This is a genomic window from Pseudomonas sp. 13B_2.1_Bac1 (assembly GCF_025466155.1).
GTDB lineage: Bacteria > Pseudomonadota > Gammaproteobacteria > Pseudomonadales > Pseudomonadaceae > Aquipseudomonas > Aquipseudomonas aylmerensis.
This window is the reverse complement of record NZ_JANLOH010000043.1, coordinates 1-56,284: the sequence shown is the minus strand read 5'-3', so window position 1 is coordinate 56,284 and position 56,284 is coordinate 1. Positions and strand designations below refer to the sequence as shown.

Here is a 56,284-nt window from a genome sequence, read left to right as displayed (position 1 = left end):
CATGTAGGTGTTGTAGGGGTTGGCTTCCTTGAGGTGCGCACGGGTCAACTTGCCGTTGTAGCGCTCGCCCAGGCCGTAGATCACGGTGGGGTCGGTCTGCAGCAGCATGCCGATCTTCATGCGCCGCACGAACACGCCGGCAATCTGGCCGCGCTCCTCGGGCACGCCGGTCTCTTTCTCCACCAGGGAGGCCATGATCAGCGCTTGATAAGGGTCAGTGTACGGCGCATCGGCGGCGCGTTTGCTCCACTCCTGGGCGAGTACGTCGTCGAGGCGGTTGTAGGCTTTTTTCAGGAATTCGACATCGGTCATGCCGCGCACGAAGCGGTAGGTGTCCGGGAAGAACCGCCCCTCAGGGAACACGCCAGGGTGACCGAGCTTCTCCATCACTTCACTGTCAGTCAGGCCCGCGAGGGTCTGCACGATCTTTTCGTGCTTGGCCAGGGCGAGGCGTACCTGGCGGAAATTCCAGCCTTCGACCAGGGTCAGGCTGTATTGCACGACTTCGCCACGCTGCCACAGGCCGATCAGGCCCTGTGCAGTCATGCCCGGGGTCATGCGGTATTCACCACTGTGCAAGGGCTGACCATCAAGGTTAAAGCGCCAGTACAGGCGCAACCAAAACGCGCCGTCGAGCACGCCGTCGGCTTCCAGGCGATTGAACGTACCGGTGGGCGTCGCCCCGGCCGGCACATCCAGCAATTGCTCCTGGGTCAGGTTCAAGGGCTGCTTCAGGGTGGAATCGAGTTTCCAGGCGGAAAACCCCAACAGCAACGCCGCCGAGAACAGACCGATCAGCAGCAGTACAACCAGTTTTCGTATCAACTCAAGCATCCAATAGCGCGCGAACAATGCCCTGCAGTTTACGGGTGAGCGGCCCAACCGGCCAGCTCATCGCAGCGCAGCCACGCACCGGCCAAATGCCATACACGCTGTTACACACAAAGACTTCGTCAGCCTGTTGCAACTGCTCGAGACTCACGTCAGCCACGGCTACCGGGACGCCCAGGGCTTGTGCCTGGGCCAGGATCTCGGCGCGCATGACCCCGGCAACCCCGCAACGATTCAGATCGGCGGTTAGTAACAAGCCATTACGCACCAGGAACAGGTTGCTGAAAACGCCTTCGATGACCCGCCCGGACATATCCAGCATCAAGCCTTCGGCATGTTCGGCATCTTGCCACTCGGCACGGGCAATCACTTGCTCCAGGCGGTTGAGGTGCTTGAGACCGGCCAGCAAGGGCTGCTCGGACAAACGGGTGGCACACGGAAACAGGCGGATACCGTCGGTTCCATGGGCGTGGGGATAATGAGCAGGCGCATTGCCCTGCAGGAGACGGCGCACCGGTGCACCAGGGTTGAAGCCATAACCGCGCAGGCTGTCGCCGCGGGTGAGGATCAACTTGAGAACACCGTCGCCGAGGGCGGCGGCATAGGCCAGCACTTCGCTGCGGATCAACGCGTGATCCGCCGCTAAAGCGAGGCGCTTGCAGCCCTCTTCGAGGCGCTGCAAGTGGCGGTCGAGCAACACGGGTTGCCCTGCCCTGACGGCGAGGGTCTCGAACAGACCATCGCCATACGCCAGGCCGCGATCTTTCAGGGGCACGCTGTCCGCTGGCTGACCGTCGACCCAGCTGTGCATCACTCGGCGAACCGGCGGAACACCAGGGAACCGTTGGTGCCGCCAAAGCCGAACGAGTTGGAGATCACCACGTCGATCGTCATCGGCTGCGCTTCGTGCGGCACGAAGTTCAGGTCGCAGCCTTCGTCCGGCTCATCCAGGTTGATGGTCGGCGGAGCGACCTGATCCTTGATGGCCATCACGCTGAAGATCGCTTCGACCGCGCCCGCCGCGCCCAGCAAATGGCCGGTCATGGACTTGGTGGAGCTGACTGCCAGCTGGTAGGCGTGCTCGCCGAACACCGACTTGATGGCTTCGGCTTCCGCCAAATCGCCCGTCGGGGTCGAGGTGCCGTGGGCGTTGATGTACTGCACCTGCTGCGGATTGACCTTGGCATCGCGCAGGGCATTGGTGATGCAACGCGCAGCGCCGGCACCGTCAGACGGCGGCGAGGTCATGTGGTAGGCGTCGCCACTCATGCCAAACCCGATCAGCTCGGCGTAGATGGTCGCACCACGCGCCTTGGCGTGCTCCAACTCTTCGAGTACCAGCGCACCGGCACCGTCGGATAGCACGAAACCGTCGCGGCCCTTGTCCCAGGGACGGCTGGCGCGGGTCGGCTCGTCGTTACGGGTCGACAGCGCACGGGAAGCACCGAAGCCGCCCATACCGAGGCCACAGGCGGCCATTTCGGCGCCGCCGGCGATCATCACGTCAGCTTCGTCGTAGGCGATGTTGCGCGCGGCCATGCCGATGCAATGCGTACCGGTGGTGCACGCCGTGGCGATCGCGTAGTTAGGCCCCTGTGCGCCCAGGTGGATGGACAGGAAACCGGAAATCATATTGATGATCGAGCCCGGGACGAAGAACGGTGAAATTCGACGGGGGCCGGAATCATGCAGCGTGCGGCTGGTTTCTTCGATATTGGTCAAACCGCCAATACCCGAACCCATGGCCACGCCGATGCGGTCACGGTTGGCGTCGGTGACTTCCAGGCCGGCGTTACGCACTGCCTGAAAACCGGCTGCCAGGCCGTATTGAATGAACAGGTCGAGTTTGCGGGACTCCTTGACCGAGAGATAGTCCTCGACATTGAAGCCCTTTACCGAGCCGCCAAAACGGGTGGAATAGGCAGAAAGGTCCGTGTGTTCGATCAGACCAATACCACTGTGGCCAGCCAGAATGCCCTGCCAACTGCTCGGCACATCCGTGCCCAGTGGCGACAACATACCCATACCGGTGACTACGACGCGTCTACGCGACACAGCACTCTCCTTTTTCTTGATGACGACACTTTGCTTCGGCGCTCACTTTTCATCAGGGCTAAAGAAAAAACCGCACGCCGTTACAGCAGTGCGGTTTTTCCCTAACAGCAAGCGACGACTACAAACTATTACGCCTGGTGGCTAGTAACGTAGTCGATAGCAGCTTGAACAGTAGTGATTTTTTCAGCTTCTTCGTCCGGGATTTCGGTCTCGAATTCCTCTTCCAGAGCCATCACCAGCTCAACGGTGTCAAGGGAATCGGCACCCAGGTCTTCTACGAAGGAAGCAGTGTTGACCACTTCTTCTTCTTTAACGCCCAGTTGCTCGGCGACGATTTTCTTGACGCGCTCTTCGATGGTGCTCATACCTTGTTTAACTCCTAATGGACAAATTCAGGCAGCTGGCCAGTGGGTAAGTGTATAGAAAGCCTTTTCAGCTTTTCAACTGAAAGCTTCACCCTGTACCCGGTCGGCCACCTGCCTATAAATTAAGTTGCAGCTTTATAACGGATTTTAGACAGCTCGTATGACATTTTTTTGAAGCGATCCGTCACAATTTAACTCATGTACATCCCGCCGTTCACCGGGATTGTAGCCCCAGTCACGTATGCCGCACCGTCGGATGCCAGGAAAGCGACCACATTCGCGATCTCTTGAGCCTGGCCCAGACGGCCCAGCGGAATCTGCGTCAGCAAGCCTTCACGCTGTGCTTCCGGCAGCTCGCGGGTCATATCGGTGTCGATGAACCCTGGGGCCACCGAGTTGACCGTAATCGACCGCGAACCGACTTCACGTGCCAATGCACGGCTGAAACCTTCCAGACCGGCCTTGGCGGACGCGTAGTTTACTTGGCCTGCGTTGCCCATGGCACCCACTACGGAGCCAATATTGATAATTCGGCCCCAACGCGCCTTGGTCATGCCGCGCAAAACACCCTTGGACAGGCGAAACAGACTGTTCAAGTTGGTATCGACCACGTCGTACCACTCGTCGTCTTTCATGCGCATCATCAGGTTATCGCGGGTAATCCCGGCATTGTTTACCAGAATCGCCGGCGCGCCGAACTGTGCGGTGATCTCGGCCAGTACGGCAGCCACGGATTCATCGCTGGTCACGTTCAGTTCAAGGCCGGTGCCCTGTACGCCGTTTTCCTTCAAGGTCGCGGCGATACGCTCGGCGCCCGAGGCGGAAGTGGCGGTGCCGATCACAACGGCGCCCTGACGGCCCAGTTCCAGGGCGATCGCCTGGCCAATGCCACGGCTTGCGCCGGTAACCAGTGCAACTTTACCTTGCAGACTCATGCAGGCTTCTCCTAAGTTCGGGGATCAGGTTTCAGGCCTGTGCCGCAAGCGCGGCAGCGAAGGCATCCGGGGTATTGAGGTTGGCAGTCGACACGCCGTCGGCGCAGCGCTTGTTCAGGCCGGCCAGGACTTTGCCCGGGCCGCACTCGACCAGTTCAGTGGCGCCATTGGCAGCCAGGGTCTGCACCGATTCTACCCAACGCACGGGTTTGTAGAGCTGCTCCAGCAGGTCGCGCTTGAGGGTGTCGAGGTCTGCAGCCACGGCTGCGCTGACGTTCTGCACCAGCGGAATCTGCGGCGCCTGCCAGTTGATGGCAGCGATGGACTCGGCAAAACGCTCGGCCGCCGGGCGCATCAGCTCACAGTGCGACGGCACGCTGACCGGCAACGGCAGGGCGCGTTTGGCACCGCGTGCCTTGCAGCCTTCAATGGCGCGTTCGACAGCCGCCTTGGCACCGGCGATCACCACCTGGCCAGGGGAGTTGAAGTTCACCGCGCTGACCACTTCGCCCTGGGCCGCTTCGGCGCAGGCTTCGATCACCACGGCATCGTCCAGACCCAGGATAGCGGCCATGCCGCCCTGCCCGGCCGGAACGGCTTCTTGCATCAACTGGCCACGACGTTCAACCAGCTTGACCGCCTCACCCAGGGTCAGGCTGCCCGCCGCCACCAGGGCGCTGTACTCACCCAGGCTGTGACCGGCAACGAATGCCGGACGCGCGCCGCCTTGTGCCAGCCACAAGCGCCACAGGGCGATCGAAGCGGTCAGGATGGCCGGCTGGGTCTTGTCGGTTTGATTGAGTTGCTCTTCCGGCCCCTGCTGGGTCAGTGCCCACAGGTCGTAACCCAGGGCATCGGAAGCTTCCTTGAAGGTATCCAGGACCTGCGGATATTGCGCGCCCAGCTCGGCCAGCATGCCGAGGGACTGCGAACCCTGCCCTGGAAAGACGAATGCGAGGGATGTAGACATGTAACAAGCCCCTAATGATCTGGTCGTCGGAAATCGACGCCCCTACGGTGGGAGCGCACGAAACTGACAGATTGGATGGTCAATTGAACTGGCCGGTCACATTTAAGCATTCCCGGGCCGATTCGCCTAAGGCAACAGGTCCTCGAGACGGCCGTGCAAGCGTTGCGGCAGGTTTTCCTGGATCTCGATCAAGGCCCGTGCAATCGCGCTCTGAAAACCCTCCACACCGGCAGAACCGTGGCTCTTCACCACAATGCCCTGCAAGCCGAGAAAACTCGCACCGTTGTGCCGCGCCGGCGCCAGGTCAGCCTGCAGGCGCCGCATCAATGGCAGTGCCAGGGCACCCACCAGGCGCGACGCCAGATTCTGCTTGAACAAGGCCTCGATACGCGCAGCAATCATGGTCGCCAGGCCTTCACTGGATTTGAGCAGGATATTGCCGACAAACCCGTCGCACACCACCACATCCGCTTCGCCACGGTACAGGCCATCACCTTCGACGAAGCCTACGTAGTTCAAACCCCGCGCACCCTGCAGCAAGGTGGCGGCCAGCTTGACCTGCTGGTTGCCCTTGATGTCTTCGGTACCGATATTCAGCAAGGCCACGCGCGGGCGCGCCACGCCCAAGGCTTCGGCAGCCACCGAGCCCATCACTGCGAACTGGAACAGGTGCTCGGCACTGCAATCGACATTTGCCCCCAGGTCCAGCAGTTGGCAGTAGCCTTTCTGCGTCGGAATTGCGGCCACCATCGCCGGCCGGTCAATCCCCGGCAGCGTCTTGAGCACGTGTCGGGACAGCGCCATCAACGCCCCGGTATTGCCGGCACTGACACAGGCTTGCACCTTGCCATCACGCAGCAACTCAAGGGCCACCCGCATCGAAGAGTCGGGCTTGCCGCGCAGGGCTGCCGCCGGCTTGTCATCCATGCTGATGGTTTCGCTGGCTGGCGTAATCGTCAGGCGCGCGCGATCCACCGCCGGATGGCTGGCAATCAATTCTTCAAGAAGGGAGGGTTGACCGACAAGGGTCAGGTGCAGCGAGGGTGTGGCAGACAGGCTGGCAATGCAGGCCTGAACAATGCTGCGGGGACCGAAGTCCCCGCCCATTGCGTCAATCGCGATGACTAGGGCAGACAAGTGATTACTCGTCAGCGCCCTTGTCGATCACTTTACGGCCACGGTATACGCCTTCTGGCGATACGTGGTGACGCAGGTGAACTTCACCGGTGGTCTTTTCTACGGACAGGGTGCTAGCCTCGAGAGCGTCGTGCGAACGGCGCATGTCACGGGCGGAGCGGGATTTTTTGTTCTGCTGAACAGCCATAATTGATTAACTCCTAAACGTTTGGGTCACGCTTTAACTGCGCCAATACACTGAACGGGTTGGACCGCGTTACCTCGTCCTCGCTCGGTTCGGGCTCGTCATCGAGGCCCGCCGGCTGCTGGCATTCTTCCGGATGATGAGCAGGCACAATGGGCAAGGCGAGCAAAAGCTCCTCCTCGATCAGTGCATGCAGATCCAAAGGATCTTCGCCCAGTTCCAGCACGTCATAACCTTTCGGCAACGACTGGGTATTCGCACCCTCCTTCACCACAGCATAACTGCACTCGCTGTGGATCGGCAGGGTGACCAGCTCAAGACAACGCTGGCAAACCATTTTGACTTCGGTGTCGATAAAGCTGTGAATTACCACAGATTTACGTTCATCTCGTTCAAAAACGAATTTGGCCTGCACCGTACCGACAGTGTCGGAAAGCGGGTCGCAGAGTCTCTCCAAATCGGCCAGCAGCAACTCACCTTGAAGGGAGGTGCCACGATCAGCCAATTTGCGCGGGTCAACGTGAGGTGGAATCGGGTCATTCAACATAGGCGCAGCATTATAGGGATGCACCCGGCCATGTCAAAGGAAATTCAGCCCTGTGCGTCAGCCGGTCGCCCCGCTAGAATCCCCGGCTGCCTTGAGGAGACGCCCATGCTGCCTTTATTACTCGCATCCAGCTCGGTTTATCGCCGGGAATTGCTCAGCCGCCTGCACGTGCCGTTCATCTGCAGCTCGCCGGATATCGACGAAAGCCACCGTGCAAATGAATCCGCCGTCGACCTGGTCAAGCGCCTGGCCGAAGAGAAAGCCCGCGCCCTCGCCGCCCGTCATCCAGGCCATTTGATCATCGGCTCCGACCAAGTGGCCGCGCTCGACGGCCGGATCATCGGCAAGCCCCACACCTTCGAGAACGCCCGCGAACAATTGCTGGCAGCCAGCGGCAAGCGCGTGAGCTTTCTAACGGGCCTGGCACTGCTGAACAGCGAGACAGGGCACTGCCAGGTCGACTGTGTGCCGTTTACCGTGCACATGCGTGAGCTGGACGTTGAGCGTGTTGAGCGCTATCTGCGGATCGAGCAGCCGTATGACTGCGCAGGGAGCTTCAAGGCTGAAGGATTGGGTGTGAGCCTGTTCCAGAGCACCGAAGGGCCGGACTCGACCAGCTTAGTGGGCCTACCCCTGATACGACTGGTCGACATGCTGCTGGCTGAAGGCGTGCAAATCCCCTAGGCCCACCACCAAGCTACTGTGGGAGCTGGCTTGCCTGCGATAGCGCTGGTCCTGCCACTCTGGATGTCGACCGGCCAACTGCTATCGCGGGCAAGCCCGCTCCCACATGTGAATCGATGCGCCTGCTGGATCAGCGCAGGCTCGGGCCTTGGAAGCCCATGTAAAATGCCAGCTTCTCGGCCGCGCTGGCACCCAGCCGCTTGGAGAAGCGATCAAACGGCGATTCCTCAACCGTGAAATCCACCAGTTCTTTCTCGCCAATCACATCGCGCGCCACCGAACTGGCACTGCCCAGGCCATCGATCAAACCCAGCGGCAACGCCTGCTCACCCGACCACACCAGCCCAGAGAACAACTCCGGATGGTCTTTGTCCTTGAGGCGATCACCGCGCCCCTGCTTCACGCTGGCGATGAATTGGCGATGGGTGGTGTCGAGCACGCCCTGCCAGAACTGGGTTTCATCGGCCTTTTGCGGCTGGAACGGGTCGAGGAAGGCCTTGTGCTCGCCCGAGGTGTAGGTGCGACGCTCCACGCCGAGCTTCTCCATGGTGCCGACAAAGCCGTAACCGGCCGCCGTCACACCGATGGAACCGACCAGGCTGGCCTTGTCGGCATAAATCTGGTCAGCAGCGCTGGCAATGTAATAGGCGCCGGAAGCCCCCAGGTCGGAGATGACTGCGTACAGCTTGATATCCGGGTGCAGGCCGCGCAGACGACGAATCTCGTCATACACATAACCCGATTGCACCGGGCTGCCGCCGGGACTGTTGATACGCAGGATCACACCCTTGACCTTGGGGTCTTCGAACGCGGCACGCAGGCTGCTGACAATATTGTCGGCGCTGGCCGACTCCTTGTCGGCAATCACCCCGCGCACTTCAATCAGGGCGGTGTAGTTGGCGCCGCGGGTTGCGCTTTTTTCCATGTCCATCAACGGGCTGAACAACGCGAGCATGGTAATAAGCCAGACAAAGGTCAGCAGCTTGAAGAAAATCCCCCAGCGCCGTGCCCGACGCTGCTCCTGGACGCTGGCCAGGAGGGTTTTCTCCAGCAGCTTCCAGCTCTTGTCATCACTGCTATCGGCCTTTTCGGGCGCTTTCCACTCGTCACTCATGCCATCAACCCCAGCAAAGACTTATCGGGCCTGGCTGAGCCAGGCCTGCAGTTCAGAAAAATGATCAATCGTCAGCCTGGGCTCGTATTGCTGCAAGGCTTCGGCTGCCTGGGCACCGTAGCTGACCGCCACGCTGTCCATGCCGGCATTGCGCGCCATCATCAGGTCGAAAGAAGCATCGCCCACCATCAGTGCCTGGCGCGGCGCTACACCGCAATGCGCCAGGATCTGCTCAAGCATCAGAGGTTGAGGTTTGCTGGCAGTTTCATCCGCGGCGCGGGTGATATCGAAGAAGTCTTCAAAACCATGCGCCTTGAGCACCCGATCCAGCCCGCGACGGGCCTTGCCGGTTGCGACAGCGAGGTGGTAACCCTCGGCGCGAAACGCTTCCAACGACTGCATCACGCCCTCGAACAACGGCGAAGGCGTGGCCTCCAGCGCAATGTAGTGATCGGCGTAATGGTCGCGGAACGCCACCAGCTCAGCGTCGCTGATCTGCGGGTACAGGGTGCGAATCGCCTCGGGCAAGCCCAGGCCGATGATGCCCTTGACCGCCAGGTCGCTGCACAGTGCATAGCCGGAACGGGTCGAAGCGGCGTGCATCGACTCGACAATCCGGCCAATAGAATTACACAGGGTGCCGTCCCAATCGAAAATCAGCAGTTTGTAATCAAGGTGCGACACTCAAACGCTCCACGGTCTTGGCCCACATCTCATCGACCGGCGCCTGCAGCTTCAGCTCGCCGCCGTCGGGCAGCGGCACAGTGAGCATGTAGGCGTGCAGGAACAGGCGCTTGCCGCCCAGATCGCGGATCTCCTTGGAGAAATCCTCATCGCCGTACTTGGTGTCACCGGCAATGCAGTGGCCTGCGTGCAGCGTGTGGACGCGAATCTGATGGGTACGCCCGGTGACCGGCTTGGCCTCGACCAAGGTGGCGAAATCGCCGAAACGGCGCAGCACCTTGAACAGGGTCAGGGCCTCTTTGCCCTCCTCGTCCACTTCGACCATGCGCTCGCCGGAACGCAGGTTGCTCTTCTGCAACGGCGCACGGACGCTCTTGATCGAACTGGCCCAGTTGCCGCGCACCAGCGCCATGTAGCGCTTGTCCACGCCATCGCCACGCAGGGCGGTGTGCAGGTGGCGCAACATGCTGCGCTTTTTGGCAATCATCAGCAGGCCGGAGGTGTCACGGTCCAGGCGGTGGACCAACTCCAGCTCCTTGGCATCCGGGCGCAACTGACGAAAGGCTTCGATCACGCCGAAATTCAGGCCGCTGCCGCCGTGAACCGCAATGCCGCAGGGCTTGTTGATCACGATCAGCTTGTTATCTTCGAAGACAATCGAGGCTTCAAGGCGCTGCAACAGGCCCTGGGCCAACGGCACAGGCTCGTCGCGTTCTGGCACGCGCACCGGTGGCACGCGGACGATATCGCCCGCCTGCAACTTGTACTCGGGCTTGATGCGGCCCTTGTTCACGCGCACTTCGCCTTTACGCAAGATGCGGTAAATCAAGGTCTTGGGCACGCCTTTGAGCCTGGCCAGGAGAAAATTGTCGATGCGTTGGCCGGCATATTCCGGCGAGACCTCGAGCAGCTGGACGCTGGGGGTCTGGGGGGCGGTAGTCGTCATGGCGGCGATGATAACAATTTTTTATGGAATTGAAGCACTTAATCATTGCTGCTATAGTCGCGAACGCCGCCAAAAGCGGCCTGGACAGAGGACTTGCGGCAAACTGCCGGCCCTGACCATCGCAATTCATCAGGACGCGAGGCCGTCCTACGGGGCTTTCGCCACCCTGGAAGGCTCGAGATTGTAACAAGCGCAGGTGACATGAGGCCTGAAGCGAGTGCAGAAAGCAGAGTGAATACTCGCATTCTGCGCCGATATTTACGGCCAGTTCACAAAGTGCAGTCAGTCTTGGGCCAGACCATGGCGAATGTTTCGGAAACAACGCCTGTTAAGAGCTGAGTGAGAGCGCAGTCGCCCACACCTAGTCTTGTTTAGCCATGAGCGTGGACTCCCCATTGGAGAACACGGTAAATGCCAACCCGCTGCGGATTCTGCGCGCGGCAGCACCCGAATTATCAGGGATACGTGTAGGGTGGAGATGCACAACCGTCGGACCGTGTAGCACTAGGCTTATATTTAGACGCTTCATCTCGTCCACAGTCGCCGGTTGATTCCTCCTCCTGACCTTAGCTTTTGTTGAAGTGGTGCCTTTGTCACCACCGCTAACAAGCAGGACGCGTCCGTCGCGATACCGGCCCAATTGGCAGGTTTTGCTGGACACTGGAGTGGCCAACCACTCTTGACGCACCTGACACCGACCGTGAGAAGTCGTGTGTGCCGAACGCCGTTTCCGGCAGCCCGGAAACCGACGGTACAACATGAAAAGAATGCTGATTAACGCAACTCAACCCGAAGAGTTGCGTGTTGCACTGGTAGATGGCCAACGCCTCTACGACCTGGACATCGAATCCGGTGCACGCGAGCAAAAGAAGGCCAACATCTATAAAGGCCGTATTACTCGCATCGAACCAAGCCTTGAGGCTGCCTTTGTCGATTTCGGCTCCGAGCGCCACGGCTTCCTGCCCCTCAAAGAAATCTCCCGCGAATACTTCAAGAAAGCCCCTGAAGGCCGCGTGAACATCAAGGACGTCCTGAGCGAAGGCCAGGAAGTCATCGTCCAGGTCGAAAAAGAAGAACGTGGCAACAAGGGCGCCGCCCTGACCACCTTCATCAGCCTGGCCGGTCGTTACCTGGTACTGATGCCGAACAACCCGCGTGCCGGCGGTATTTCCCGTCGCATCGAAGGCGAAGAGCGCAACGAACTGCGTGAAGCGCTGAACGGTTTGATCGCACCGGCCGACATGGGCCTGATCGTTCGCACTGCCGGCCTGGGCCGCAGCAGCGAAGAAATGCAGTGGGACCTCGACTACCTGCTGCAGCTGTGGACCGCCATCAAGGAAGCGTCCCTGGATCGTTCCGCGCCGTTCCTGATCTACCAGGAAAGCAACGTGATCATCCGCGCTATCCGCGATTACCTGCGCCAGGACATCGGCGAAGTGCTGATCGACAGCGTTGAAGCCCAGGACGAAGCCCTGACCTTCATTCGCCAGGTGATGCCGCAGTACGCCAGCAAGATCAAGCTCTACGAAGACAGCGTGCCGCTGTTCAACCGTTTCCAGATCGAAAGCCAGATCGAGACCGCTTTCCAGCGCGTCGTCGAACTGCCTTCCGGCGGTTCCATCGTGATCGACCCGACCGAAGCCCTGGTGTCCATCGACATCAACTCGGCGCGCGCCACGAAAGGTAGCGACATCGAAGAAACCGCCCTGCAGACCAACCTGGAAGCGGCTGAAGAAATCGCCCGCCAGCTGCGCCTGCGTGACATCGGCGGCCTGATCGTGATCGACTTCATCGACATGACCCCCGCCAAGAACCAGCGCGCCGTGGAAGAGAAAGTCCGCGAATGCCTGGAAGCCGACCGTGCCCGCGTGCAAGTTGGCCGCATTTCGCGCTTCGGCCTGCTGGAAATGTCCCGTCAGCGCCTGCGTCCATCCCTGGGCGAGAGCAGCGGCATCGTCTGCCCACGCTGCAACGGCACCGGCATCATCCGTGATGTTGAATCGCTGTCGCTGGCGATCCTGCGCCTGATCGAAGAAGAAGCCCTGAAAGACCGCACCGCCGAAGTCCGCGCGCAAGTGCCGATCCCGGTTGCAGCCTTCCTGCTCAACGAAAAACGCAACTCGATTACCAAGATCGAACTGCGCACCCGTGCCCGCATCGTGATCCTGCCGAACGATCACCTCGAGACGCCGCACTTCGAAGTGCAGCGCCTGCGCGACGATAGCCCGGAAGCCCACAGCGGCCAGTCCAGCTACGAAATCGCCGCTGCCGCAGCCGAAGTAGAAGAAGTCCAGCCAGCCGCTGCGACCCGCACTCTGGTTCGCCAGGAAGCGGCCGTGAAGACGGCACCGGCGCGTGCCAACGCACCGGTACCGACTGAAGTTGCCGCCCCGGTTGCCGCGCCGGCCGCCCTGCCTGAGCCAAGCCTGTTCAAGGGCCTGGTGAAGTCGCTGGTCAGCCTGTTCGCCACCAAGGAAGAGCCGGCCGCGCCTGTGGTGGTTGAAAAACCTGCCGCTGAGCGTCCAGCCCGTAACGAAGAGCGTCGCAACGGTCGCCAGCAAAGCCGTAACCGCAACGGTCGCCGTGACGAAGAGCGCAAGCCTCGCGAAGAACGTGCTCCACGTGAAGAACGCGCACCCCGCGAAGAGCGCGCGCCACGCGAAGCCCGTGAAGACACGCCAGCCGTAGTCCGTGAAGAACGTGCACCGCGTGAAGAGCGCGCACCGCGCACTCCACGTGCACCGCGTGAAGATCGCAAGCCACGTGGCGAGCGTGAAGAGCGCGTGCGTGAACTGCGCGAGCCGCTGGACGCTGCACCTGCCGTTGCCGCTGCCGCTGCCGGCGCTGTCACTGCTGAAGAGCGTCCAGCTCGCCAGCCACGCGAAGAGCGCGCCCCTCGCGAAGAGCGCCAGCCGCGCCCACCGCGTGAAGAGCGCCAGCCACGTGCCGAGCAAGCCGCTGCTGCCAGCGAAGAAGAAGTACTGACCGGCGAAGAGCAACTGCAGGACGACGGTCAGGACAACGCCGAAGGCGATCGTCCGCGCCGCCGCTCCCGTGGCCAGCGTCGTCGCAGCAACCGTCGTGAGCGTCAGCGTGATGCCAACGGCAATGTGATCGAAGGCTCGGAAGAAGCCGGCGAAAACGCAGAGGCCGCGACCAGCGAACCGACCGGCGCCGAACTGGCTGCAGGCCTGGCCGTTACCGCTGCCGTGGCCAGCTCGGTGATCAGCGCCCCTGCTGAAGCCCAGGCGCACGAGCAAGCTGAACGTGCTACCGCCACTGTCGAAGAAACCGTTGTGGTTGAAGCACCTGTCGCGCACACCCCAGTGGAAGAAGCGCCAGCTGTTGAAGCACCGGTCGTAGAAGCCACCACCCCGATCGAAGCCCCAGTGGTTCCGGAAGTGGAAGTGGCCCCGGTGGTTCGCGAAGTTCGCGAAGCCCAGCCGGAAGCCGAAGTGGCCGCTGTCGAGCCAGCACCGGTGGTTGAGTCTCAGCCTGTGGCTGAAGCCGCCGTTGAAGCACCAGCTGAAGCCCCGGTTGTCGAAGAAGCTGCCCCGGCAGTGCGTGAAGTTCGCGAAGAACAGACCGCCTTCCAGTGGACAGCCCCTGAGCCAGCCGCCCCGGTTGAAGCGCCAGCACCTGCCCCTGTGGTAGAGCAAGCGCCAGCGCCGGTGGTCGAAGCCGTGGTTGCCGAGCCTGCGCCAGTGGTCGAGCCTCAGCCAGTGGTTGAAGCGCCAGTGGTTGCCGAAGTCGCCGCTCCGGTGGTTGAAGCAGCACCTGCCAGCGCCCTGACCGAAAATGGTCGTGCGCCGAACGATCCACGTGAAGTGCGCCGTCGTCGCAAAGAAGCCGAGGCAGCCGCCGCTGCAGCAGCTGCTGCCGCCGAAGCGCCGATCCCGGCCGCTGAAGCCGTGGTTGAACACACTGCCCCGATCGTCGACGAAGCCCCGCGCGCCGTCGAAGAAGTGGCAGAGCACCACCCAAAGGCCCTGGAAGAAGAGCACGAGCCTAAACCTCTCGTCTGATTCCAACCGCCACTAAAAAGCCCCGCCTGAGTGATCAGGCGGGGCTTTTTATTGAGCGCAAGAAACCGAGACATTCGCCTGCAGGCGCTGGCTGGCCGGCTCCTACCGTTGGATGGGGGAGAAATTCAAACTCTGCGGCAGGTCGACGTCCCAGAGTACGCCCGGATCATCTACAGGCACCTCGCTGACGGTCGCCTGTGCAAACAGCGGCCTGGCTCCTCGGTCACCGGTCAGCGCCATCAGGCCCGGTGCCAGCGCCCGGTCAAACGCCACGGGATGCCCATACTGCCCATCCTGCACCGGCACGCTAATACCGCCCTCCTCCAGCGCAGCGATCACCCTCTCGATGCTCGACGACTGCACAAACGGCATATCCCCCAACACCACCAGCCAACCTTCAGCGGTGCCACTGGCCGCGACGGCCGCCGCAATGCTGTCGCCCATCCCCGCTGAATCCAGCCGCAACACTTCGCAGCCGTAGGCTTGCGCCAAGCGAATCACCTCGAGGCGCTCCGGCGAAGTCACCACCCAGCGTTTTACCACCCGCGGCGGCAGCGCCAAAAGCACCTGTTCGATCACCGGCCGCGTCACGCCATCCAGGCCGACGCAATCGGCGAGCAACTTGTCTTGATCCGCGCCGGCCTCGGCACGAAAACGACGGCCCTGGCCGGCCGCCAAAACAATCGCGGTAATCATCGTCACTCCGCCACCACCGGCAGCGGTTTTTTCTGCATTGGCGCTACGCCATTCTTGATCGCGACAATTTCCGCCATCAACGACAACGCGATCTCCGACGGCGTATGGCTACCGATATGCAAACCAATCGGCCCGTGCAAACGCGCGATTGCCTCGGCAGACAAGCCCAGCGCCGCGAGGTTTTCCCGGCGCTTCTGGCTGTTGACCCGTGATCCCAGCGCGCCGATGTAGAACGCGCTGGAATTCAACGCCGTCAGCAAGGCCATGTCGTCCAGCCGCGGGTCATGGGTCAGGCAGACGATAGCGGTGCGCTCATCGGTCTGGATATTCAACACAGCCTCATCCGGCATGCCCGGCACAAAGCGGCCATGCTGCTCTTCCCAGCCGTAGACAAATTCGTCGCGCGGGTCGCAGATGAGGACTTCGAAATCCAGCAAGCGCGCCATTTCCGCCACGTAGCGTGACAGCTGCCCGGCACCGATCAACAGCAGGCGCCAGCGCGGGCCGTAGATGGCCCGCAGGCGCTCGCCATCAAAGCTGACGATGTCGGTCTTGCTCGCGCTGCTCAGGGTCACGGCGCCTGTGGCCAGGTCCAACTCGCGGGCGACAATTTCATGCGCTTCGCAGCGCGCCAGCAATTGCGCGACCCAGTCCCAATCCTGCACACGCTCTTCGGTCAGGCGCAGCGTGCCGCCGCAAGGCAAGCCGAAGCGCGCCGCTTCATCGCGAGTGACGCCGTAGGTGACCAACTGCACCGGCGGCCCGTCACCGGCCAGGCGGCCGTCCTGCAAGCGCGCAATAAGGTCATCCTCAATGCAACCGCCGGACACCGAGCCGATCACCACGCCATCGCCACGCAGCGCCAACATGGCGCCCGGCGGCCGTGGTGCACTGCCCCAGGTCTGGACCACGCTGTACAACACCACTTTCTGCCCGGCACGACGCCATTCGAGCACGCTGCGCAAGACATTCAGATCCACACTGTCCATCAACACTCCTGCAAGCGTGCAGCGCAGCCAAGCGGCTGGCCAATGGATTTTAGAACGGGCAACCCTGCGCGAGTTTCATCAGCGTAGACCGACCCGGGTGAACGGCAGTCCCATAAAGACGGGCTTCAATGTAATTTGATGAAGTGTTTACTTAATGTAAATCAAAAAATCGAAAAAGTGATCCACCCGAAACGCAAACGCCCCGAACAAGTCGGGGCGTTTGTGCGAAGCGTCGGTGTCAATTCACACCGGGAAGCGCTTACTTCACCGAAGCAGGAGCAGGACCTTCGGCGACGCCCAGGTCATCTTCCACACGGGTATCGGAGATGCCAGTACCGCCGGAAGCCAACTCGCTGTGCAGCTTGTCGGTGTCCAGTTCCTTGACCCACTTGGCCACGACGATGGTGGCAACGGCGTTACCGACCAGGTTGGTCAGCGCGCGGGCTTCGGACATGAAGCGGTCGATACCCAGGATCAGCGCCAGGCCGGCAACCGGCAGGTGGCCGACGGCCGACAGGGTTGCAGCCAGTACGATGAAGCCGCTACCGGTCACGCCTGCAGCACCTTTGGAGGACAGCAGCAGCACCAGCAGCAGGGTGATCTGGTGGGTGATGTCCATGTGGGTGTCAGTCGCCTGGGCGATGAACACGGCAGCCATGGTCAGGTAGATCGAAGTACCGTCGAGGTTGAACGAGTAGCCAGTCGGGATCACCAGGCCTACTACGGACTTCTTCGCGCCCAGGCGCTCCATCTTGATCAGCATGCGTGGCAGTGCAGATTCGGAGGAGGAAGTACCCAGCACGATCAGCAGTTCTTCACGGATGTAGCGAACCAGCTTCAGCACGCTGAAACCGTGCGCGCGGCAGATGGCGCCCAGCACCACGACCACGAACAGGATGCAGGTGATGTAGAAGCAGATCATCAGCTGGCCCAGTTGCACCAGCGAACCGACACCGTAGGCACCGATGGTGAACGCCATGGCGCCCAGGGCACCGATTGGCGCGAGCTTCATGATCATGTTGATGATGTTGAACATCACGTGCGCGAAGCGATCGATGAAGTCCAGGACCGGCTTGCCGTAGGCACCCAGGCGATGCAGGGCGAAACCGAAGATCACCGAGAACATCAGCACTTGCAGGATGTCGCCGTTGGCGAACGCACCGACGATAGTGTTCGGGATCACGTTGAGGATAAAGCCAACCACGCTCTGGTCTGCACCGGCAGTCACGTAGGCCGCGACTTTGGAGGCGTCCAGGGTCGCCACGTCGATGTGCATGCCGGCGCCCGGTTGCACAACGTTGACGACGATCAGGCCGATCAGCAGGGCGATGGTGGAAACGATTTCGAAGTACAGCAGCGCGTAGCCGCCGGTTTTGCCGACCGATTTCATGCTTTGCATGCCAGCGATGCCGCTGACAACGGTGCAGAAGATGATCGGGGCGATGACCATTTTGATCAGCTTGATAAAGCCGTCACCCAGTGGCTTGAGGGCCACGCCGGTCTGTGGGTAGAAGTGACCGAGCAAAATACCGATAACGATTGCAACGATCACCTGGAAATACAGGGATTTGTAGATTGGCTGACGAGTCGTCATTGCAAAATTCCTCAATCGTCCCGTGTGGCAAATATCCGCCATTGCCCACGACACTTGAATTGCGAACCCTCCTGCACTGGAGGGATTTGTTGTTTGCGAGGCTTGTAGGACCAGGCCTGCGCTGTCGTATGTATCGCAAACGGCGTGCCAGCTTTGGCAAAAACCCTACAGGCCTTTAGACATCAGGGCTGGGGGATTTCAGGCCCCTTCGAACGCAGGCAAACAGGTGGCGGATTTCCGCCCACTCGCCCAATCCCGTCCTACAATTTGGCGGATATCCGCCTTGTCCCTCTCCCAGGGGGTGGCTACCATCGGCCACTCCATGGACGAGGCCTTCGCATGCGTGAACGTACCATCGCCAGTCATTACGCCCGGGCGGCCCTCGGCGGTGCACGCCGAGCCGGCTACGATTATTCGGGCCTGTTGTTGCAGGTCGGTATTACCCCGCAATTACTGAGCGAACCTCGCGCCCGTATTGCACCGGAGCAATTCACCCAACTGCTGCAAATGCTCTGGCTGGCGCTGGACGACGAATACCTGGGCTTTGCCGACGGCCCAAGCAAACGCGGCACTTTCGCCATGATGTGCCACGCGCTGATCCACTGCCGCACCCTGGAGAAAGCGCTGGAACGCGGCTTATTATTTTATAGCCTATTCCCACAAGGTCCGCGCTGGCAGCTGACCCGCGAAGGCGACATGGCCCGCTTGAGCCTCGACGACTCGCAACTGTGGGACCCGGACCATTTCCTCAGCGAATGCCTGCTGGTGATCTGGCACCGCCTGGGCAGCTGGCTGATCGGCCAACGGATTCGGCTGCACCAGGCCACGTTCAGCTACCCGATGCCGGCCCATGCCACTGAATACGACCTGCTGTTTCCGTGCACCCTGGTGTTCGGCGCATCGAGCAGCAGCCTGGTATTTCCCAGCCGCTACCTGAGCCTGCCGTTGCTGCAGGACGAGCGTACGCTCAAGCACTTCCTGGAACGCTCGCCGGCGGATTTGCTGTCGCGCCCCGATGAGGGCGACAGCCTGAGCAGCCAACTGCGGCGCCTGCTGAGCCGCGACCGCACGCCCTGGCCGGACCTGGAAGCCGTCGCCCAGCACCTGCACATCAGCCCGCAAACCCTGCGCCGGCATCTGCGAGAGGAAGGCACCAGTTTCCAGGCTCTCAAGGATGAGCTGCGGCGGGACATCGCCATCTATCATCTGGGGCGGGCGGATCTGTCATTGCAGGAGATCGCCGAGCAGTTGGGATTTTCCGAACCGTCGGCGTTTCATCGGGCGTTCAAGAAGTGGACGGGGCTGACGCCGGGGGCGTACCGGGCGCAGGAAAGTTAGAGGTGTGTTGCCGGCGATGAAGCCATCACCGCCGATAAAGCTCACACCGCCGGAAAGTGAATCTTGAACGCCGCCCCACCCAACGGTGAATCACCCAGGGTCAGGCGCGCGCTGTAGCTTTCAATGATGTCCTTGACCACCGCCAGGCCAATGCCCTGACCCGGATGCTGGCGGTCCAGCCGCTCGCCCCGTTGCAGGATCCGTGCACGCTGATCCGGTGGCACCCCGGGCCCGTCGTCTTCAATGCACAGCTCGGTGCCTTCCAGGCTTTCTACCAGGCTGATGCGCACTTCGCTCAGGCACAGCCGGTAGGCGTTTTCCAGCAGGTTACCGAGCAATTCGAGCAAGGCGCCCTTCTCGATCGGTACATCGCACTCTTCCGGCAGGTCAAAAGACACGGTCACGCGTTTGTCGCGGTAGACCTTGTCCAGCGTGTCGCACAGGCTTTGCAGCACCGGTTCCAGGCGCACCTGGTGGCGCACCAGGCCGCTTTTGCGCAGGCTCGCGCGCTGCAATTGGTAGCTGATCTGCTGGCTCATGCGCTCGATCTGCGATTGCAGGACCCAGGCCTGGTCGCGGTCTTCCGGACGCTGGGCCATGTCCTCGCTTACGCCCTGCAATACCGCCAGCGGGGTTTTCAGGCTGTGGGCCAGGTCGTCGAGGGAGTCGCGATAGCGTGCCCGCTGCTCGCGCTCGCTGTGCAGCAAACGGTTGAGCGAGCCGGTCAGGCGCAGCAGTTCGCGGGGATGTTCTTCGCTGAGGCTTTCGCGGGTGCCACCTTCGATCTGGTCGAGTTCTTGGCTCAGGCGCCGCAAGGCTTGCAGGCCCCAGGTCAGGCCCAGCCATAGCAACGTCAGCAGCACCAGCAAGGCTGCGCCGAAGCCCAGGTACAGGTTTTCGCGCAGGCCTTCGAGGGTCAGTTGGTATTCGCGCACCGGCTGCAGGGCGACGATACTGAACGCCGCGCTCTTGCCGCCGAGCAGCTTGACCTCGACGTCATAGACGAAGAATTCCTGGCCGTTGGCTTCGCGAATCCGCGCAAATTCATTGCCGCGTCCGTCATAGCGCGGCTTGTAGTTGATGTTTTCTTCTTTGGTCGCCCGCGAGCGCCACACCAGGTGGCCCTCACGGTCGTAGATGTAGCCCAACAGGCGGCTGTCAGTCAGGTTGAAACGTTCGTCGGGCAACTGCGCCGGCATCAGCAGCCGGTTGTTTTCGACGCGTGCCGCCGAAATCAGGGTAGTGACATCCGACGCCAGGCGCTGCTCGATGGAATCCTGCAACGCCAGGCTGAACGCCCCCTGCATGGCCGGCAACAAACCCAGCATGAACAGCACGGCCAGGGTGGCGGCCGCCAGCATCAAGCGCACGCGTAGCGAGCGAATCAACGGCAGCGCTCATTGAACAGGTAGCCCAGGCCGCGCACGGTGTCGATCGGCTTGAACCCTGCCGGGCCCTCGAGCTTGCGGCGCAGGCGGCCGACGAGAACTTCGATGACGTTTGGATCGCGCTCGTCGTCATCGGGGTAGAGCTGCTCCATCAAACGGTCCTTGGCCACCACTTGCTGGTGATGGCGCATCAGGTATTCGAGGATCCGGTATTCGTAGGCGGTCAGTGCCAGCGGCTGTTCGTCGAGGGACGCCTGCTTGCGATTGAGGTCCAGCAGCAACGGCCCGGCGACGATGGTCGATTGGGTAAAGCCGCTGGAGCGGCGCAACAAGGCATTCATCCGCGCCTCCAGCTCTTCGAACTGGAACGGCTTGACCACGTAGTCGTCGGCGCCCGCCGCCAGGCCTTCGACCTTGTCCTGCCAGTTGCCGCGCGCGGTGAGGATCAGGATCGGGAAGGTCTTGGCCTGGGCGCGCAATTGGCGGATCAGGTCCAGGCCGCCCATGCCGGGCAGGCCGAGGTCAATGATCGCCAGGTCATGATTGAATTGGCCGGTCTGGTACAGGGCCTCTTCGGCGTTGGCCACGGCCTCGACCACATGCCCACTGTCGGTCAGGCGGGTAAACAGGTGATGACGCAGCAGCGCCTCATCTTCCACCACCAGCAATTTCATAAGGCTCTCCAAAGCAAATCAACTGTCCGACAGGGGGATATCATAGCGGCCCTGCAAGTCTTGCTGGCGCATTTTAATGCCATTGTACTGGCCGGTCAGGTGTTGATAACCGGCGCGATAGCCCTGCTGCGGGGCCGCAAGGCCCAGGGACTGGCCCCAGGGCGTGGGCTGGCTGCCCGCATCTTCGAAACTGACACGCTGGATCAGCGTGCTGGTTTTCTTGGTTTTCTCACGACCGAATCCTGCAAAAGCGCCATCGGAGGCCTGGACCCCGGCAGTGGCACTCAGCATGGTCAACGCCAACATCAGCTTTTTGATCGCAGTCATGGTGTTACCTCATACGCGCAGGGCTGTGGTGTGTTGAGACCAGCCTACGCAAACGCCCCTGAACTCCCCCTGAACAGGCTCTGAACCTCGCCTGAACCGTTGCGGGCTATCCGGCGGCGCAGCAACTCGGCAAAATACCGCCCATGAATCCCCTACCCGCTTGCTGCACCCCACTCGATGCCCACTGGCCGCTGCCCGCCCCCTTGCCGGGCACGGTATTTCTCAGCACCCGGTTTGACCCGGCCTTGCTGGCTGACGGGGATTTCCAGCGCAGTGCCGTGCCGCCACCGCCGAGCATCCAGCGCTCGGTGGCCAAGCGCCAGGCCGAGTTTCTTGCCGGTCGACTGTGTGCCCGCGCTGCCCTGCAACGGCTGGATCACCTGGATTGTGTCCCGGCAATTGGCGACGACCGCGCACCGGTGTGGCCGGCGCATATCAGTGGCTCGATCACCCACAGCACCGGGCATGCCGCCGCGATTGTCGGGCACAAGGCGCAATGGCGCGGGCTGGGCATGGACCTGGAGAACATCCTGAGCCTGGAACGCGCGGAACGCCTGGCCGGGGAAATCCTGACCGCCGATGAACTGCAGCGCATGGCCGCCCTCCCTCGCGAACAGGTCGCCTTGCTGGTGACGCTGACGTTTTCGGCCAAGGAGAGCCTGTTCAAGGCGCTTTATCCGATCGTGCAGAAGCGCTTCTATTTCGAGCATGCCGAGGTGGTGGAGTGGTCAGAGGCCGGTCACCTGCGGCTGCGACTGCTGACGGATTTGTCCGAAGAGTGGTGCCATGGCAAGGAATTGAACGGGCAGTTTGCGCTGGATGACGGACAGCTGTTGAGCCTGGTGGCGGTAGGCGCCTGATAGGGCGATAGCACTATCAAGGCTTATCCTGGTCTCGCGGCCAACTGAGGCTAAAGCAAGCCCCACCCAAGTTGTTGCTCTTGCTGATCAACGCCCGCCCGCCGTGCCAATAAATGATCCGCCGCACAATCGACAACCCCAACCCATGCCCGCCAGAGGCGCGGGTACGGCTGTCATCCAGGCGCAGGAACGGCGTGAAAATGCGCTCCCAGGCACTCTCCGGCACACCGGGGCCATCATCTTCCACATCGATACGGCAGCGCACCTGCCCCACCTGGTAACTGATCAAGACCTGGCCCTGGGCGTGGCGCATGGCATTGCTCACCAGGTTTTGCAGGGCGCGGTGCAGATAGCGCGGTTCGGCGTCGACCCAGGCGTCATCCCAATGCGCCGAAGACAGGCAAATGCCCCGACTCACCGCGACTTGAGGGCGCAGTGGCGATAATTCGCCGATGACCTGATCGAGCAGCGCATCGAGGTCGACCCGTTGGAAATTCAGCTCCGGCGCGCCCTGCTCCAGGCGCGCATACGTGAGCATCTCATCCACCAGGCCATCGAGGTCCTGGATATCGCTGTCCATGCCTTCCAGGTATTTGCGCCGGGCGTCGGCGGTGGTCGCGTCGCCGAGCATCTCCAGGCCAAAGCGCAGGCGCGCTACCGGGGTGCGCAGCTCGTGGGACACCGCGCGCACCAGTTCGCGCTGGATGGCGAGCAATTGCTGCAAGTGCTCGGCCATGCCATTGAACGCCGCGGCCAGGCGCCCTACCGAGTCAGCACCCCGGGCTGGCACGCGCACCTCCAGGTTGCCCTTGGCGATACGCGTCGCGGCCGCTTCCAGGCCTTTGAGGCGCCGCTCCAGCTGACGCACCAATAGATAGACGATCAGGCCAATCAGGCTCAGGCCGATCAAGGCGATCAGGATCAGCCATTGCGCCGGGTAAGGGTTCATTTGAAACAGTGGGCCGATTTCCAGCACCCAGGGCGTGCCGACCATGCCGGCGAAGACGCGGATCGAATCGCCGCCCTTGCCCAGGGCCATCACCGTATCGCCTTCCGACACGCGGCGACGCTGGTCTTCGTCCATGTCGGCCTGGTCGAGGGCCACCAGGTGCATTTCGAAGCCAAAGCCCTTGGCTTCTTTTATAGCGGCCAGGCGTTGCGGCTGTTCGGCGACCGGGAAGCGCACCAGTTCGTCGGCCAGCAGGTAAATCGTCGCACGGGCCAGTTGTTCGCTGATCTGCTGCACTTCGCCGGTCAACACCAGTTGCTCCCGCTCACTGACCAGGCGCAGCACGCGTGCCGCATGGGGGCCGGTCTGTTCCACCAGGACCTGACCGCGTTGCAGGCGATTGCGCTGGCTGAGGTCCAACTGGGCGTCGCTGAGGGTGCGCAATTGCAGCGGGATACCGAGCAGGCGCTCCCACACCGCCAGGGCACGCTGACGCTCGATGGCGCTCATCGGCTGCAGGTTATCGCCCATCAGCGCGAAGGTGCCATGGGCCAGGCGCTCGCGGTATTGGCCGCTGCGCACCTCGTTGAGCAGGTGCAAGGCCAGCACGCCGAGCAACGCCACCAGGATCAGCGCCGCACACATGCCGCCATAGATGCGCAGGAAGATCGAGTTCACAGCGGCAGATCAGCGGCGGCTTCGGGGACGAACAGGTAGCCTTTGCTGCGAATGGTCTTGATCAGGCGCGGGTGGATCGGATCGTCGCCGATTTTCGGGCGGATCCGCGAGATGCGCACGTCGATGGAGCGGTCCTGGCCGTCATAGCCGATACCGCGCAGGGCGATAAAGATTTCTTCGCGGGACAGGATGCGCCCCGCATTCGCCACCAACAGCCACAGCAGGTCGAATTCGGCGCTGGTCAGTTCGATTTCGCCCGCGTGCAACCAGGCTTCGCGCAGGGCGTTGTCGACCACCAGCGGGCCGAACTGCAGGCGGCGCTGGTTCTCCACGGCGGCCGGCTCCGCCGGTTCGCTACGCCGCAGCAGGGCCTGGATGCGGGCCAGCAACAGGCGCGGCCGCACCGGTTTGCACACATAGTCGTCGGCGCCCATGTCCAGGCCGAGCACCTGGTCCATGTCGTCGGTACGCGCGGTGAGCATCAGGATCACGCCATCGTAGTGCTCGCGGACTTTACGGCAGATGCTCAGCCCGTCTTCCCCAGGCAACATCAGGTCGAGGATCACCAGGTCGGGTTGTGCGGCGATGATGCGTGCCGCCGCCAGGGCGCCGTCACTCTCGACCGAAACCCGCAGGCCATTACTCTCCAGGTAATCACGGGTCAACTCGGCCAATCGCTCGTCATCCTCGACAATCAATACCTGCCAGGCTTCCTGCTCCATGCGTGATCCTCGTTTTTATCAAGGGATTCGTCAGCCAGTGCAGTCAAAGGGGGGAGCGAGATTGCCCGCTCAACCTGTTTTATCTGCGCCCGGCATACCTTATTTGTAATGTTTTGAGGGCATAACAAACCCCGATTGTAGCCATGCCCCAACCCTCAAGCACAAGCCGGGAAATCCATTCGGTGATCGCATTTTTTTGTGATAGGGTTCGCGCCCTCAAAAATCCAATCGGCTGTTTTTATCTTGGAATATTCGGTGACAAACGGCTGAATCCAGCAGTACTGCGGCCTACACGGCTGTTCCACGTTTCATACACATTTTACCCACAGCGTTATCCACAGGTAGTGCGTTGCTAAGCCCCCCAAAACGCATTATCTTGTAGCTCGGCGCTAAAAAAACCCTACATGTAGGGTTTTGAGCGAAAAGACCCAACACAAATCAGACAAGAAACTCAAGCCCTTTCTTGCTCCTGTTTGGTCTAACCAAAGCATTTTTTGAAAGCCCACACCGCGCACGCGGATGGCAACCGTTTCACGCTTCAACAGCGCAAAACGGTACGGGTGTTGCAGCGCTTGAACCAGGCGACTGTCACCCAACAGGAATACGGCCAGAGGCTTTCACGCCTTGAACCGAAGACTTCGGCATGGAAGCGGCGCGAATAGCTCCCTTCCTCCTGTCCCGAAGTTGTTATGCCAGGCCAAAGGCCTGTTGTAAGTGCTTCAGGACGGAACGGTGGGCACCGAGATGGTGCCCAAATAAATATAGAATGTGGAGACAACCCCCCATGCAAACCGACACAACTCGCGAGAACCCGCAAGGCTCCGTGCCGCAGGCCGCTGATTCGAATCTGGATCTGTCCGCCACCGCGCCCGGCCAATTGCGTGTGATCAAGCGTAACGGCACTGTCGTTCCTTACACCGATGACAAAATCACCGTCGCCATCACCAAAGCGTTTCTTGCAGTTGAAGGCGGCACCGCTGCCGCTTCGTCGCGCATCCACGACACCGTTGCCCGCCTGACCGAACAAGTCACCGCGACCTTCAAGCGTCGCATGCCATCGGGCGGCACCATCCACATCGAAGAAATCCAGGACCAGGTCGAACTGGCCCTGATGCGTGCCGGCGAGCAGAAAGTCGCCCGTGACTACGTGATCTACCGTGACTCGCGCGCCAAGGAACGTGCCGTACGTTCCCCGGCTGAAGAAGCTGCTGTGCAAGCGCACCCGTCGATCCGCATCACCCTGGCCGACGGCAGCTTTGCCCCACTCGACCTGGGCCGCCTGAACACTATCATCACCGAGGCCTGCGAAGGCCTGGAAGAAGTCGACGGTGACCTGATCCAGCGCGAAACCCTGAAGAACCTGTACGACGGCGTGGCCCTGACCGACGTCAACACCGCCCTGGTGATGACCGCCCGTACCCTGGTTGAACGCGAGCCGAACTACTCGTTCGTGACCGCGCGCCTGCTGATGGACACCCTGCGTGCCGAAGGCCTGGGCTTCCTGAAAGTCGCCGACAGCGCCACCCACCACGAGATGGCCGACCTGTACGCCAAGGCCCTGCCGGCCTACATCGCCAAGGGTATCGAATTCGAATTGCTGAACCCGGTCCTGGCCACCTTCGACCTGGAAAAACTCGGCAAGGCGATCAACCACGAGCGCGACCAGCAGTTCACCTACCTGGGCCTGCAAACCCTGTACGACCGTTACTTCATCCACAAGGACGGTATCCGCTTCGAACTGCCGCAAGTCTTCTTCATGCGCGTGGCCATGGGCCTGGCGATCGAAGAGAAGCAGAAAGAAGACCGCGCCATCGAGTTCTACAACCTGCTGTCGTCCTTCGACTACATGTCGTCGACCCCGACCCTGTTCAACGCCGGCACCCTGCGTCCACAGCTGTCCAGCTGCTACCTGACCACCGTGCCGGATGACCTGTCGGGCATCTACCACGCGATCCACGACAACGCCATGTTGTCCAAATTCGCCGGCGGCCTGGGCAACGACTGGACCCCGGTGCGTGCACTGGGTTCGTACATCAAGGGCACCAACGGCAAGTCCCAGGGCGTTGTACCGTTCCTCAAAGTAGTGAACGACACCGCCGTCGCCGTGAACCAGGGTGGCAAGCGCAAAGGCGCTGTGTGTGCCTACCTGGAAACCTGGCACATGGACATTGAAGAGTTCATCGAGCTGCGCAAGAACACCGGTGATGACCGTCGTCGTACCCACGACATGAACACCGCCAACTGGATCCCTGACCTGTTCATGAAGCGCGTCTTCGATGACGGCAAGTGGACCCTGTTCTCGCCCTCCGAAGTCCCGGACCTGCACGACCTGACCGGCAAGGCCTTCGAAGAGCGCTACGAGTACTACGAAGCCCTCACCGAGTACCCAGGCAAGGTCAAGCTGTTCAAGACCATCCAGGCCAAAGACCTGTGGCGCAAAATGCTGTCCATGCTGTTTGAAACCGGCCACCCATGGCTGACCTTCAAAGACCCGTGCAACCTGCGCAGCCCGCAGCAGCACGTCGGCGTGGTCCACAGCTCGAACCTGTGCACCGAGATCACCTTGAACACCAACAAGGACGAGATCGCCGTTTGCAACCTGGGCTCGATCAACCTGCCGAACCACATCGTCAACGGCAAGCTGGACACCGCCAAACTGGAACGCACCGTCAACACCGCCGTTCGCATGCTCGATAACGTGATCGACATCAACTACTACTCGGTGCCACAGGCGCAGAACTCCAACTTCAAGCACCGTCCGGTTGGCCTGGGCATCATGGGCTTCCAGGATGCGCTGTACCTGCAGCACATTCCTTACGGTTCGGATGCTGCGGTCGAGTTCGCCGACAAGTCCATGGAAGCGGTCAGCTACTACGCGATCCAGGCCTCCTGCGACCTGGCCGACGAGCGCGGTGCCTACGAGACGTTCCAGGGTTCGCTGTGGTCCAAAGGCATCCTGCCGCTGGACTCGCAACAGATCCTGATCGAAGCCCGTGGCCAGAAGTACATCGATGTCGACCTGAACGAATCCCTGGACTGGGCGCCAGTACGTGCCCGTGTGCAGAAAGGCATTCGTAACTCCAACATCATGGCCATCGCACCGACCGCGACCATCGCCAACATCACCGGCGTATCGCAGTCGATCGAACCGACCTACCAGAACCTGTATGTGAAATCGAACCTGTCGGGCGAATTCACCGTGATCAACCCGTACCTGGTTCGCGACCTCAAGGCCCGTGGCCTGTGGGACTCGGTCATGATCAACGACCTGAAGTACTACGACGGTTCGGTGCAGCAGATCGAACGCATCCCGCAAGAACTCAAAGAGCTCTACGCGACTGCCTTCGAAGTGGACACCAAGTGGATCGTGGACGCCGCCAGCCGTCGCCAGAAGTGGATCGACCAGGCTCAGTCGCTGAACCTGTACATCGCCGGCGCATCGGGCAAGAAGCTCGACGTGACCTACCGCATGGCTTGGTACCGTGGCCTGAAAACCACTTACTACCTCCGTGCCCTGGCCGCGACCAGCACCGAGAAGTCGACCATCAACACCGGCAAGCTGAACGCTGTGTCCAGCGGTAACCACGGTGATGATTCGGTGCTCGCCGCCCCGGCCGGCCCGGCGCCAGTGCCAAAGGCCTGCGCGATTGACGAGCCGGATTGCGAAGCTTGCCAATAAGCTGAACCCGCCTTGGGGCTAACCCCCCAAGGCTGAAAAGCCCTCGATACACTCAACGTGTATCGGGGGCTTTTTTTTGCCCGGCAAGACCCTCGTACGAGACTAGATCAACACGGTGGCAGTACCCGATGCAGGCACACCGCCTCGCTGCCCCCACAGCTCAATGCGGCCGTTAATCACCGCCATCGAATGGCCGTCGTACTCCACCGTCCCGACCTTGCTGTTTCTCAAGTCGGCATCGGTCGCCGGCCTGTAAAGCCCCTTCAATCCCAAGCGATCCAAGCCTTCCCGGGAGTACTCCCCATCGTTGAGGCTCTTCATGGCAGCGCTGAAACTGCGCCCCGCCGTACCGTCGTTGTTTTCCATCTGGGCCCGCTTGGCGCTCGCGGCAAACATGAAGTTGGCAGACGTTATCATCGAAGGATCATCGCCCTCGAATCGGGCTTCCTTCGCCGCCTCCTTGAGTTCTCCCTTGGAAAAATGAACCTTGTACCCATCGCGCATCGTCACGTCATAGCCATCGCCCGCCTCTTTGACCTCCTTGAACACATCCGTAGGCTCCTTGCCATACCGCATCATGGAGGCCTTTATTGCGGAAACCGTCACGCAATTGCCGTCAGGCCCTTGCTTGAAACCACTCCAGATATTGCCCGGTTCTTTACCGGATCCCGGCTTTTGCCCGGGGTTGCTGTTATCAGGCTTGTAGTTGAAATAATTCTTCCCGTCCGTGTAAGGCTTGTTGGACATTTTTTCGGCAGGGCCAAACCCCGCAGGGTTCACTCTACCGCCGCCCCCACCCCCTCCTCCGCCACCTCCCGGCGATGGCGTATCCGGTGGCGTGACATCATCCGCATCGGGAAACCACTCCTTCAGCAGCCGCTTGAGAAGCTCAAGGTACTTGCTATCGGCTTCTTCGCTGAGCTTCTTAAGGATCTCCTTGAATTTTTCATCACCCAACTTCTCACGCAGTTCACTCAATTTGTTGCGCAAGTCCTGGACCGACTGGGTTTTGCCGTCTTTCTCGGCGTCGAACAGTTGTTGGAGCAATGACTTGACCGTTGATACTTGAGCAGCGGGTTCAACTGGCGGCGAATCACCTCGCGCAACGCCAGGCACAGAGGCCATACGCCCCACCCCCGGGGCAGATACTCCTGAGCTCCACATCTTTGGCACTCCCACTGATTGGTGAGCCGACAAGGCTCTTGACCATCAGTGGCAAGACAGGAATGGAGTGTTCCTTCCCCAGAAATTCAACGAGTAACCTGTAGTGTCATGGGTTATTTTCCTACGCCCACAAAAAAGCCCCTCCTACGAGGGGCTTCTTGTCGAGCGCTTAAACATCAGGTCATCTGAATGATGGTCTGCATGATGGTGCTCTGGGTGGAGATGGTCTTGGCGTTCGCCTGGTAGTTGCTCTGGGCCTTGATCAGGTCCACCAGCTCGTTGGTCAGGTTGACGTTGGAGTTCTCCAGCGAGTTGGCCACGATCGAACCCAAGGTCCCGGCTTGCGGGCTGTCATAACCCGGCTGGCCCGAGGCGAAGGTCTCTCTCCAGGTGGTGCCGCCGGAGGGCTGCAGGCCCTGTTCGTTGTTGAAGCTGGCCAGGGAGATCTGGCCGATAGCCTTGCTCTGCTGGTTGCTGAACGTGGCGAACAGTACGCCGCTGCCGTCGATTTTCAGGCCGGTGATCTGGCCGGTGGCGTAGCCATCGGTGACCGGCGGGTTGCGGTAGCTGGCGGAGTTGTACTGGGTGATGTTACCCATGTTGACGGCAATACCGCCGGTGTTGGCAGCAGCACCGTTGTCCTTCCAAACGCCATCGACCAGGCCGCCCGGCTTCCAGTCGTCAATGGTCATGGTAGTGTCCTTGACGTTGGCGCCGACAATTTTTTCGAGCTTGCCAGAGGTATCAAAGGTCAGCGTAGACGGCACTGGGGCAACGGCACCGGAACCGCTGATCGGCGTGCCATCCGGGTTACGGCCGTCAATCAGCGTGTAGGACTGCCAGATGTTGCCATCGGTTTTAACCATGTACTGCACCATCGAGTGGGCGTTGCCCTGGGTATCGTAGAGCGTGGTGGAGTACTGGGTGTTGAAGCTGTCGGTCTTGGTCGGATCGAACGGGTGGTCCGTCTGATTGATCGGCAGGTCCGAAGAGTTCAGGTTACTGGTGGAGTCCACTTTGGTGGACGCCTTCGGCGGCAGGTTCGCCAGGTTCAGCTGCAGGTCGACCAGGCCACCCTTGACGATTTTGCCATCGGCATCCGCCGCGTAGCCTTGCAGGCGCGAAGTACCGGTGTTGTTAGTGATGTAGCCGTCTTTGTCGGCACGGAACGCACCGCTGCGGGTGTATTCCAGCGAGCCGTCGCTGCCCTTCTGCACGAAGAAGCCGCCACCCTGGATCGCCATGTCCAGGATACCGCCGCTGTTGTTGACGTCACCCTGGGTGAACTGTTGCGACACAGCCGCCAGGTTCACACCGTTGCCGATGCTGTTCTGGCCGGTGCCCAGTTTGGAAGCGGCGTAGATGTCCGCGAATTCCGCACGGGACGACTTGAAGCCAGTGGTCGCGACGTTGGCGATGTTGTTGCCGGTCACGTCCAGTTGTTTGTTGGCCGCATAGAGGCCGCTAAGGCCGATATTAAAAGACATGTTTCTCTCCCTCTGCCGTATTTAGCCGGCTCTATGTACCGATAGTCTGAATTTGCGACAGCTTGACGCTGCCCATGCCACCTGCAAGGTTCAACAGCATTTCGCCGCCGGTCTTGCTCAACGTCACGCTGGTCACCGTCGCGGGCAGCGAGGTCGCCAGGGCTACCGAGTCGCCCTTGTCATTTTTAGTGGTGGCCGCGAAGGTGTAGGTACCTGCGGGGGCCACTTCACCTTTGTCGTTCTTGCCGTCCCAGATGAAGTCGGAGTTACCCGCGCTCTGGGCGCCCATGTCGATGGTGCGCACCACGTTGCCATCTTTGTCAGTGATCTTGATGGAGACGTTACCCACCGCAGAGGTCACCGCGACCGAACCGGTCATGCTCTTGCTTGTATCCACCAGGGCCTTGTCGGTCTGGGTGATGATCGAGCGCCCGACCAGCGACGATGCCTGCAGCGCTTGCGAGGAGCTGAAGTTGCTCGAGATCGCATTCACCGAGTCGTTCAGGGTGTTGATGCCTTCCAGGCTGCTGAACTGCGCCAACTGGGCCACGAACGCGCCGTTGTCCTGGGGCGACAGCGGGTTCTGGTTTTTCAGCTGGGTCACCAGCAGTTGCAGGAATGCATCCTTGCCCAGCGATTGGTTGCCCGTCGCTGCCTTGGAGGCGTCACCGACGCTGCTGTTATCTGTGGCGGTCTTGACCTTGGAGTTGAAAAGGTCCTGGACTGCCGTGTTGTTTGTCGTATCAACGATGGCCATTAGTGGCGCCCCTTATCACTGACCCAGGGTCAGGACCTTCTGCATCATGGTTTTGGCGGTGTTCATCATTTCCGCGTTGGTCTGGAACGAGCGGCTGGCGGAGATCATGTCTGCCATTTCCTCGACCACATTGACGTTCGGGTAGTAGACGTAGCCTTTTTCGTTCGCCGCCGGGTGATTCGGCTCGTAGCGGGCCTCCAGATTGCTCTGGTCTTCCACTACACCGAGCACCTGCACGCCGGAGCCTGCAGCGCCCTGGTCCTGGAACAGCGAATCGCTGCCGCCGCTCTGGCCGCCCTGGAACATGGTGGCGAACACCGGGTGACGGGCGCGGTAGGTCTGGTCAATGCTCGACGACACGGTCTCGGCGTTGGCGATGTTACTGGCGACGGTGTTCAAACGCGTGGTCTGCGCGCTCATGCCACTGCCGGCAATATTGAAAACACTGGACAGGGACATGGCTTACTCTCCACGCAGGGCTGACATCAGCCCTTTGAATTTACTGTTGAGCAGGGTGAAGCTGGCCTGGAAGTTCACCGAGTTCTCGGCGTAGGCCGATTGCTCCAGCTGGGCGTCGACGGTGTTCTGGTCGATCGATGGCTGCATCGGCGTGCGATACAGCAGCGACTCGTCACCATTGCCCAGGCCTTGCGCTTCGATATGACGGCTGTTGGTCATGTTCAAGGCGAAGGTGCCGTTCTTGGTCTTGTCCTGCTGTGCGGCGAGCACGGCGGAGAAGTCCAGGTCCCGAGCCTTGTAGTTCGGGGTGTCGGCGTTGGCAATGTTGTTGGCCAGGACTTCGGCACGCTGGGCGCGGAAGCCCAGGGCTTGTTCGTGGATACCGAGCGCTTTATCGAAGCTGATGCTCATGGCGGAAACCTTTAGGCTGACCTGCTGTTCGTTAACAGGGTTATAGCAAGGCTCATGCCAATCCGGGCAAGGCCCGTATATCAAGGGTTTCGGAGGGTGGTTGCCGACGGCAATGCCAGAAAAGCGGCAAGCGGTTTCCGCGTGGCGCCAGTAAAGCGGCAATCGAGGTTGCCGCTTTCAGGAGATTTGCCGCATAACAATGGTGGGTGCGGGCTTGTGTGGGAGCAGGGCTTGCCCGCAATGCAGGCTCCTCGGTTTTTCAGTCACTACGAGGTGCTGCTTCGCAGGCAAGCCAGCTCCCACACAAGCCAGGCTCCCACATTGATCCTACTTGGCCTGGTAGATGATCCCAGGACTGCACTGCACCATCTGATAATGATCAGGCAGGCCGTTCAGCGCTTCGGATGCGCCGAGGAACAGATAACCACCACGCTTGAGCGTGCCGTGGATGCGCAACAGGATGTCTTTCTTCACTTCGGCCGAGAAGTAGATCAGCACGTTGCGGCAGAACACCATGTCGAACTTGCCCAGGCTGGCGTAGCTGTCGAGCAGGTTGAACGAGCGAAACTCCACGCGGCTCTTGATCGGCGCCTTGACCGCCCAACGCCCGGCCCCTTTCGGGTCGAAGTAACGCTGCAGGCGCTCCTGTGACAAGCCACGGCCAAGGGCCAGGCTGTCGTACTCGCCGGTCTTGCAGTTGGTGAGCATGGTGCCGGACAGGTCAGTGGCGACAATTTGCGCACCGGCCTTGAGTTGGCCCATGTTGGTCCGCTCGAACTCATCGATGGACATCGAGATCGAGTACGGTTCCTGCCCCGATGAGCAGGCCGCCGACCAGATGCGCAGGCGCTGGCCCGGGCTGGCCTTGATGGCTTCCGGCAGCACCTTGCTCTTGAGCACTTCAAACGGATAGGTGTCGCGAAACCACAAGGTTTCGTTGGTGGTCATGGCATCGACCACCATTTCCTTGAGCCCGCTGCGCGGCTGGCCCTGGATGCGCTGGACCAACTCGCCCAGCGACTTGATGCCCTGCTGTTCCATCAGTTTGTTGAGACGGCTGGATACCAGGTACTGCTTGTTCTCACCGAGCAATATGCCACAGGCTTTTTCCAGGAAGACCCGGAACTGTTCGAAATCCAAATTACCCGTAGACAATGATACCGCCTCTTAAATCGTGTGACCGCCAGGGGACATCCCCTAGCCGTGATCTGCTGCCTTGATCCGGTCGACTACCCGGGCTGCCAGGTCATCAGGGCGGAATTTGGCCAGGAAGTCATCGGCACCGACTTTCTTGACCATCGCCTGATTGAATACACCCGACAAGGAAGTATGCAGGATGATATGCAATTTTTGCATGCGTGGGTCATTGCGTATCTCGGCCGTGAGGGTGTAGCCGTCCATTTCCGGCATCTCGATGTCAGAGATCATCATCAAGAATTCTTCTTCCGGCTTCTTGCCTTCGTCCACCAGCTTGCGCAGGTAATCCAGCGCCTGGCGACCATCATTGAGCGCCACCACTTCCACACCGACGGTCTGCAGGCAACGGGTCACCTGCTTGCGCGCCACCGAGGAGTCGTCCACCGTCAGCACACGCAAGGAAATCGCCTTGTGTGCCGTCTCGGCGTCCACCACGCCCACGGAAATCGATTCCGAGGTCGGCGCCACTTCGGCGAGGATCTTCTCCACGTCGATGATTTCCACCAACTGGTTATCGACCCGCGTCACCGCCGTGAGGTAGTGATCGCGGCCGGTGCCCTTGGGCGGCGGATGGATCTCTTCCCAGTTCATGTTGACGATGCGCTCCACCGAGCGCACCAGGAAACCCTGGGTCTTGGTGTTGTACTCGGTAATGATCACGAACGGATTCTCGCGGTCCTGCAGGGCCGGCGAACCGGTGGCCAGCGCCAGGTCGAGAATCGGGATGGTCGCGCCGCGGATGTTGGCGACGCCGCACACCACGGGACTGGACTTGGGCATGATCGTCAGCTTGGGGCACTGCAACACTTCCCGCACCTTGAACACGTTGATGCCATACAACTGTTTGCCATCCAGGCGAAAAAGCAACAACTCCAGGCGATTCTGCCCTACCAGCTGTGTCCGCTGGTTTACTGAATCCATTACTCCTGCCATGCCTTTACTCCTACGCTAAAACCTTTGGCCTGTTCCCTAAAGGGCAGACGCGCACCCAACACTAAACGGCACGAGCTTTGCAATTTACAGATCATGGATATTAAAACGACAGTTTCCCGACGCCCCGGCTCCCCACGGTACTGCAGATTGCTCTGCGTCTCGATGGCATTGCTCGCCTTGAGCCTGGGAACCACGGCCCGCGCCGATAACGTCACATTGCCTGATCTACTTATCGGCGTCACTCAGGGCTTTCTTGAGTTCACTGTAGAAGATTATCTGGCGACCACCCAGACGCCCGGGCGTTATGAAATCCAGGTCAGCCAGCTCGATCCGCGCCTGCGCATGCCAATGTGCGACAAGGAATTGACAGCCACCCTGGAAAGTCCCGCCCAGCCCATCGGCCGCGTGACGGTGAAAGTTCGCTGCGAAGGCGCCTCGCCCTGGACCGTGTTCGTGCCGGCGCAGGTCAAATTGTTCCGGGATGTGGTGGTGGTGGCCCGCCCGCTGAAACGCACTGGCATCATCGGTTTCGAGGACGTTGTCCTACGCGAACGCGACATCAGCATGATCAATCAGGGCTACCTGACCTCCCTCGACCAGGCCGTCGGACAAAAATTGACCCGACCAGTGGTCACCGACCAGGTCATTACCCTGGTGCACCTGGAGCAGGCGGAGGTGATCCGCAAGGGCGACCAGGTGGTGATTTCCGCCAGCAGCGGCGCGCTGCAGGTAAAGATGCCAGGCGAGGCGCTGTCCAATGGCGGCATGAGCGAGCAGATCCGGGTGAAGAACCTCAACTCGAACCGGGTGATCAAGGCGCGGGTGACGGCACCCGGTCAAGTGGAGGTGGCTCTATAGACCGCTGGTATCGGACGCCGGCTTTTCCTACACTGTGGGTTGGGTGCCGGCCTGTGCAGTTTATTGTCAATTGCGCCTAAAGTTTGTCCGGGTATGGCCGAAAACATGGCAAGCGTCCAAATACCCAGAGGTTTTTTATCATGGTCATCGATTTCAGTCGTTTGAATAACACCCCGGCAACGTCAGGCCCTACGCGTACCAGCGGTACCAAGGACAGCGTAGAAGCCAAGGCCCAGCCACTGCCCGCGAAGGCAGAACAGGCGAGCGCCAGCCAGAGCGGGGAATCCGTACACCTGAGCAATGAGGCTCAACAGTTGCAGAAGGTCACTGACTCGCTGCGCGATCAACCGGTAGTCAATAAAGCCCGCGTGGCCGAATTGAAACAGGCAATCGCCGATGGCAGCTATAAAGTCGACAGCAACCGTGTAGCCAGCAAGCTGCTTAATTTCGAAGCCGAGCGCTAGGCAAAGGCCTGCGCCGGGCTTTTGGACGCTTAAACCCCAAGGCCAGCCATGCATCACGACGAACATTTGCTTCAACTGATCATTGATGATCTAGCGCCGACGCAACACTTGCTCGAGCTGCTGAAAGAAGAATCCCTGGCACTCTTCGGCCGGGACATGCCCTTGCTGGAAGAAATTCTGGCGCGCAAACAATCGCTGATTGTCCTGCTGGAACAGCACGGCAAAAAACGCAGCGAAATCCTCATCAGCCTTGGCCTGCCGGCAGACCATGATGGCCTGGCACAATTGGCCAGCCACTCCTCGGTCGGCGATCAATTGCTGGCCCAGAGCAAAGAACTCAATCAATTGCTCGCCCAGTGCCAGGAAGCCAACCTGCTCAACGGTCAGTCGATCCAGCTTCAGCAAGCTACGACCGCCAACCAGTTGCGTATACTTCACGGCGGTGAGCCTCCGGCGCTTTACAACGCCCAGGGATCCACCTCGCGCCTGGTCAAGCCAAGCACCCGCAGCCAAGCCTGATGCCCGTTTACCGCGCGGCCTATCCAAGTCGCGCCACATACTGGCAAAATGCCTGCTCTTGCGTGTAGTCGTATTTTGTCTGGAGATGGAAGAACCGTGTTCAACGCCCTTAATGCGGAAGATGCCCCGCAGCCACCCAAGGTCCTCACCACGCCTCTGGAAATCGCCGGCACCTTGCGGATGCTGCAAGAAAGCCATGACCCGCTGATCATCACCTTCCACGAACGCAGCCAACGCTTCCAGAGTTACCTGGTGGATGTCGACCGCGAGGGCGGCACCCTGGCCCTGGACGAAATGATCCCGCGTGACGGCGAACGCCACCTTGAAAACGGTGAGCCGTTCCGCATCGAAGGCTTCCACGACGGCGTGCGCGTTGCGTGGGAAAGCAACGGCGCCATGAGTATCAGCGAAAAGGATGGCCACCGCATCTACACCGGCAGCTTGCCCGACGAGGTGGTTTACCATCAGCGTCGCAACGCTTTCCGGGCCGCCTTGAAGCTGGCCCAACTGGTCAACATCGAACTGGGCGGCGAGAAACTCAAGGCGCCGATCAGTGGCAAATTGCTGGATATTTCCGCCACCGGCTGCAAACTGCGCTTTGAAGGCGATATTTCCGAGCGCCTGCAACTGGGCCAGGTCTACGACCGCTTCATCGCCGCCCTGCCCTTTGGCAGCATGACCACCTCGGTCGAGCTGCGTTACCTGCACTTCGAAGAGAAGATCAACACCACCTTCGCCGGCGTGCGCTTCCACAACATGAGTGGCCTGGTGCAGCGTCAGGTCGAGCGTTTCGTCTACCAGCTGCAACGCGAAGCACGCCGCTTCGATAAAGACGACGATTTTTAAAGCTTGGCGTCATAAAAAAAACGGGCAGATCCTGAGGGGATCTGCCCGTTTTTTGTTTTCAGGGGCGTGCCCTGCTCAAATCGTGGGGATGCTCGTCCGGGTCCAGCGGATCGACTGGCGTCTCGACCACCGGCTCATCAGCGGGAGACTCGGGCTCGATTTCAGGCTCCGGTTCAGGTACGGATACCTGCATCTGCTCCTGCACCACCTGTTCATCCACCCGCGGATCAAGGGCAGCCACCAACGGCGAGCTGGACATGCTGTCGGGCATCGCCACGTGGTGCAAGGGTGCGTCGTCCACCTGGTGCAGGTTGGTCACGGCTTTTGGCCGGATACGCCATACCAGGATCAGCGCACACAGGCTGAAAAACGCGTACAGCATGTGGCTGCCAAACATCTTCATCACCACACCCGCCAGCAGCGGCCCGACACTGGCGCCGACGCCGTAGGTCACCAGCAACATGGCGGTGAGCGATACGCGACGATCGCCTTCCACATGGTCATTGGAGAACGCCACGGCCAGCGGGTACAGGCAGAACTGCACCAGGGAACACACGAAGCCTGCCACGAACAGCACTTCCAGCGGCACCTGGGTCATTACCGCCAAGGGCAACGCCGCCACCGCCAGGCACAACGCAAAGCAACGGATCAACAGCGCGCGGTCATAGCGGTCCGACAGCCAACCCAGCGGCCACTGCACCACCAGGCCGGCAAAAATGCAGCTACCCATGAACAGGCCCACCTGCTCTGTCGTCAGCCCTTGCTGAGAGGCATAGAGCGGCGCCAGGCCGTAGAACGAACCGACGATCAACCCGGCGCCCAGCACGGTACTCAGCGACTGCGGCACGCGCTTGATAAAGAAGCGCGGCTCCATCGGCGCCGGATGCAGGGGCGCCGGGTGAATGCGGCGAGTCATGGCCACCGGCACCAGGCACAAGGCAAAACACAGCGCGACCAGCATCAGCAACTCGAGGCCGAGCTGTGGGTGCATGACCAGGATCAGTTGACCGAGAACCAGCCCCAGGTAGGACGCGATCATATAGCCGCTGAACACCACGCCACGCTGCTTGGCGTCCGCCTGCTCGTTGAGCCAGCTCTCGATGACCATGTACTGGCACATCATCCCGAGGCCCACGATCGTACGCAGCACGATCCAGGCCGGCAGCCAATCGATCAGGCCATGGCCCAGCACCGCCGCCCCGACGATCCCGGCACAGGTGGCGTAGGCACGGATATGCCCGACCCGGCCAATCAGGCGATGCCCGATCTTGCCGCCCAGCACCAGGCCAAAGTAGTTGGCTGCCATCAACGCACCCACCCATAGGCTGTCGACATGATCGGCCGCCAGGCGCAGGGCCAGGTAAGTACTGAGCAGGCCGGAGCCGATCAGCATCATCAAGGAGGCGAAATAAAGGGCTCGAAAAGATTTCCAGATCTGGCGCATCGGCGTTCCGAGCGGCTCCTTGCGGTAAGAGACAGGGCTATCGGCATGATAGTCCGGGGTTGCAGGTTCCGGACAGGCGAAAGGCGCTGTTTCCGGGGATTATTTTGCTTCACGATTCAGACGCTGCCGGAGGGTATGCAAGGTACAGCGTTGCGAAAAATAGCCGGCGGCACCTGCTGTGAACCTCGATCGGCGGCAAGGTTCGACTGAAGTGTGAAAAGGCCCGGCGCGCACAAAAAAGCCCCGCCAGCAGGTGCTGTACGGGGCTTGTCTGTGAACTGCGAATCTGGTGTCCCAGGGCCGGTTCGAACGGCCAACCTTCCCCTTAGGAGGGGGATGCTCTATCCAATTGAGCTACTGGGACCAATGACATCCATCGGGCCAGGGGCGCTGCGACGGACGGCGTGCATGTTAACGGCCGAGGTAGGTTTTGTCATGTCGTCCGTTGGCTTTTTGAATGTAGGCCAATCCTTGCCTGATCCAATGCAGTTTCGGCCCGCAAACACGGGCACTTGGGCGCCATCGTGCAAAATGCACTCCCTCAAAATGCCAGCATTGCAAATTGCAACCTTCCAGCGTTTTAAAGTAGACTCAAGCCATTGATTTTATTGAAATAATAGATTGGCACGAGACCTGCAATACTTCTCCTACAAACCCCTTCAGCCACGGCGTTAAGCGGAGAACATGACCATGAACAGTGCCCTTCTGTTAGCCCTCAACACCGTAGCCCTGGCTGCACTGGTGATGTTTCATTTCCAATCGACCGGCAGCAACGACCCGGCCCAGATCAGCCAGGCGGTGCCACACCATCTGCAGCAACGTCCGCAATTGGCGGTGATGACACCCAACGCGCAATCGCCAGTGCGCCTGACCCAAGGCACCGAAGCGGCGCCTGCCTCCGAACACTGGGTTTTCTGAGGAAACAACTGATGACCAAATCTGCCTGGCTGTTCCTGTGCTTGACCGTCGCCACTGGCATCCTGGGTCTGGGTGCCGAGTCCCAGGACGGGCAAACCACCGCCTTTGTTGCGGCTGGCATCTGCGCAAGCCTGCTGCTGCTGACGCTCATCGTCGGCCGCAAAATCAAGTTTGACCCGGTGCTTCGCTAACCCCCTCTCGCATCACCCCCACGCCTACCTTATGTCGCCTCGTCCTAGTAAATCGGCAGATTGCCACTAGTCTTAAAGATAAGGGCAAAAGGCCACTTTGCTATACGATGTGCGGCCTTAAACCCTGTGGTGGCCTGGACTTACGGGAAGTTCCCTGGCGGGATCACTCGTGCAGAAGTTTTCCAACCAGTCCGCAAAAATGCAAATGAGTGCTGGCATAAAGCCTTTAGGCAGTTCAATATTTGTCACAGAATTGACGCCAAGGAAATGTCAAATCTGAGGCATGATGCGGCCTCTTTGCAATTAGGGTTGAACTTTGGTCGTGAGTCTTGTCTTAACACTCATCTTGCGGCCAATTCCAAAAACCGCTCCCCTGAACTAACCGGTTAAATATATGCGCCCATTGAAACAGGCAATTTATTCCAGCCGTACGGCTGACAAGTTCGTCGTACGTCTGCCAGACGGAATGCGGGAACGCATTGCCGAGGTGGCTCGCAATCATCACCGCAGCATGAACTCCGAAATCATCGCGCGCCTGGAACAGAGCCTCATTCAGGAAGGTGCGTTGGGCGACGAGTTGAGCATGCGCCTGGACAGCCCCGAGCTGTCGCTGCACGAACGCGAACTGCTGCAGCGTTTTCGTCAGCTCTCCCACCGCCAGCAAAATGCTCTCGTCTCGCTTATCGCGCACGACGTTGAGGCGGCCGCAGAAGCCAATTAAGTTACAAATGAAAGCCGAAGCCAGCCATGTGCTGGCTTTTTTTTGCCTGGAATTTGTGCAGGAGCCCGCTTGGTGGCGATTCAGGCGATGCGGCCTGTGAAGGCAATCGCTGGCACGCCAGCTCCTACAGGGGAGCCGGCGTGCCTTGGAGGATCAGAGCAGGAAGATTGTTGCCAGGCCCAGGAAGATGAAGAAGCCACCACTGTCGGTCATGGCGGTAATCATCACGCTCGCCCCCATCGCAGGGTCGCGCCCCAGGCGTGCCAGGGTCATGGGGATCAACACCCCCATCAACGCAGCCAGCAGCAGGTTGAGAGTCATGGCAGCAGTCATCACCACGCCCAGCGACCAACTGCCATACAGCAAGTAAGCGACGATACCGATCACGCCGCCCCACACCACGCCATTGATCAGCGCCACGGCGAGCTCCTTGCGCATCAGCCGCGAGGTGTTACCGGTATTGACCTGGTCGAGCGCCATGGCGCGTACGATCATGGTGATGGTCTGGTTGCCGGAGTTGCCACCAATCCCCGCCACGATCGGCATCAATGCCGCCAAAGCTACCAACTTCTCGATAGAGCCCTCAAACAGCCCGATCACGCGCGACGCGATGAAGGCCGTAATCAGGTTGACGGCCAGCCAGGCCCAGCGGTTGCGCAACGAACGCCAGACTGACGCAAAAATATCTTCCTCTTCACGCAGACCCGCCATGTTGAGGACTTCGGTTTCGCTCTCTTCACGAATCAGGTCGACCATTTCATCGATGGTCAGACGGCCGATCAGCTTGCCGTTCTTGTCGACCACTGGAGCTGAGATCAAGTCATAACGCTCGAACGCCTGCGCGGCGTCATAGGCGTCTTCGTCCGGGTGAAAGCTCACCGGGTCGCTGGCCATCACATCGGCAACTTTCTTCTCGGGGTCGTTGACCAGCAGGCGCTTGATCGGCAACACGCCCTTGAGGATGCCTTCGTAGTCGACCACAAACAATTTGTCGGTATGGCCAGGCAGCTCTTTCAACCGGCGCAGGTAGCGCAGGACGACTTCCAGGCTGACGTCTTCGCGGATGGTGACCATCTCGAAGTCCATCAGGGCGCCGACCTGATCCTCGTCATAGGACAACGCGGAGCGCACGCGCTCACGCTGCTGGCCATCGAGGGCTTCCATCAGCTCATGGACAACATCACGGGGCAGCTCAGGGGCCAGGTCGGCCAACTCATCAGCGTCCATCTCCTTGGCCGCAGCCAGGAGCTCGTGATCGTCCATGTCGGCGATCAGGGTTTCACGGACCGAGTCGGAGACTTCAAGCAGGATGTCGCCGTCGCGGTCGGCCTTGACCAACTGCCAGAGGGTCAGTCGATCATCCAGCGGCAAGGCTTCGAGAATATAGGCGACGTCGGCGGAGTGCAGGTCATCGAGCTTGCGTTGCAGCTCGACGAGGTTTTGCCGGTGGACCAGGTTTTCAACGCGGTCGCGATTCGGGCCATCCTGGCGGTGCGTGAGTTCTTCGACCACACGCTGGCGCTGCAACAGCTCGATGACTTGAGCCAGGCGATCCTGCAGGCTTTCTTGAGTTTTCTTTACTTCTACTTCGGTCATAGGCGAACTCCACTCCCAGCAGCGGGGCACGCCGGAAGGATCAATCAGTCAATTCATGATTGGTAAAACGGGGTACTGAGTAACTACTGGGTAAGTCCATGGAGGTATTCCACAAGCCCCGGCGGGGCTGACGGGCGCAATGATACACCGTGCGCTCGCTTTTAACGTTAAAAAACTGGAAAGAACAAGCGCTTGCGAGCCAAAGCTGAGCATTGGCCGCATCTATGAACTGCGACGACGCAGCCCGGAAGGAAAACACAGGAAGCAGCAGAAAAAGATAAAATCCGACACAAATCCCACACGGCAAAAAGCCCGCACTAGGCGGGCTTTTTGTTTGTATGGTGCACTCGACAGGATTCGAACCTGTGACCGCTCGGTTCGTAGCCGAGTACTCTATCCAGCTGAGCTACGAGTGCAGATTGTGTTTTTAGACCAGATCACAACTGGTTGAAACCGAGCTACCTGCATTGCTGCAACTAACTCTTAAATGGTGCACTCGACAGGATTCGAACCTGTGACCGCTCGGTTCGTAGCCGAGTACTCTATCCAGCTGAGCTACGAGTGCATTTGTTGCCGCGCATTATAGGCCGTTCAATCTCTATGTAAAGCTATTTTTTCGTTTAGTTTCAACAACTTAGTGAAAAAACCAGATTGCAACGTACTAAGCAAATAATGGCGGAGAACGGGGGATTCGAACCCCCGACACCCTTTTGAGGTGTACTCCCTTAGCAGGGGAGCGCCTTCGGCCACTCGGCCAGCTCTCCGCAACACGGGGCGTATATTAACCACGTTCATCCCCGTTTGCAAACATAAAAAACGATAAAAATTAAAGGCTTGGTTCTTCGTCCTTCTCTTTCTTGATCCGCAGGTAAATTTCCTCGCGGTGTACCGCTACCTCTTTCGGAGCGTTAACCCCGATACGCACTTGATTGCCTTTGACGCCGAGCACGGTCACGGTGATTTCGCCATCACCGATAATCAGGCTTTCTGCGCACCGACGAGTCAGAATCAGCATACCTTTCTCCTCACGCATTTCAGTTCAGGAACAACAGTCTGCAAAAAAAAGGCGTTCGACCTACGACCTGACAGCCATAGCCCTAACGACCTAAGTATTGTCGAGCGCACACAAAAGACCATGCGCCCTACAAAAAAATGAAAGGCGCGGTAACCGCGCCTTCCTGGCAGTGCATCACTCGCCCTGTCGGGCCGGAGCGTCCAGCTCAAAAGCGGTGTGCAGCGCGCGTACAGCCAGTTCCAGGTACTTCTCTTCGATCACCACCGAGACTTTGATTTCCGAGGTGGAGATCATCTGGATGTTGATGCTTTCCTTGGCCAGGGCCTCGAACATGCGGCTGGCAACGCCGGCATGGGAACGCATGCCCACGCCCACGATCGACACCTTGGCAATCTTGGTATCGCCAACCACTTCGCGAGCGCCAATCTCTTTGGCCGTGTTCTGCAGGATCCGCTCCGCCGCATCGTACTCGTTGCGGTGCACGGTGAACGTGAAATCGGTGGTGTTATCGTGCGAAACGTTCTGCACGATCATGTCGACTTCAATGTTCGCGCCGCTGATAGGGCCCAGGATCTTGAACGCCACGCCCGGGGTGTCTGGCACGCCACGGATCGTCAGCTTGGCTTCATCGCGGTTGAAAGCGATGCCGGAAATGATCGGCTGTTCCATGGATTCCTCTTCATCAATAGTAATGAGGGTGCCCGGACCCTCTTTGAAGCTGTGCAATACGCGCAGCGGAACGTTGTACTTGCCGGCGAATTCCACCGCACGGATCTGCAGCACCTTGGAACCGAGGCTGGCCATTTCCAGCATCTCTTCGAAGGTAATCTTGTCCAGGCGCTGGGCCACGGACACCACACGCGGGTCGGTTGTGTAAACGCCGTCCACATCGGTGTAGATCTGGCACTCATCGGCCTTCAGGGCCGCTGCCAACGCCACGCCGGTGGTGTCCGAACCGCCACGCCCGAGGGTGGTGATGTTGCCCTGCTCGTCCACACCCTGGAAGCCCGCTACAACTACCACGCGGCCGGCTTTCAGATCACTGCGAATTTTCTGATCGTCAATCTGCAGGATGCGCGCCTTGGTGTGCGCGCTGTCGGTGAGGATGCGCACCTGGCTGCCCGTGTAGGACACCGCTGGCACGCCACGCTTGTTCAGCGCCATGGCCAACAGGGCGATGGTCACCTGCTCGCCGGTGGACACGATCACATCCAGCTCACGCGGCAGCGGTTGCTGGTCGCCACTGATTGCCTTGGCCAGATCGATCAGGCGATTGGTCTCGCCGCTCATGGCCGACAGCACCACCACCAGGTCATCGCCGGCGTCGCGGAATTTCTTAACCTTGTCGGCCACCTGCTCGATTCTTTCGACAGAGCCGACCGAGGTGCCTCCAAATTTCTGTACGATCAAAGCCATTTCCAAGCCGCCTCAGCCCGTAAAGGGGCGCCTATTATCCAATCCATCCGCACTGCACCCGCCCGCGACTAGACCACGGGCGGGTTAACAGCGCCTTAAATACCTGCCTCGACAAACGGCACGGTCAGGGCCAGGGCCGCGTCCAGGGCATCGGCGTCTACACCACCGCCTTGCGCCATGTCCGGACGACCACCGCCCTTCCCGCCCACCGCCGCGGCGGCTTGCTTCATCAAATCACCGGCCTTGAGTTGGCCAGTCAGGTCCTTGGTTACACCCGCAACCAGAACGACCTTATCCTCATGGACACTGCCGAGCAGGATCACTGCGCGGCCGAGCTTGTTCTTCAACTGATCGACCAGCGCCAACAGCGCCTTGCCGTCCTGACCGTCCAGGCGTGCGGCCAGCACTTTCACATCCTTGACGTCCACGGCAGCGGCCGACAGATCGTCGCCCGCAGCACTGGCGGCCTTGGCCTGCAACTGCTCCAGCTGTTTCTCCAGTGCACGGTTGCGCTCCAGCACGGCGGACAGCTTGTCGATCAGGTTGTCGCGGCTGCCCTTGACCAGGGTGGCCGCTTCCTTGAGTTGTTCTTCAGCCGCATTGAGGTAGGCCAGGGCCGCAGCACCGGTTACCGCCTCGATGCGGCGCACGCCCGAGGCCACGCCGCCTTCGCTGATGATTTTCAGCAGGCCGATGTCGCCGGTACGGTTGGCGTGAATACCGCCACACAGCTCCACCGAGAAACTGCCGCCCATGCTCAGCACGCGCACGTTGTCGCCATATTTTTCGCCGAACAGCGCCATGGCGCCCTTGGCCTTGGCGGTCTCGATGTCGGTTTCTTCGGTTTCCACCGGGCTGTTCTTGCGAATCTCGGCGTTGACGATGTCTTCCAGGGCCTTGATCTGTTCAGGCTTGATCGCTTCAAAGTGGCTGAAGTCGAAGCGCAGGCGCTGACTGTCGACCAGCGAACCCTTCTGCTGAACGTGCTCGCCCAATACCTGGCGCAGCGCGGCGTGCAGCAGGTGGGTCGCCGAGTGGTTCAACGAGGTCGCGTGGCGCACGTCGGCGTCCACCTGGGTTTCCACCGGCGCACCGACGGTCAGGTTGCCCGAGGCCAGCACGCCGTGGTGCAGGAAGGCGCCGCCAGTCTTGGTGGTGTCACGCACGTCAAAACGGCCGTTCGCCGCGCTGAGGAAACCGCAGTCGCCAATCTGGCCACCGGATTCGGCGTAGAACGGCGTCTGGTCGAGCACGACCACGCCCTCGTCACCTTCATTCAACACGTCGACCGACTGACCTTCCTTATACAGGGCAACCACTTTGGCCGCGCCACTGGTGGCCTTGTAGCCGGTGAACTCGGTGGCCACGTCAACCTTGACCAGGCTGTTGTAGTCCATGCCGAACGAGCTGGCGGAACGTGCACGCACACGTTGGGCTTCCATCTCGCGCTCGAAACCTGCCTCGTCGAGGGTCAGGTTGCGCTCACGGGCGATGTCGCCAGTCAGGTCCATCGGGAAACCGTAGGTGTCGTAGAGCTTGAACACCACGTCGCCCGGCACCACGGTGCCCTGCAGGTTGGCGAGGTCTTGCTCGAGGATTTTCAGGCCCTGCTCCAGGGTCTTGGCGAATTGCTCTTCTTCGGCCTTGAGCACGCGCTCGATGTGCGCCTGGTTCTGCTTGAGTTCCGGGAACGCATCGCCCATCTCGGCGACCAGGGCCGCGACGATCTGATAGAAGAAGCTGCCGCTGGCGCCCAACTTGTTGCCGTGACGGCAGGCGCGACGAATGATGCGACGCAGCACGTAGCCACGGCCTTCGTTGGACGGCAGCACGCCGTCGGCAATCAGGAAGCCACAGGAACGGATATGGTCCGCCACCACTTTGAGCGATGCCTGCTCTTCATTGGCGCAACCGATCGCCTTGGCGGCAGCCGCCAGCAGGCTCTGGAACAGGTCGATTTCGTAGTTGGAATGAACGTGCTGCATCACCGCACTGATCCGCTCCAGGCCCATGCCGGTGTCTACCGACGGCGCTGGCAGCGGATGCAACACGCCGTCGGCGGTGCGGTTGAACTGCATGAACACGTTGTTCCAGATCTCGATGTAACGGTCGCCATCTTCCTCTGGCGAGCCCGGTGGGCCACCCCAGATGTCGGCGCCGTGGTCGTAGAAGATCTCGGTGCACGGGCCGCACGGGCCGGTATCGCCCATGGTCCAGAAGTTGTCGGAGGCGTACGGTGCGCCTTTGTTGTCGCCGATACGCACCATGCGCTCGGCCGGCACGCCGACTTCCTTGGTCCAGATGTCGTAGGCTTCGTCATCGCTGGCGTAGACGGTGACCCAAAGCTTTTCCTTCGGCAGTTTCAACACGCCGGTAAGGAAGGTCCAGGCGAAGTTGATCGCGTCTTGCTTGAAATAATCGCCAAAGCTGAAGTTGCCGAGCATTTCGAAAAAGGTGTGGTGACGGGCGGTGTAGCCGACGTTTTCCAGGTCGTTGTGCTTACCACCGGCGCGCACGCACTTCTGGCTGCTGACGGCGCGGGTGTAGGCGCGCTTTTCCTGGCCCAGGAAGCAGTCCTTGAACTGGTTCATCCCCGCGTTAGTGAACAGCAGGGTGGGGTCATTGCCTGGGATCAAGGAGCTGGAGGCGACACGGGTGTGACCTTGCTCTTCGAAGAAGCGAAGGAAGGCTTCACGGATTTCTGCGCTTTTCATTAGGTTCTTCCACGGAGGCTGCGGCCAAAGGCCAGTGCGCAACATCATCAGACGAAGCGACGGCAAAGGGCCGCATTATATCGGCCCTTTGCCGGTGGTACAGCGTGTTTATGCGATAGAGCGGCTCAATTAGACGGTCTGCACGGTCATTTGCGTGAGAATTCGACGAATGTCTCCAGCACTTGCTCGATCTGCGCCCGGCTGACGTCCAGGTGCGTGACCATGCGCAAGCGCGGTGCGGCGCTCAATTTGATCCCGCGCTCGGCGGCAAACGCCTTCAAGGCCTGGGCGCGATCGCCGATCTGCACGTAGACCATGTTGGTCTGCACCGGCTCCACTGCATAACCGGCGTTGCGCAACGCCTCTCCCAGCCACTGGGCATTGGCGTGGTCGTCGGCCAGGCGTGCGACCTGGTGATCCAGGGCATACAGCCCTGCCGCCGCCAGTGAGCCGGCCTGGCGCATGCCGCCGCCGACCATCTTGCGCAGTCGCCGGGCCTTGGCGATCAGCGCCGTGGAACCGCACAACACCGAGCCGATCGGCGCGCCAAGGCCCTTGGACAGGCACACCGACACCGAGTCGAAATGCTGGGCGATCTCGCGCGCATCCACCCCAAGCTTGACGGCCGCGTTGTACAGGCGCGCGCCGTCCAGATGCAGCGCCAGACCGTGTTCGCGGGTAAACGCCCGCGCTTTCGCCAGGTACGCCAGCGGCAGCACCTTGCCTTGCATGGTGTTTTCCAAGGCCAACAGCCGGGTGCGCGCGAAGTGGAAATCGTCGGGCTTGATCGCTTCCAGCACCTGGGCAAGGTCCAGCGAGCCGTCCGCCTGCACTTCCAGCGGCTGTGGCTGGATCGAACCGAGCACGGCGGCGCCACCGCCCTCGTATTTGTAGGTGTGGGCCTGCTGACCGACGATGTATTCCTCGCCGCGTTCACAGTGGGCCATCAACGCCAGCAGGTTGCTCATGGTGCCGGTGGGCACGAACAACGCCGCGGCAAACCCCAGGCGCTTGGCCAGTTCGGCTTCCAGGCGATTGACGCTGGGGTCTTCACCGTAGACGTCGTCGCCACTGACGGCATGGGCCATCGCGTCGAGCATGCCGGGGGTGGGTTGGGTCACGGTGTCGCTGCGCAGGTCGATCACAGACATGAAGCACGCCTCTCAAGGGTTGAGTAAGTTCCTTTTGTGGATGATTACTGCGGGCAAAGCCGCGGAATATCAAGCCCCATGCATCTTCAATCGAATACCAACCAAACAAACCGATATAGCTTATCGACACGGCAATCGTGCAGTTTCTGAAAAACCATGTTAAAAACTCTCCGCCGCCAGGGTTCTGGCGGCAACGTTCTCAGGGCGGGGTGCAATTCCCCACCGGCGGTAATTGCACGCAATGTGCATAGCCCGCGAGCGCTTGGCGCCTCGAACTGCTCACGCAGGACGGCGACAAGGTCAGCAGACCCGGTGTGATCCCGGGGCCGACGGTCATAGTCCGGATGAAGAGAGAACGGGATTGGCACCTGAGGGCCGAACGCTGACCGCATGCCTGCATGCCGCAGCCGTCCGTACCCTTAAATCCCATTCGATTCATAACGCCCTGTTTTTTTCTTAAACAGGAGTCAGAACATGCAACCCACCGCAATCGACAGCAAAAGCAAAAACCATCACGGCGAGCGCGTCGCGTTTATCCAGGCCTGCTGGCACAAGGATATTGTCGACCAATCGCGCAAAGGCTTCCTCGCCGAAATGATCGCCCAGGGCTACCAGGAATCGGATATCGATTTCTTCGAAGTCGGCGGCGCCTTTGAAATGCCCCTGCACGCCAAGCTGCTGGCCAAGACCGGCCGCTACGCCGGTATCGTTGCCGCTGCGCTGGTGGTGGACGGCGGCATCTACCGTCACGAGTTCGTCGCCCAGTCAGTGGTCAGCGGCCTGATGCAAGTGCAGCTGGAAACCGAAGTGCCGGTGTTCTCGGTGTCCCTGACCCCGCACCACTTCCACGCGGGCAGCGAGCACCACACCTTCTTCTACGAGCACTTCGTGCACAAGGGCCAGGAAGCCGCACGTACCTGTGCCGACACCCTGCACAAAGTACGCGCGATCCGTCGCAGCGAGCCGCGTGCTGTAGCCGTCTAAGCCACACCCCAGCCCAGCCTCAGCGCTGGGCTTGTGTAGGAGCTGGCTTGTGTGGGAGCTGGCTTGCCTGCGATAGGATCAACTCGGTCTGCCAGTTGAACCGAGTTAACCCTATCGCAGGCAAGCCAGCTCCTGCATTTGGATCCCGGCAAGCCTCGGGATTCAGGCCAGGCCCGCATCCGAGGTGGGCACAATCAATATCCCTGCCCGCAAACCATTCTTCACCTTCGGGTTGGGGAAGATGATACGCGCCCCCTCCTCCTCGATGACCCAACGAGTATTGGCCACGTCCTCGGCCAGCAGATACCCCTTCGCCAACGGCGAAAAGTTCTCCACGTCCGCCGGCAAGTGCAGCAGGAAGGCATCGCTGTGCTTGATCACTTCGCGCGACACCGCGAACAGCTGCAGGCCGTCGAGGCTGTCGGTCTCGGGCTCATTGCCCTCGATGATCTGCTTCAGACGCGTCTCCAGGCGGGACACGTCCACGCCCTGGTTCTGCCCGAACGGCCGCGCCTTGCCCAATTCCAGGGTGAAGGCTTCGGCGTCCAGTTGCTCGTAGGTAAACGCGGTGAAAGTGATCGAAGTCTTGTTCTGCAGCAGCACCGCCTGCATGCCGGCAGCGTTGAGGCGCGCCAGTTCGTGACGTGAATGCTGGCGCCCGTCCTTCCACGGGTACAGGGCAAACTGCTCGATCTTCGAGCCGCGAATGGCGGTGTGCAGGTCGTAATGTAGGCGCGAACGACCGGGCTGGTTGAAGAAGCTGCGGGCCAGTTGCTCAAGCTCGGCAGCACGCATGGCTTCCGGGCCGATGTTTTGCTCATGGCGGCCGTTGAACAGCCGGTTGACGTCCAGTTCAAGGTAACGCTCCCCGCGACGCATGGCCTCGGGGTTGCCGAACAGGAACAGAATACGGGTGCGGGGCTTGATCTCCCCACGAGCGATGCCATGCAACAGGCGGTCGAGCAGTTCGATCGGCGCGGTTTCGTTGCCATGGATGCCCGACGACAGCAGCAGGTCGCTGCCGTTGTCCTTCGCTTGCGGTGGACGCACTTCGAGCGCGCCCTCGCTGAGCCAGCGCATCTGCACGCCGTCGACAGTCAGTTGAATTTTTTGCGCCGGTTCACGACCGGCGAGGGTCAGTTCAAGCAGTTTGCCGAGGGCGAGCATACGCAGCTTCCTTAGTGGTTGCAGCCAGGACCGTGGACGTGATCGTCGTCATCACCTTCAACGTCGGCCGGTTCCATTTCCAGTTGCAGGCTCATCAGGTTGGTGGCCAGCGGACGCATCAGCAGGTTGGCGTACTCGGCGTCGCCTTCTTCCACGTCCACACCGATCAGCAGTTGGCCACGGCCGTCGTGCTGGATCCAGATTTCCTTGCCCTGCCAGACCACGGCGACGCGGGTGCAGGAGGTTTCCAGCTGGGTGCCGTCGGTGTCTTCAAGAATCAGTTTCAGGGTGTCGGTGGTCATAAAGTAGCTCTCAGCATTGGGCGTAAAAGAAGGTGGCGTTAATTGATCTGGAAAGGATAAACCGCGCCCAGTTTAAGGATTTGCGTCAGTTCATCCAATGCCGTCCGGCACTCCAGCAACAATTGCGGGTCAGCCAGGTCGGTTTCGCGCAGGCTGTCGCGGTAGTGCTTGTTCACCCATTGGGTCAGGGTGTCGTACAACGGCGCGGTCATGATAACGCCTGGGTTCACCGCCGCCAGCTCGGTTTCGTTCAACGCCACGCGCAAGCGCAGGCAGGCCGGGCCACCGCCGTTCTGCATGCTCTGCTTGAGGTCGAAGACCTTCACTTCGCGGATCAGCCCACCTGACGCCGTGAGGTTTTGCAGGTACTGCCACACGCGTTCGTTGGCACGGCACTCTTCCGGCACGATCAGCAGCATCGAACCGTCGGCGCGGGTCAGCAACTGGCTGTTGAACAGGTAGGAACGCACCGCGTCCTCGACGCTGACCTGGGCGCGCGGCACGCAGACCGACTGGAAGTTGCCGCCCAATTTGCCCAACTTGCCTTGCAGTTCGCCAAGCATCTGCTCGGTATTGAGGAAGGCATCCTCGTGATAGAACAGCACCTCGCCGTTACCCACCGCGATCACGTCGTTGTGGAACACGCCGGCATCGATCACCGCCGGGTTCTGCTGGGCGTAGACCACGCCTTCATCCTTCAGGCCGTGCAGGCGTGCAACCGCCTGGGAGGCTTCGAGGGTCTGGCGCGCCGGGTACTTCTGCGGGGCCGGATAGCGGGTGTCGAACGCACTGCGGCCGAACACGAAAAACTCCACGCCGGCTTCGCCATACTCACGGCAGAAACGCGTGTGGTTGGCAGCGCCTTCGTCGCCGAACTGCGCCACCGCCGGCAGCGCGGCGTGATGGGCGAAGTGTTGCGCATCGGCAAACATCGCCCCCAGCACGCGGCTGGTGGTCGGGTGTTCGATGCTGCGGTGGTACTTGCAGTTGAGGTTGGCGGCGGTGAAATGCACGCGGCCATCCGCCGTGTCGGCGCTCGGGCTGACGGTGGCGGCGTTGGCCACCCACATGCTCGACGCCGAGCAACTGGCGACCAGCAGCGGCATCGCGTGCTTGGCGGCCTGCTGGATAACCTGGGCATCGGTGCCGCTGAACCCCAGGTTGCGCAAGGCGGCCACGTCAGGACGTTCCTGCGGCGCCAGCACACCTTGCACAAAGCCCATGTCCATCAGGGCCTTCATTTTCTGCAGCCCCTGCAACGCCGCTTCCTTCGGGTTCGAAGACTGCTGGCTGTTGCTCTGGGATGCGACGTTGCCGTAGGACAAACCGCCGTAGTTATGGGTCGGCCCCACTAGACCGTCAAAATTGACTTCATAGGATTTCATCGGCGAGGCTCCACGAACATCTGTATTTTTATAGGCATCAAGTGCAGATCTGTATCTGTTAACCCGATCAAGTGTGGGAGCTGGCTTGCCTGCGATGCGGGCAACTCGGTCATGCAGATACACCGAGGTGATGCCTTCGCAGGCAAGCCAGCTCCCACATTAGATCGGTGTCACTTTCACTTAAGCGTTACGCCTGGGGTCAGCGACGCAGGCAACACCAGGCTCGGGGTCTCAAGGGAGGCCACCGGGTACGCACAATAATCTGCCGCGTAATACGCACTGGCGCGGTGGTTGCCCGACGCCCCTACCCCGCCGAACGGCGCGGTGCTGGCGGCGCCGGTCAGTTGTTTGTTCCAGTTGACGATACCGGCGCGGCTTTCCAGCCAGAACTGCTGGTAGCGCGCTTCGGAATCCGACAACAAACCAGCGGCCAGGCCGTACTGGGTGTTGTTGGCCTCGGCAATCGCGCCAGCAAAATCAGCGTAGCGGATCACCTGCAACAGCGGGCCGAACAGTTCTTCATCCTCGCGTTCGGTCACGCCAGTCACGTCGATGATGCCCGGCGTCAGCAGTGCAGCCTGATCCTGGGGCTGAGTCATTTCCAGCAGCGCCACGGCGCCATTGGCCAACATCAGTTCCTGGGCGTCCATCAAGGCTTTCGCTGCGCCCAGGGAGATGACCGAGCCCATGAACGGCGCAGGCTGCTGGTCGAACGCGCCGACGGCAATCGTCGAGCTGACGGCCACCAACCGCGCCAACAGGGCATCGCCCCAGGCACCTTCCGGCACCAGCAGGCGACGCGCACAGGTGCAGCGCTGGCCGGCCGAGATGAACGCCGACTGAATAATGGTGTAGACCGCCGCATCAACGTCGGCCACTTCGTCGACCACCAGCGGGTTGTTGCCGCCCATTTCCAGCGCCAGGATCTTGTCCGGGCGACCGCAGAACTGCTGGTGCAGGTGATTGCCGGTGCGACTGGAACCGGTAAAGAACAGGCCGTCGATCCCCGGATTGGCCGCCAGGGCGATCCCGGTTTCGCGTGCGCCCTGCAGCAGGTTCAACACGCCTGCCGGCAGGCCGGCGTCGATCCAGCACTGCACCGTCAGCTCGGCGACTTTCGGGGTCAGCTCGCTCGGCTTGAACAGCACGGTATTGCCCGCCAGCAGCGCCGGGACGATATGCCCGTTCGGCAAGTGCCCCGGGAAGTTGTAGGGGCCAAACACCGCCACCACGCCATGCGGCTTGTGCCGCAGCACAGCGGTGGCGTCGCCCAGCGGGCCGCTCTTCTCGCCGGTACGCTCGCGGTAGCTTTGCACCGAGATCGCGATCTTGTTGGCCATGCTGGTGACTTCAGTGGCCGATTCCCACAACGGCTTGCCGGTTTCCTCACCGATACAGCGGGCGATTTCGTCGGCGCGGCTTTTCAGGGTCGCGGCGAAGGCCTCGAGCACGCTGATGCGTTCTTCCAGCGGACGCCGGGCCCAGCCCGGAAATGCCTGGCGCGCAGCCTGCACGGCAGACTCGACCTGCTCGGCGGTGGCGCCATTGCCGGCCCACAGCACTTGCTGGGTCACCGGGTTGCGCGATTCAAACAGTTCACCCTGGCCGGCCAGCCAGCTACCTGCGATATACAGCGAATTCATTACTTGGACTCCCGGGCAGCAGACAACGGAACAGCACGCACTTGATCACCCACCACCAGTTGCAGGCGCTTGGCGGTCTGCGGATCGACCACCAGCGTACCTGCCGCCAGACGGGCCGGAGCGGCGGTGATACGGCACTCCTCGCGCTTGCGGTTATGAATCAGGAACGGCGTAGCGTCGTCACCTGGCGTGCCGATGGCCAACACCAGCGACTGGCTGTCACGCACGGCACGGATCTTGGTGGTCTCACACTCCACCGCCGGGCCAGCGTCGAAGATATCGACATAGCCCTGGTAGCTGAAACCCTCGCTCTTGAGCATGCTCAACGCCGGTTCGGTATCGGGGTGAACCTTACCGATCACATTGCGCGCGTCCTCGGAAAGGAAGCAGCTGTACAGCGGAAATTTCGGCATCAGCTCGGCGATAAAGGCCTTGTTGCCCACGCCGGTAAGGTAGTCAGCCTGGCTGAATTCCATCTTGAAGAAGTGCCGGCCCAGGCTCTCCCAAAACGGCGAACGCCCGGCATCGTTGGATACGCCGCGCATCTCGGCAATGATCTTGTTGCCGAACAGCTGTGGGAATTCGGCGATAAACAGCAAGCGCGCCTTGGCCAGCATGCGGCCGTTGAGGCCGTTGCGGTAATCGGCGTGCAGGAACAACGAGCACAGCTCGGAGTTGCCAGTGAGGTCGTTGGCCAGAAACAGCGTCGGAATCTCACGGTAGATATTCAGCTCCTGGGATGCACTGACGGTCAGGCCGACCCGGAAGTTGTACCAGGGCTCGCGCAGGCCGACCGCGCCGGCGATGGCGGAAATACCCACCACGCGGCCTTCGTCGTTTTCGAGCACGAACAGGTAGTCGGCATCGCCGCGCCCGGCGTCGCCGCGAAAGGTTTTTTCCGCCCAGCCAACCCGGTGGGTCAGGCGCTCTTCGTTGGCCGGCAAGGTGGTGAGGCCGGTGCCGGTGCTGCGCGCCAGATCAATCAGGGCCGGTAAATCGCTGCTGCGTACGGGACGAACGATCATGCTATCTCCTCGAACGGGCCGCTGTTGTCAGCCACCCGCGAAACTCTATTTAAACCGCTACCAGGCGCACGCTCGCGCCTTCGCCAACGCCCAATGCTTCGGCCGCTGCCAGGTCCAGGGTCACCGGTTTGCCGGGCGCGTAGTCCAGCTCCAGCATCACCGCGCGGTAGTCCTGCAATTGCGCGTTGCTCACCAGGTACTGACGGCCAACGCCCTTGACCATCTCACCGATCTTCACCGGCACCACGCGGCTCTGGGCAATCGAGCGAATCCCCGACACCCGCGCGTGCAGCGTCGGGCCGCCGTCGAAGATGTCGATGTAGTGATCGGTCTCGAAGCCTTCGCGCATCAGGATGTCGAAGGTGATCTGCGCTCGCGGGTGGACCTGGCCCATGGCTTCCTGGGCTTCGTCCGGCAACAGCGGCACATAGATCGGGTAATGCGGCATCAGCTCGGCGAGGAAGGTGCGGCTTTTCAGCCCGCACAGGCGCTCGGCGGCGGCGTAGTTAAGGTCGAAGAAGTTGCGACCGATGGCGTCCCAGAACGGCGAGTCACCGTTCTCGTCGCTGTAACCGACAATCTCGGTCACCACCGAATCGGCAAAGCGCTCGGGGTGGCTGGCGACGAACAACAGGCGGCCACGGGAATTGAGTTCCGACCACGGCGAACCGACCAGTTCCGGCACCACGTAGAAACTGGTGAGCAGGCTGTTGCCGGTGAGGTCGTGGCATTGGGAAAGCACGTGGATCTTGTTGTGGATCTTCAACTCGCGGGAAGCGTGCACGAAGGTTTCGTTACGGAAGCTGTAGAACGGCTCCGAGTAACCGGCCGAGGCGACGATGGCCGAGCAACCGGCGAGCTTGCCGGTCTCGGTGTCTTCGAGCACGAAGAAATAGCTTTCTTCACCGTTGAAACTCACCTCGGCAGCGAAGGACGCTTCGCTGGCGGCGATCTTGTCGCTGAGGCGTTCGACATCATCCGGCAAGGAGGTGACACCAATCGGGCTGTCCGCAGCCAGACGCTGTACCTCGCCCAGATCAGCCATTTGCGCGGGGCGCATCACCAGCATGGTGTCACTCCTTAACTCGAAAAACTCACAGGAAAAAATGCCAGGCACGGTCTTGAAACCAGTGAGGTCAAGTGGGG

At 60.7% G+C, this 56,284-nt stretch carries 52 protein-coding genes, 4 tRNA genes and 1 riboswitch (1 of these 57 cut by a window edge); of the genes, 13 read left to right on the top strand and 43 right to left on the bottom strand.

Annotated features, from left to right (window positions below; translation table 11 throughout):
• The 9 genes from mltG to NTD80_RS09980 form a co-directional block, all read right to left on the bottom strand.
• Nucleotides 1-825, bottom strand: partial view of an endolytic transglycosylase MltG gene (gene mltG / locus NTD80_RS10020; RefSeq protein WP_262133382.1) — the 5' portion only. 309 nt of this gene lie to the left of the window's left edge; only the first 825 of its 1,134 coding nucleotides appear in the window; its start codon is at nucleotides 823-825; its stop codon lies beyond the left edge, outside the window.
• A 1-nt stretch (nucleotide 826) separates the two neighbouring features.
• Nucleotides 827-1,642 carry an aminodeoxychorismate lyase gene (gene pabC / locus NTD80_RS10015; protein ID WP_262133381.1) on the bottom strand — a complete coding sequence of 272 codons (816 nt, stop codon included), beginning with the start codon at nucleotides 1,640-1,642 and terminating at the stop codon, nucleotides 827-829.
• Nucleotides 1,642-2,886, bottom strand: a complete 1,245-nt coding sequence (gene fabF / locus NTD80_RS10010; protein ID WP_262133380.1) for a beta-ketoacyl-ACP synthase II — start codon at nucleotides 2,884-2,886, stop codon at nucleotides 1,642-1,644. Before fabF ends, pabC begins: the two co-directional genes overlap by 1 nt.
• A 128-nt stretch (nucleotides 2,887-3,014) precedes the next feature.
• Nucleotides 3,015-3,251 carry an acyl carrier protein gene (acpP, locus tag NTD80_RS10005; RefSeq protein WP_003175607.1) on the bottom strand — a complete coding sequence of 79 codons (237 nt, stop codon included), beginning with the start codon at nucleotides 3,249-3,251 and terminating at the stop codon, nucleotides 3,015-3,017.
• A 191-nt stretch (nucleotides 3,252-3,442) separates the two neighbouring features.
• Nucleotides 3,443-4,186, bottom strand: a complete 744-nt coding sequence (gene fabG / locus NTD80_RS10000; RefSeq protein ID WP_065909285.1) for a 3-oxoacyl-ACP reductase FabG — start codon at nucleotides 4,184-4,186, stop codon at nucleotides 3,443-3,445.
• A gap of 31 nt (nucleotides 4,187-4,217) precedes the next feature.
• Nucleotides 4,218-5,156 (bottom strand): ACP S-malonyltransferase, encoded by a 939-nt coding sequence (gene fabD, locus NTD80_RS09995; protein WP_106802861.1) that lies wholly within the window; start codon nucleotides 5,154-5,156, stop codon nucleotides 4,218-4,220.
• A gap of 126 nt (nucleotides 5,157-5,282) precedes the next feature.
• Nucleotides 5,283-6,293 carry a phosphate acyltransferase PlsX gene (gene plsX / locus NTD80_RS09990; protein ID WP_083221498.1) on the bottom strand — a complete coding sequence of 337 codons (1,011 nt, stop codon included), beginning with the start codon at nucleotides 6,291-6,293 and terminating at the stop codon, nucleotides 5,283-5,285.
• Nucleotides 6,294-6,297: 4 nt separating this feature from the next.
• Nucleotides 6,298-6,480 (bottom strand): 50S ribosomal protein L32, encoded by a 183-nt coding sequence (rpmF, locus tag NTD80_RS09985; RefSeq protein ID WP_003179396.1) that lies wholly within the window; start codon nucleotides 6,478-6,480, stop codon nucleotides 6,298-6,300.
• 13 nt (nucleotides 6,481-6,493) lie between these two features.
• Entirely contained in the window at nucleotides 6,494-7,024 is a 531-nt protein-coding gene (locus NTD80_RS09980) for a YceD family protein (protein ID WP_010566563.1), read from the bottom strand.
• A gap of 105 nt (nucleotides 7,025-7,129) precedes the next feature.
• Here NTD80_RS09980 and NTD80_RS09975 point away from each other — a divergent pair, with 105 nt between their 5' ends.
• Nucleotides 7,130-7,708, top strand: a complete 579-nt coding sequence (locus tag NTD80_RS09975) for a Maf family protein (protein ID WP_262133379.1) — start codon at nucleotides 7,130-7,132, stop codon at nucleotides 7,706-7,708.
• Between the two features lie 130 nt (nucleotides 7,709-7,838).
• On the opposite strand, the gene NTD80_RS09970 is transcribed toward NTD80_RS09975, so the two are convergent.
• From NTD80_RS09970 to rluC, 3 genes are read right to left on the bottom strand one after another with little or no spacing between them, the layout of a single operon-like run.
• On the bottom strand, nucleotides 7,839-8,822 hold the full coding sequence (locus NTD80_RS09970; protein WP_262133378.1) for a S49 family peptidase: 984 nt from the start codon (nucleotides 8,820-8,822) through the stop codon (nucleotides 7,839-7,841).
• Nucleotides 8,823-8,843: 21 nt separating this feature from the next.
• Entirely contained in the window at nucleotides 8,844-9,506 is a 663-nt protein-coding gene (locus tag NTD80_RS09965; RefSeq protein WP_262133377.1) for an HAD-IA family hydrolase, read from the bottom strand.
• Entirely contained in the window at nucleotides 9,493-10,452 is a 960-nt protein-coding gene (gene rluC / locus NTD80_RS09960) for a 23S rRNA pseudouridine(955/2504/2580) synthase RluC (RefSeq protein ID WP_028617584.1), read from the bottom strand. The genes NTD80_RS09965 and rluC overlap by 14 nt, the downstream gene beginning before the upstream one ends.
• Before the next feature lie 767 nt (nucleotides 10,453-11,219).
• Here rluC and rne point away from each other — a divergent pair.
• A complete protein-coding gene (gene rne / locus NTD80_RS09955; protein WP_262133376.1) occupies nucleotides 11,220-14,477 on the top strand; it encodes a ribonuclease E in 3,258 nt (1,085 codons plus the stop codon).
• A gap of 102 nt (nucleotides 14,478-14,579) precedes the next feature.
• Here rne and NTD80_RS09950 read toward each other — a convergent pair whose 3' ends face one another.
• From NTD80_RS09950 to NTD80_RS09940, 3 genes are all read right to left on the bottom strand, one after another.
• Nucleotides 14,580-15,173, bottom strand: a complete 594-nt coding sequence (locus NTD80_RS09950) for an NTP transferase domain-containing protein (protein ID WP_262133375.1) — start codon at nucleotides 15,171-15,173, stop codon at nucleotides 14,580-14,582.
• Nucleotides 15,174-15,175: 2 nt separating this feature from the next.
• The gene (locus tag NTD80_RS09945) at nucleotides 15,176-16,162 is read right to left on the bottom strand and encodes an XdhC family protein (protein WP_262133374.1); all 987 of its coding nucleotides are present in this window, start codon (nucleotides 16,160-16,162) and stop codon (nucleotides 15,176-15,178) included.
• A 259-nt stretch (nucleotides 16,163-16,421) separates the two neighbouring features.
• Nucleotides 16,422-17,756: a dicarboxylate/amino acid:cation symporter gene (locus NTD80_RS09940; protein ID WP_065909268.1), complete on the bottom strand. Its 1,335-nt coding sequence runs from the start codon at nucleotides 17,754-17,756 to the stop codon at nucleotides 16,422-16,424.
• A 339-nt stretch (nucleotides 17,757-18,095) separates the two neighbouring features.
• Here NTD80_RS09940 and NTD80_RS09935 point away from each other — a divergent pair, with 339 nt between their 5' ends.
• Nucleotides 18,096-19,094, top strand: coding sequence for an AraC family transcriptional regulator (locus NTD80_RS09935; protein WP_262133373.1), 999 nt, complete (start codon nucleotides 18,096-18,098; stop codon nucleotides 19,092-19,094).
• Between the two features lie 41 nt (nucleotides 19,095-19,135).
• Here the strand turns inward: NTD80_RS09935 and NTD80_RS09930 are convergent, their stop codons facing one another.
• The 3 genes from NTD80_RS09930 to NTD80_RS09920 are packed head-to-tail and all read right to left on the bottom strand — an operon-like array spanning nucleotide 19,136 to nucleotide 21,483.
• Complete coding sequence (locus NTD80_RS09930) at nucleotides 19,136-20,482, bottom strand: ATP-binding protein (protein ID WP_065909262.1); 1,347 nt, start codon at nucleotides 20,480-20,482, stop codon at nucleotides 19,136-19,138.
• Complete coding sequence (locus NTD80_RS09925) at nucleotides 20,479-21,156, bottom strand: response regulator (protein WP_065909260.1); 678 nt, start codon at nucleotides 21,154-21,156, stop codon at nucleotides 20,479-20,481. The genes NTD80_RS09930 and NTD80_RS09925 overlap by 4 nt, the downstream gene beginning before the upstream one ends.
• Before the next feature lie 18 nt (nucleotides 21,157-21,174).
• Nucleotides 21,175-21,483 (bottom strand): hypothetical protein, encoded by a 309-nt coding sequence (locus tag NTD80_RS09920; RefSeq protein WP_120449557.1) that lies wholly within the window; start codon nucleotides 21,481-21,483, stop codon nucleotides 21,175-21,177.
• A 143-nt stretch (nucleotides 21,484-21,626) separates the two neighbouring features.
• Here NTD80_RS09920 and NTD80_RS09915 point away from each other — a divergent pair, with 143 nt between their 5' ends.
• The gene (locus tag NTD80_RS09915; protein ID WP_262133372.1) at nucleotides 21,627-22,343 is read left to right on the top strand and encodes a 4'-phosphopantetheinyl transferase; all 717 of its coding nucleotides are present in this window, start codon (nucleotides 21,627-21,629) and stop codon (nucleotides 22,341-22,343) included.
• 16 nt (nucleotides 22,344-22,359) lie between these two features.
• On the opposite strand, the gene NTD80_RS09910 is transcribed toward NTD80_RS09915, so the two are convergent.
• Complete coding sequence (locus NTD80_RS09910; RefSeq protein WP_262133371.1) at nucleotides 22,360-23,970, bottom strand: ATP-binding protein; 1,611 nt, start codon at nucleotides 23,968-23,970, stop codon at nucleotides 22,360-22,362.
• A complete protein-coding gene (locus NTD80_RS09905; protein ID WP_262133370.1) occupies nucleotides 23,967-24,692 on the bottom strand; it encodes a response regulator in 726 nt (241 codons plus the stop codon). Before NTD80_RS09905 ends, NTD80_RS09910 begins: the two co-directional genes overlap by 4 nt.
• A gap of 784 nt (nucleotides 24,693-25,476) precedes the next feature.
• Here NTD80_RS09905 and NTD80_RS09900 point away from each other — a divergent pair.
• Nucleotides 25,477-28,371, top strand: a complete 2,895-nt coding sequence (locus NTD80_RS09900; protein ID WP_065909250.1) for a ribonucleoside-diphosphate reductase subunit alpha — start codon at nucleotides 25,477-25,479, stop codon at nucleotides 28,369-28,371.
• 102 nt (nucleotides 28,372-28,473) lie between these two features.
• On the opposite strand, the gene NTD80_RS09895 is transcribed toward NTD80_RS09900, so the two are convergent.
• From NTD80_RS09895 to NTD80_RS09865, 7 genes are all read right to left on the bottom strand, one after another.
• Entirely contained in the window at nucleotides 28,474-29,496 is a 1,023-nt protein-coding gene (locus NTD80_RS09895; protein ID WP_262133369.1) for a hypothetical protein, read from the bottom strand.
• 215 nt (nucleotides 29,497-29,711) lie between these two features.
• Nucleotides 29,712-31,022: a flagellar hook protein FlgE gene (gene flgE, locus NTD80_RS09890; RefSeq protein ID WP_262133368.1), complete on the bottom strand. Its 1,311-nt coding sequence runs from the start codon at nucleotides 31,020-31,022 to the stop codon at nucleotides 29,712-29,714.
• A 31-nt stretch (nucleotides 31,023-31,053) separates the two neighbouring features.
• Complete coding sequence (gene flgD / locus NTD80_RS09885; protein WP_065909244.1) at nucleotides 31,054-31,779, bottom strand: flagellar hook assembly protein FlgD; 726 nt, start codon at nucleotides 31,777-31,779, stop codon at nucleotides 31,054-31,056.
• 15 nt (nucleotides 31,780-31,794) lie between these two features.
• Nucleotides 31,795-32,238: a flagellar basal body rod protein FlgC gene (gene flgC / locus NTD80_RS09880; RefSeq protein ID WP_015885456.1), complete on the bottom strand. Its 444-nt coding sequence runs from the start codon at nucleotides 32,236-32,238 to the stop codon at nucleotides 31,795-31,797.
• A gap of 3 nt (nucleotides 32,239-32,241) precedes the next feature.
• Nucleotides 32,242-32,649: a flagellar basal body rod protein FlgB gene (gene flgB, locus NTD80_RS09875; RefSeq protein WP_003214246.1), complete on the bottom strand. Its 408-nt coding sequence runs from the start codon at nucleotides 32,647-32,649 to the stop codon at nucleotides 32,242-32,244.
• A gap of 327 nt (nucleotides 32,650-32,976) precedes the next feature.
• The gene (gene cheR, locus NTD80_RS09870; RefSeq protein ID WP_016979774.1) at nucleotides 32,977-33,804 is read right to left on the bottom strand and encodes a protein-glutamate O-methyltransferase CheR; all 828 of its coding nucleotides are present in this window, start codon (nucleotides 33,802-33,804) and stop codon (nucleotides 32,977-32,979) included.
• Nucleotides 33,805-33,846: 42 nt separating this feature from the next.
• Nucleotides 33,847-34,779, bottom strand: coding sequence for a chemotaxis protein CheV (locus NTD80_RS09865; protein WP_106802849.1), 933 nt, complete (start codon nucleotides 34,777-34,779; stop codon nucleotides 33,847-33,849).
• Between the two features lie 93 nt (nucleotides 34,780-34,872).
• On the opposite strand from NTD80_RS09865, the gene flgA reads away from it, so the two are divergent.
• From flgA to NTD80_RS09845, 4 genes are all read left to right on the top strand, one after another.
• Nucleotides 34,873-35,637, top strand: coding sequence for a flagellar basal body P-ring formation chaperone FlgA (gene flgA, locus NTD80_RS09860; RefSeq protein WP_262133367.1), 765 nt, complete (start codon nucleotides 34,873-34,875; stop codon nucleotides 35,635-35,637).
• 140 nt (nucleotides 35,638-35,777) lie between these two features.
• A complete protein-coding gene (flgM, locus tag NTD80_RS09855) occupies nucleotides 35,778-36,101 on the top strand; it encodes a flagellar biosynthesis anti-sigma factor FlgM (RefSeq protein ID WP_065909237.1) in 324 nt (107 codons plus the stop codon).
• Nucleotides 36,102-36,149: 48 nt separating this feature from the next.
• The gene (locus tag NTD80_RS09850) at nucleotides 36,150-36,620 is read left to right on the top strand and encodes a flagella synthesis protein FlgN (RefSeq protein WP_065909236.1); all 471 of its coding nucleotides are present in this window, start codon (nucleotides 36,150-36,152) and stop codon (nucleotides 36,618-36,620) included.
• Between the two features lie 96 nt (nucleotides 36,621-36,716).
• Nucleotides 36,717-37,466: a flagellar brake protein gene (locus tag NTD80_RS09845; RefSeq protein ID WP_106802848.1), complete on the top strand. Its 750-nt coding sequence runs from the start codon at nucleotides 36,717-36,719 to the stop codon at nucleotides 37,464-37,466.
• A gap of 58 nt (nucleotides 37,467-37,524) precedes the next feature.
• On the opposite strand, the gene NTD80_RS09840 is transcribed toward NTD80_RS09845, so the two are convergent.
• Both NTD80_RS09840 and NTD80_RS09835 read right to left on the bottom strand, forming a co-directional pair.
• Complete coding sequence (locus tag NTD80_RS09840; protein WP_262133366.1) at nucleotides 37,525-38,910, bottom strand: MFS transporter; 1,386 nt, start codon at nucleotides 38,908-38,910, stop codon at nucleotides 37,525-37,527.
• 287 nt (nucleotides 38,911-39,197) lie between these two features.
• Nucleotides 39,198-39,274: transfer RNA gene (locus NTD80_RS09835), tRNA-Arg, on the bottom strand.
• 326 nt (nucleotides 39,275-39,600) lie between these two features.
• Between NTD80_RS09835 and NTD80_RS09830 the strand changes: the two genes are divergently transcribed.
• The 3 genes from NTD80_RS09830 to NTD80_RS09820 all read left to right on the top strand — a co-directional run bounded on the left by NTD80_RS09830 (nucleotide 39,601) and on the right by NTD80_RS09820 (nucleotide 40,740).
• On the top strand, nucleotides 39,601-39,828 hold the full coding sequence (locus NTD80_RS09830) for a hypothetical protein (protein ID WP_262133365.1): 228 nt from the start codon (nucleotides 39,601-39,603) through the stop codon (nucleotides 39,826-39,828).
• An 11-nt stretch (nucleotides 39,829-39,839) separates the two neighbouring features.
• A complete protein-coding gene (locus NTD80_RS09825; RefSeq protein WP_106802844.1) occupies nucleotides 39,840-40,019 on the top strand; it encodes a PA3371 family protein in 180 nt (59 codons plus the stop codon).
• A 394-nt stretch (nucleotides 40,020-40,413) separates the two neighbouring features.
• Nucleotides 40,414-40,740 (top strand): Arc family DNA-binding protein, encoded by a 327-nt coding sequence (locus tag NTD80_RS09820; protein ID WP_003175643.1) that lies wholly within the window; start codon nucleotides 40,414-40,416, stop codon nucleotides 40,738-40,740.
• Nucleotides 40,741-40,893: 153 nt separating this feature from the next.
• Here the strand turns inward: NTD80_RS09820 and mgtE are convergent, their stop codons facing one another.
• The 8 genes from mgtE to ltaE form a co-directional block, all read right to left on the bottom strand.
• On the bottom strand, nucleotides 40,894-42,336 hold the full coding sequence (mgtE, locus tag NTD80_RS09815; RefSeq protein ID WP_106802843.1) for a magnesium transporter: 1,443 nt from the start codon (nucleotides 42,334-42,336) through the stop codon (nucleotides 40,894-40,896).
• A 339-nt stretch (nucleotides 42,337-42,675) separates the two neighbouring features.
• Nucleotides 42,676-42,752, bottom strand: a tRNA-Arg gene (locus tag NTD80_RS09810).
• 72 nt (nucleotides 42,753-42,824) lie between these two features.
• Nucleotides 42,825-42,901 (bottom strand) — tRNA-Arg (locus NTD80_RS09805).
• Between the two features lie 108 nt (nucleotides 42,902-43,009).
• Nucleotides 43,010-43,100, bottom strand: a tRNA-Ser gene (locus NTD80_RS09800).
• A 62-nt stretch (nucleotides 43,101-43,162) separates the two neighbouring features.
• Entirely contained in the window at nucleotides 43,163-43,351 is a 189-nt protein-coding gene (gene csrA, locus NTD80_RS09795; RefSeq protein WP_003175645.1) for a carbon storage regulator CsrA, read from the bottom strand.
• Nucleotides 43,352-43,525: 174 nt separating this feature from the next.
• Entirely contained in the window at nucleotides 43,526-44,767 is a 1,242-nt protein-coding gene (locus tag NTD80_RS09790; RefSeq protein WP_065909223.1) for an aspartate kinase, read from the bottom strand.
• 95 nt (nucleotides 44,768-44,862) lie between these two features.
• Nucleotides 44,863-47,481, bottom strand: coding sequence for an alanine--tRNA ligase (gene alaS / locus NTD80_RS09785; protein ID WP_262133364.1), 2,619 nt, complete (start codon nucleotides 47,479-47,481; stop codon nucleotides 44,863-44,865).
• Between the two features lie 146 nt (nucleotides 47,482-47,627).
• Nucleotides 47,628-48,632: a low-specificity L-threonine aldolase gene (gene ltaE / locus NTD80_RS09780; protein WP_262133363.1), complete on the bottom strand. Its 1,005-nt coding sequence runs from the start codon at nucleotides 48,630-48,632 to the stop codon at nucleotides 47,628-47,630.
• Nucleotides 48,633-48,823: 191 nt separating this feature from the next.
• A riboswitch (FMN riboswitch) is annotated at nucleotides 48,824-48,993 on the top strand.
• Nucleotides 48,994-49,106: 113 nt separating this feature from the next.
• On the opposite strand from ltaE, the gene NTD80_RS09775 reads away from it, so the two are divergent.
• Nucleotides 49,107-49,616, top strand: a complete 510-nt coding sequence (locus tag NTD80_RS09775; RefSeq protein WP_003233516.1) for a 6,7-dimethyl-8-ribityllumazine synthase — start codon at nucleotides 49,107-49,109, stop codon at nucleotides 49,614-49,616.
• Between the two features lie 162 nt (nucleotides 49,617-49,778).
• Here the strand turns inward: NTD80_RS09775 and astE are convergent, their stop codons facing one another.
• The 6 genes from astE to aruF all read right to left on the bottom strand — a co-directional run bounded on the left by astE (nucleotide 49,779) and on the right by aruF (nucleotide 56,207).
• Nucleotides 49,779-50,783 (bottom strand): succinylglutamate desuccinylase, encoded by a 1,005-nt coding sequence (gene astE / locus NTD80_RS09770; protein WP_262133362.1) that lies wholly within the window; start codon nucleotides 50,781-50,783, stop codon nucleotides 49,779-49,781.
• Between the two features lie 11 nt (nucleotides 50,784-50,794).
• The gene (locus tag NTD80_RS09765) at nucleotides 50,795-51,085 is read right to left on the bottom strand and encodes a hypothetical protein (RefSeq protein ID WP_003214319.1); all 291 of its coding nucleotides are present in this window, start codon (nucleotides 51,083-51,085) and stop codon (nucleotides 50,795-50,797) included.
• A gap of 38 nt (nucleotides 51,086-51,123) precedes the next feature.
• Nucleotides 51,124-52,470, bottom strand: coding sequence for an N-succinylarginine dihydrolase (gene astB, locus NTD80_RS09760; protein ID WP_065909216.1), 1,347 nt, complete (start codon nucleotides 52,468-52,470; stop codon nucleotides 51,124-51,126).
• A 176-nt stretch (nucleotides 52,471-52,646) separates the two neighbouring features.
• A complete protein-coding gene (astD, locus tag NTD80_RS09755; protein WP_262133361.1) occupies nucleotides 52,647-54,113 on the bottom strand; it encodes a succinylglutamate-semialdehyde dehydrogenase in 1,467 nt (488 codons plus the stop codon).
• The gene (gene astA / locus NTD80_RS09750) at nucleotides 54,113-55,138 is read right to left on the bottom strand and encodes an arginine N-succinyltransferase (protein ID WP_065909213.1); all 1,026 of its coding nucleotides are present in this window, start codon (nucleotides 55,136-55,138) and stop codon (nucleotides 54,113-54,115) included. The genes astD and astA overlap by 1 nt, the downstream gene beginning before the upstream one ends.
• Nucleotides 55,139-55,187: 49 nt before the next feature.
• On the bottom strand, nucleotides 55,188-56,207 hold the full coding sequence (gene aruF / locus NTD80_RS09745) for an arginine/ornithine succinyltransferase subunit alpha (protein WP_003175655.1): 1,020 nt from the start codon (nucleotides 56,205-56,207) through the stop codon (nucleotides 55,188-55,190).
• Nucleotides 56,208-56,284: the final 77 nt, after the last annotated feature.

Excerpts from the sequence above, each read along its gene's own strand:
- NTD80_RS09945 (WP_262133374.1), bottom strand. The coding sequence starts at position 16,162 with ATGGACAGTGTGGATCTGAATGTCTTGCGCAGCGTGCTCGAATGGCGT.
- NTD80_RS09850 (WP_065909236.1), top strand. The coding sequence starts at position 36,150 with ATGCATCACGACGAACATTTGCTTCAACTGATCATTGATGATCTAGCG.
- alaS (WP_262133364.1), bottom strand. The coding sequence starts at position 47,481 with ATGAAAAGCGCAGAAATCCGTGAAGCCTTCCTTCGCTTCTTCGAAGAG.
- astB (WP_065909216.1), bottom strand. The coding sequence starts at position 52,470 with ATGAAATCCTATGAAGTCAATTTTGACGGTCTAGTGGGGCCGACCCAT.
- NTD80_RS09915 (WP_262133372.1), top strand. The coding sequence starts at position 21,627 with ATGAATCCCCTACCCGCTTGCTGCACCCCACTCGATGCCCACTGGCCG.
- csrA (WP_003175645.1), bottom strand. The coding sequence starts at position 43,351 with ATGCTGATTCTGACTCGTCGGTGCGCAGAAAGCCTGATTATCGGTGAT.
- NTD80_RS09765 (WP_003214319.1), bottom strand. The coding sequence starts at position 51,085 with ATGACCACCGACACCCTGAAACTGATTCTTGAAGACACCGACGGCACC.
- rluC (WP_028617584.1), bottom strand. The coding sequence starts at position 10,452 with ATGACGACTACCGCCCCCCAGACCCCCAGCGTCCAGCTGCTCGAGGTC.
- aruF (WP_003175655.1), bottom strand. The coding sequence starts at position 56,207 with ATGCTGGTGATGCGCCCCGCGCAAATGGCTGATCTGGGCGAGGTACAG.
- NTD80_RS09970 (WP_262133378.1), bottom strand. The coding sequence starts at position 8,822 with ATGAGTGACGAGTGGAAAGCGCCCGAAAAGGCCGATAGCAGTGATGAC.
- NTD80_RS09820 (WP_003175643.1), top strand. The coding sequence starts at position 40,414 with ATGCGCCCATTGAAACAGGCAATTTATTCCAGCCGTACGGCTGACAAG.
- fabG (WP_065909285.1), bottom strand. The coding sequence starts at position 4,186 with ATGAGTCTGCAAGGTAAAGTTGCACTGGTTACCGGCGCAAGCCGTGGC.
- NTD80_RS09840 (WP_262133366.1), bottom strand. The coding sequence starts at position 38,910 with ATGCGCCAGATCTGGAAATCTTTTCGAGCCCTTTATTTCGCCTCCTTG.
- NTD80_RS09980 (WP_010566563.1), bottom strand. The coding sequence starts at position 7,024 with ATGTTGAATGACCCGATTCCACCTCACGTTGACCCGCGCAAATTGGCT.
- NTD80_RS09865 (WP_106802849.1), bottom strand. The coding sequence starts at position 34,779 with ATGGCAGGAGTAATGGATTCAGTAAACCAGCGGACACAGCTGGTAGGG.
- ltaE (WP_262133363.1), bottom strand. The coding sequence starts at position 48,632 with ATGTCTGTGATCGACCTGCGCAGCGACACCGTGACCCAACCCACCCCC.
- flgM (WP_065909237.1), top strand. The coding sequence starts at position 35,778 with ATGGTCATCGATTTCAGTCGTTTGAATAACACCCCGGCAACGTCAGGC.
- NTD80_RS09940 (WP_065909268.1), bottom strand. The coding sequence starts at position 17,756 with ATGACGACTCGTCAGCCAATCTACAAATCCCTGTATTTCCAGGTGATC.
- NTD80_RS09975 (WP_262133379.1), top strand. The coding sequence starts at position 7,130 with ATGCTGCCTTTATTACTCGCATCCAGCTCGGTTTATCGCCGGGAATTG.
- NTD80_RS09790 (WP_065909223.1), bottom strand. The coding sequence starts at position 44,767 with ATGGCTTTGATCGTACAGAAATTTGGAGGCACCTCGGTCGGCTCTGTC.
- flgC (WP_015885456.1), bottom strand. The coding sequence starts at position 32,238 with ATGTCCCTGTCCAGTGTTTTCAATATTGCCGGCAGTGGCATGAGCGCG.
- NTD80_RS09830 (WP_262133365.1), top strand. The coding sequence starts at position 39,601 with ATGAACAGTGCCCTTCTGTTAGCCCTCAACACCGTAGCCCTGGCTGCA.
- flgE (WP_262133368.1), bottom strand. The coding sequence starts at position 31,022 with ATGTCTTTTAATATCGGCCTTAGCGGCCTCTATGCGGCCAACAAACAA.
- NTD80_RS09775 (WP_003233516.1), top strand. The coding sequence starts at position 49,107 with ATGCAACCCACCGCAATCGACAGCAAAAGCAAAAACCATCACGGCGAG.
- NTD80_RS09925 (WP_065909260.1), bottom strand. The coding sequence starts at position 21,156 with ATGAAATTGCTGGTGGTGGAAGATGAGGCGCTGCTGCGTCATCACCTG.
- NTD80_RS09900 (WP_065909250.1), top strand. The coding sequence starts at position 25,477 with ATGCAAACCGACACAACTCGCGAGAACCCGCAAGGCTCCGTGCCGCAG.
- flgB (WP_003214246.1), bottom strand. The coding sequence starts at position 32,649 with ATGAGCATCAGCTTCGATAAAGCGCTCGGTATCCACGAACAAGCCCTG.
- NTD80_RS09950 (WP_262133375.1), bottom strand. The coding sequence starts at position 15,173 with ATGATTACCGCGATTGTTTTGGCGGCCGGCCAGGGCCGTCGTTTTCGT.
- mgtE (WP_106802843.1), bottom strand. The coding sequence starts at position 42,336 with ATGACCGAAGTAGAAGTAAAGAAAACTCAAGAAAGCCTGCAGGATCGC.
- acpP (WP_003175607.1), bottom strand. The coding sequence starts at position 3,251 with ATGAGCACCATCGAAGAGCGCGTCAAGAAAATCGTCGCCGAGCAACTG.
- fabD (WP_106802861.1), bottom strand. The coding sequence starts at position 5,156 with ATGTCTACATCCCTCGCATTCGTCTTTCCAGGGCAGGGTTCGCAGTCC.
- flgA (WP_262133367.1), top strand. The coding sequence starts at position 34,873 with ATGGATATTAAAACGACAGTTTCCCGACGCCCCGGCTCCCCACGGTAC.
- flgD (WP_065909244.1), bottom strand. The coding sequence starts at position 31,779 with ATGGCCATCGTTGATACGACAAACAACACGGCAGTCCAGGACCTTTTC.
- astA (WP_065909213.1), bottom strand. The coding sequence starts at position 55,138 with ATGATCGTTCGTCCCGTACGCAGCAGCGATTTACCGGCCCTGATTGAT.
- NTD80_RS09895 (WP_262133369.1), bottom strand. The coding sequence starts at position 29,496 with ATGGCCTCTGTGCCTGGCGTTGCGCGAGGTGATTCGCCGCCAGTTGAA.
- astE (WP_262133362.1), bottom strand. The coding sequence starts at position 50,783 with ATGCTCGCCCTCGGCAAACTGCTTGAACTGACCCTCGCCGGTCGTGAA.
- astD (WP_262133361.1), bottom strand. The coding sequence starts at position 54,113 with ATGAATTCGCTGTATATCGCAGGTAGCTGGCTGGCCGGCCAGGGTGAA.
- rne (WP_262133376.1), top strand. The coding sequence starts at position 11,220 with ATGCTGATTAACGCAACTCAACCCGAAGAGTTGCGTGTTGCACTGGTA.
- NTD80_RS09825 (WP_106802844.1), top strand. The coding sequence starts at position 39,840 with ATGACCAAATCTGCCTGGCTGTTCCTGTGCTTGACCGTCGCCACTGGC.
- NTD80_RS09920 (WP_120449557.1), bottom strand. The coding sequence starts at position 21,483 with ATGACTGCGATCAAAAAGCTGATGTTGGCGTTGACCATGCTGAGTGCC.
- pabC (WP_262133381.1), bottom strand. The coding sequence starts at position 1,642 with ATGCACAGCTGGGTCGACGGTCAGCCAGCGGACAGCGTGCCCCTGAAA.
- rpmF (WP_003179396.1), bottom strand. The coding sequence starts at position 6,480 with ATGGCTGTTCAGCAGAACAAAAAATCCCGCTCCGCCCGTGACATGCGC.
- NTD80_RS09935 (WP_262133373.1), top strand. The coding sequence starts at position 18,096 with ATGCGTGAACGTACCATCGCCAGTCATTACGCCCGGGCGGCCCTCGGC.
- NTD80_RS09905 (WP_262133370.1), bottom strand. The coding sequence starts at position 24,692 with ATGGAGCAGGAAGCCTGGCAGGTATTGATTGTCGAGGATGACGAGCGA.